This is a genomic window from Nitrososphaerota archaeon (assembly GCA_027887005.1).
GTDB lineage: Archaea > Thermoproteota > Nitrososphaeria > Nitrososphaerales > Gagatemarchaeaceae > UBA183.
On sequence record JAPCJI010000001.1, the window covers coordinates 346,029 to 390,230 of the forward strand.

Here is a 44,202-nt window from a genome sequence, read left to right on the forward strand (position 1 = left end):
CTCTCGGCCGGGTCTGCCGATGTGAAGTCCAGGGTGACTGCGAGCATGACGGCGAGGGAGCCGGCCACGAACACGTATGGGTCTCTTGTTACCGTCAGGTAGACGCCGGTCGGAAGATAAGCGGAAATGCCTCCTGCGATCCAGAGATACAGAGCATAGACCCCGCTGGCGAGGAATGGAACTAGGTAGAGGAGCGCGGACAGGTCGTCTCTGGTCCCCCTGTTATTCATCAAACGGCCTCCGCGACCGCGATGGGCTTAAAACTGTTTTCAGCCTCGAGGCGACTCTGTCGGAGCCGGCGGGCGGAGCGGTCGTGTGTCCTGGAACATTCAGGGGGCAGCGCTGCCCGTTGTGGTTCGCCCGAAGGTGAGGTAGGCGGTGTGCCCTATCATGATGTTGGCTGGCCTCGTCATCCCCACCCGGGCCTCGAGGTGCCTCATGAGGATCTCCACCGTCTCGATGGAGACGAACCCCTCGTCCTTCATCTTCGACACGAGCTTCTCGGCTTGGTTCGTGGTCGGGGTGATCGCAACCATTGGGGCTGAGGGTTTCAGGCTCTCCTTCATGCTGTGGACCACTTCCCAGGGGTCGCCCACGTCGAGCACCCCTGCGTCCATGCCCCTCTCGGTGAACCCAAGCCGCGAGTCCCCGGCCTTGAAGGTGACGAAGGGAGTGAGCCCAACCTTCTCGATGTTCTTCTTCGCCACGTCCTGGAACCCGGGGTTGATGTCGTAGGTATAGACCATCCCTGCCGGCTGGACGAGGTATGCCATGAGGGCGGTGGTGGCTCCGGTTCCGGTCCCTGTCTCGATAATCCGTGACCCCGAATGTACGCCGAGCTTGACTATCATGAGGCCGAGGTCCTTCGGGTAGACGACCTGAGTGCTCCTGGCGAGCTTCATGACCAGGTCCTCGATGGTGGGCCTGAGGATTGTCAGCGAGTCGCCCAGAGTCGTCGTGACGCTGATTCCATACTCCCTGCCGACGAGCGCCGACATGTCCAGGATCCCAAGGTGGGTGTGGAGCTTCGGCGTATCCCTGGGTCTGATGAGCCACCTCCTCCTTCTGTCGCGGTAGACGAGGACGAGAGAGTCGGCACCGATGGTCTCAACGTTCGGACTAGGCGCCGGCGCTTCCTCCTCCACTTCGACCACCCTAGGCCCGCCACCAGTCATACCTGAGGAAGTCGACGGTCTTCTTCGCTCGGTCCGGGATTGCGATGATGAACTGCTTCCTTACCGTGGTGGCCAGCCTCCCCGAGCGGACCATGGAGGTTGCGGTCATGGTGGCCTCGGGGGCCATGACCTGGATGATGTAGGGGGCGTGGTCGATCCCGGGGCCGTGCTCGTAGACGGCGAAGTCGGAGCCGAACTTTATCCCCGGAGTGACGACGTACCCCGACTCCCTTAGCTTCCTGTAGACCATGAACTTCTCCGCGAAGTCAATGTAGGAGGCCTCGCAGATATCCTGGACCTGCTTCAGGGTCAGCTTCTTGCCAGAGTTGTCTTCGAGCTCCACGGACTTCTTGGCGGCCAGGTAGTATCCCTCCATGAGGTCCAGGACCAGCGGGGCTTCGAACTCGAAGTCCTTTGGCTTCGGGATCCCCAAGGGCTTGCCGTAGTAGCCTTCCTTGAAGAGGCGTCTGGAGGATTCGACCTCCCAGACGACCACCCTGTTCTCGAAGAGCCTGCCCCTCGCCATCTGCTTGGGCATGGCTACATACCTAGCGCAAGAATCGTGCTGGCGTTGGCCGCGCGGAGCATCGCGTCCGCGCAGTTCTCGATGGCTTCGAGGAGCTCCTTGTTCACTATCAGCTCCTTGACGTTGGTCGCCTCCTTCATGGTGGTGACGACCGACTCCCGGTAGGTCGCGTCGATGGAGCTCTCGAGCTTCTGGACCTGGGCCGACATCTGGATGGTCTGCTCCGAGTTGATGGATAGGGCCCTCATGCTTTCGTTGAGCTTGGATATCCCGTCGATGAGGAGCCCCAGGAGCTCGGTGATGGACTCCTTGTACTTCTTGTCTTTGGCCGAGCTTCGCGACACCTGGGACATCTTGAAGGCCACCCCGCTTATGTGCCCGAAGATGTCCTCCACAGCGAACGCGCAGCGGAGCAGGTCCTCCCTGTTGACGAGGAGGGTACCGACCTGGGATAGCTCCCTGATCAGGGCGCTGCGGAGCATCACCACGTCCTCCTCCGCCTTCTTGACCCTCTCCAGCGACGAAGCCACAAGCATCTTGTCCGCTTTGATGAGGCCGGTGAACTCGTCGTTGAGGACGCGGGTCGCGTCGAGTACGCGCCTCATCTCGTCCTGAAGAACTACAATTGTCCGCCGTCTGGCTTGGGTTTCGCTCTCTGGTCCGGACATGAAAGGATGCTCGCACCAAGGCTTGAAAGGTTTGGGATATAAGACTGGGCCTTCAATCGAAGGAATTTGAGAATCCGAGGCCGTTTCTTACCGTTTTGAGATAATCTGGCCTATTTCTTGTCCTTTTCCTGCGCATATTCCTTGAGCGGAGCCAGCAGGCTGGTGAACTCCATCGGGAAGATGTACTTCGTGGAAGGGCTCGCCCCGAGGGCCTTCAGAGTGTCAAGGTACTGTAGGACCATCGTCTTCGAATCTATCCCCTTGGCAGCCCCGTAGATCTGGTTGAGTGCCCCTGCGTATCCCTCCGCCCTTAGCACCGAGGCCTGTTTGTCTCCTTCCGCCCGGAGGATGTTGGATTTCTTTTCCCCTTCGGCGACCAGTATCGAAGCCTCTCTCTTCCCGTCCGCCTCAGTTACGGTGGCCCTCCTTGTCCTCTCGGCCGACATCTGCCTGACCATCGCCTCCTGGACGTCCTGGGGCGGGCGTATCTCCCTGATCTCGACGTTGGTGACCTTGATCCCCCACCTCTCCGTGACTTCGTCGAGCTTGGTCCTGAGCACCTGGTTGATCTGCTCCCTCTTTGCAAGGAGCTCGTCGAGAGGGATGTCGCCGACGACTGCCCTAAGCGTGGTGGTAGCGATCCCGATGGATGCCCCCTCGAAGTTCTGTACCTGGACGACGCTCTGGGTCGCCTCGGTGACCTTGTAATAGATTAGGAAGTCGATGTCAGTCGGGGCGTTGTCCTTGGTGATGCAGGTCTGGTGAGGGACCTCCAGGTATCTCTCTCTGAGGTCGATCTTGTTCACCCTGTTGACCAGCGGGAAGACGAAGATAACTCCAGGACCCCGGGCCCCCACGAGACGGCCGAGCCGGAAGACCACGAGGCGCTCGTACTCCCTTACTATCTTGATGGTGGAACCTATCAGCGCCAGGACGACTATGATTATCAGAGCGTAGATGGCGTATGAGACGATGTCACTGGTAGTCTGCAGGACGTCCGAAGCGATGGGAATCAACTTTCCAGCTTCTCTACTACCAGCTCGAGCCCTCTGACTTCTTTAACCTTTACAGCGTCCCCCTTCCTCAGGTCCTGCTGGGAGGTCACGCTCCACTGCTCTGCCCCGACCAGTGCTACCCCCTTCTTGCCAGCCGTAAGGTCGGTCTCCATGACACCTTCCTTCCCGATCCGCGCGGCCGGGTCGTTCACCTTCGGCCTGTTCATGAGACCCTCTCTGATGGAGCGGAGGTAGAGGCTCGCGACCACGATCCCGACGGCCAGGGCTGCAATCAGCGCATAGGTTATGTTCGGGATGCCGGAGAAGTTGACCCCTGGAAGCGCCGGGTTCGCCGCCGAGGCTGGAGGAAACTCGAAGACCAGGAGGAAGCCGACCACGAAGATGATGACCCCTATCACGGCGCTCACTCCATGTTGGGTCTTCACTTCCAGGAAGATAAAGGCAGCACCCACGATCATGAGGAATACTGCCAGGGGCGAGGCGCCGAAGACGCCCAGCCCGAGGAGGGCCAGCGCTATTATCACGACTCCGACGATGGAGAGGACGATGGTGGGATGATAGATGTCCGCGAGGACAGCGAAGACCCCCACCAGGAAGAGGAGACCAGAAACGTTGGGGTCGCTCAGGATTGAGATCAGGGTAGACCTGATTCCGGGGGAGTCGATGCCGATGGATGTTGGCACGCCAAGCTCCGCCAGGGCCCCTGACACGGAGGTCGAGTTCAGCACTCCGTCGATCACGTGCTCAGCCAGTGCTTCAGAGGCGGTGTAGGACTGGTGGTGGCCCGGAGTGACCATCTGGCCTGAGGCCGTCGCGTTCCTTCCGTTGGCGGAGGTCAGAGCCTGCATGTACGATTTGAACGCCGAGATGTCTTTGCTGAGGGTCGAGTTCTCCTCGCCGGTCGGGATGCCCGAGACAATCGGAGTTGCGGAGCCTATCGTCGTCCCCGGGACCATGTATATCTTCGAAGAGGCCTCTGCGATGTACGAGCCTGCGGAAAACGCGAACGCGCCCTGGGGCGCGACAAGGGTAACGAAGCTACCTCCCCACTGCTGGTAGGACGAGATAGTGTTTACCATCGACTCCATGCTTCCTCCGTCACCCCCGTTCGTCTGGAGGACGAGGATGAAGTGCCCGGCGCAAGCCGCCTTTGCGTTGCTGACCGCGGTTGCTAGGAAGTCTGCGGATCCAGGGTCGATGTTCTGGTTGAGCGAGGCTACGTACCATCCGTTCTGGGAAGTGCAGGTCTGGGCGCGGGCGGGGGCGACCTGGGCGGCGAAGGCGAGGAGAATCGCGAGGGCAAGGACGAGCCTGAGAGTCTTCAAACTTGAAGGCATGCTCCGCGGTCTGACATAAATACTGTTGCGAGCCGACCCAGGCACGGAGTGCCTCGGCCCAAGGTCACAGTTATGGACCATCCGATGGTGATGGAGCAGCTGGCGCTCGCCCGGGACAGGCAGACGAACCAGGTGGCGTTCAGGAAGGCGATATATCGATTGGGGCGCTTTATGGCCTATGAGTTCCTTAGGACCATGGAGACCCAGCAGGTCGAGTTGCAGACGCCCCTCGCCAAGTCCTCTGGAAGGAGACTAAAGGGGAAAGACAAGGTCGTGATCATCCTCGTCCTGAGGGCGGCGATTCCCTTTGTCGAAGGGATGTACAAGAATCTGCCCATGGCCAGGACCGGGGTGATAAGCGCCTGGCGCGGAAGGGCCCCGAACTTCCCCGTAGAAGTCCAGTACGCCAAGGTCCCAGAGATAAGGCGGGACGACGTCGTGATAATAGCCGACCCGATGCTTGCGACCGGTCACACCCTGGTGGAGGTTGCGAAGAAGGTAGCGGAAATGGGGAAGCCGAAGCGGCTGGCGTTCTTCTCGGTCATCTCCGCGATGCAGGGCATCGAATACGTGGCGAAGCACTTCCCCAAGGCTGAGTTCTACACCTGTGCCGTCGACCCGGAGCTCGACGACCATGGATACATCGTTCCCGGTCTGGGAGACGCGGGGGACAGGGCCTTCGGCGCCCCGACTAGGTAGCGGCGACCTTCTTCAGCTGGCCGTTGTACATCGAGACTATCTCCTCGACTGTGGTCCCGTCCTCCGGCCTCTTGTCGTCCCTCACCCTTCCCGTGAACTTCGGAAACCTCAGTGATATGCCCGCGCCCGGCCTCACCCTTCCGAGGGCCGCAGTGTGGATGGGAGAGAGGGTCAGCTCCGACGCGATCGTTTCGATGACCAGCTGCGGCCTGAACCAGACGTCTGGGACCATGTTCGACTCGACGTTCGGAGGTTTGACATGGCTCTCGAAGGGCTTCAGGAGCTTAGGGATAGCCGCGAGGTCCTGGTCGGAGAAGCCCGTCCCGACTTTGGCGACGCTGGAGTAGACCCCCCTCTTCGCGTCGTAGGCGCCGAGAAGGTAGGTTCCGTAGTTCCCTGCGCGCCTTCCTTTTCCGTGGAATGCCCCTATTATCGGAAGGTCGATGGTGTCGGTGAGCTCGCTCCTGTACTCCCTCTTCAGCTTGATCCATGCGAACTCCCTTGCCCCTGCCCGATAGGTCGACTTCGGGTCCTTGACGACCAGCCCTTCGCAGCCGTTCTCGATGGCCTCTTCCATGAATCTCTCCAGGTCTGCCGGGTCTGAGGCGGTCAGGGCGGGGACGAGCCGAGTCCTTTCGGTTTCCTCGACCACCTCGAGCATCTTGCTCCTTCTCACCGTGTAGGCCTTGCCCGTGTAATCCGTCGAACCGGCGAGAAGGATGTCGAAGAAGTTCAGGGCCACGGGGTAGTCTTCGACCGCCTGCTGGACCCCGTGCTTCCGACGCCTGTGCATGAGTTCCTGGAAGGGAAGGTATTCTCCGGTGTCCTCGTTGATGGCGACCACCTCGGCCTCGAGTATTGCTGACTTCGCGGAGACGTGAGTCTTCACCAGCTCGACTGCGTCTGGGTAGTTCCCGGTAATCACCTCCAGCCTCCTTGAGAACAGGGAAACGCTGTTGCCTGACTTATGTATCTGCAGTCGTTCTCCGTCCAGCTTGTACTCGGCCACCACGGACTTCGACCCTATCTTCTTCACTATCGCCTCGGCAGACGGAAGCCTCTCCGCCAGCATCGGCCGGATGGGGACCCCGACCTCCACCCGGATCGACTCCACCCCCTTCAGGCCCTTCGACGCTACGCTCTCCACTATGAAGCCAAGGTCTGGGTGGACGTTGTAGGCGCGTTCGAGTTTTGGCCTCTCCGTCTTGCCGCCAAGGAAGGCGACCGCAGCCGCGTCCAGGACTGTGTAGTCTGCGACCCCGAGCCTCAGCTCTCCAGTCACCGTCCGCATGATGAACTTCGCCTCGAGCGGGGACGCGTCGTTTAGCAGGCTGACCAGCTTGCGCTGTTTGGCCTCGACGGACCCGGCACCTCCCTGGCCAGCCATCCTCAGGAGGGTGGAGTAGACCCTCTTCAGTGTCAGCCCTTCTGCAAAGAGGGTCCCCTGGCGCCTGTTTCCTAGCAGTTTCTCGGCCGCTCCCCCAATGTCTCCGAGCTTCACATAGGTCTGGTAGACTGAGTTCGGAGAGAGGCCTCCAGCCTTCCCTATGGCCCTGAGGGCCATCTTCTCCGCCAGGCCCAGCTCCACCCCTTCGTAGTCTGGCTTCAGCTTCCCCTGGGTGAGGTAGACGAGCGTGGCGAGCTCATCCCTGGGGACCGCCTTCAGCAGAGAGGCCAGCACTTGCGTCATTTCGTTCCTCCCAGAGATGCCCTCGAGCCTTGAGTAGGACTCGGCCACGACGGAGTAATCCAAGGCGCCCGTCGAGCGGATCGGAGGCTTAAACCCCTTTTCCCGTTCCGCACCGGAAAGCCTTATTTCCAGTGTCGGCGGGTGCGTTCTGAAATCACTTGGGAGGAGTCAAGAAGAAATCCATGGCCTCCATGGAGAAGTCCCAGGATTCAGACGAGACAGCGCAGCAGTCAGGGGCTGCGACCAAGGGGAAGAAGGGAAAGGAGCAGAAGGCTGCGCCTCAGCAGCAGCAGAAGCGACTTCCGTTCCTTCCACCTAAGATGAGCGAGCAGGAGATGCTCAAGAGCCTCACCCCACTGAAGGCGATAACAGTCTATACGGCATCGAGGGCCCTTGGGGTCAACGCTTCCATCGCGACGGGCATCCTCCGCGAGATGGAGACGAAGAACCTCGTAAGGAAGGCAGGCGGGTTCAGCGGCCACACGGTCTGGGCTATGGCTTCGGCCTAGCTGCCTAGTCGCGGCTGATCTCGAACTCGCGGCGGTCGTTTTCATTCGCGAGGCACTGTAACTGGGTCCTGGGATCAAGCATTTTCAGAAAGAAGGTCTGTGAATCCAGGATTCCGGAAGAATGACTGGCCGTCTTATTGGGACGGTTGAAGGCTGGCTGCGACCGCTTCCAGCCTTACCGTGTCCCCACGCTTCACTCCTTCGAGGGCTGAGAGCCCGTCCTCGACCTTCCCGATCGGATTGAGGGGCATTTCACTGCGCGAGTCTTTGAGGAAGAAGCAGACGAGCCCCCCCGAAGGCAGGAAGGCGACGTCGCCTCGGGAGTAGGACGTCCTCCCCTTTTCGACGCCCACCCGCATGGGAGTGAACAGAGCGACGAGGCTCGGCTGGACATTGACCCGACTGTCGATGGGGAACACCCGGAGAAGCGCGTTCACCGTGAGGGGTGCGAGATGCTTGAACAGAGACACTTTGGCGACCCCTCTTCCGGGGACTGTGGCAAGGCACTCGACCTTGGAGACTGATGCCGCTGGAGCCTCGGGGGACGACACTTCAGCAAGCCCCGCCGGTCGCCCTTATTCGCTTTTCGTGGGTCGCGCGGAAAAAGACTTATCAGATGACGGCGAAGGGGCAAATTCGCTCCGGGGCTCCTCGATGTCACCTACTAAGATACAGAAGAAGGCTAGGCAACCCTCAATCGCTTCTTTTGAGGTCAAGATAGGTCCTCCGAAGCTCACGAGGTTTGAAAGGGCCAGGATTGTTGGCGCAAGGTCACTGCAGATCGCCATGGGGGCGCCGTCCTTTATTCCGATGGAGGGACGTTACAGAGGGCCCATAGAGATAGCAACGTTAGAGCTGGAGGAAGACGCCCTTCCGATATCGATCAGAAGGTCTCTCCCGAACGGAGTCACCCAGGACATCCCGATAAAAGCCCTGTCCAAGTAACCCCCGGTCGAGACATGCAGAGGATTGCGATATTCGTAACCGAACGCCTGGCGGACGAGGCCAGGAAGATCCTTTCAGACTACGATGTCTTCGAGCTTGAGGCTGACGACGGTGCCCTGGCCCGATGCGAGGTCCTGATGACCAGGCCTTCGCGTGCGAGGAAAGAGACTTTGTCAAAGTTGACCAAGCTCAGGATGGTCCAGACCATGTCAGCCGGGGTCGATAGCTTGGACTTCACGCTGCTCGCAGATGGTGTCATCGTGTGCTCCAACGCAGGAGCGTACACCGGCCCGGTGGCCGAGCACGCCTGGGGGGTCCTACTCGGGCTTGCGAAGGGACTCCACGCAAGGAAACAGCAGGTCGTCCCGAGAACGCTCAGGGGGAGGACTCTCCTAGTCCTAGGGTGTGGAGCCATCGGCTCGGAAGTCGCCAGGCTCTCGAAGTCCCTCGGAATGAAAACTATCGGGGTCTCGAGGTCGTTCCCAAACCCGGAGCTCTTCGACGAGAAGCATGGCCTGGCGGAGCTCGGGTCTGTCATCGGCCTGGCAGATGCCGTGGTGATATCACTTCCCCTGACCGGGGCGACCAGGGGCGTGATCAGCTACGACATATTATCGAGGGCGAAAGAGCACGTCTGCATGGTCAACGTCGGAAGGGGAGAGCTCGCAGGGGAGGCGGACCTGATCAGGTGGCTCAGAGAACGGCCCGAGAGCAGGTATGCGACCGACGTGTTCTGGAAGAAAAGAGGAAAGGAGAGTTTCGAGAGTACGGCCTGGGAGCTACCCAACTTTGCTGGGACACTCCACATCTCGGGGCTCCCCCTCGGTGAGAAGCTGATCGGCCCTATAGTGGCGGCCGCGAAGAACGTCTCAATGTACCTCCAGACAGGGGAGGCCCACAACCGGGTCGACCGGTCAGAATATTCCTAGGATTTCGACCGTCAGCCCCCATAGCATTAAATATCCGATGTCGGGGCCGTGGAAAACAAGGTCAGACACATGCCAACAAGAAAGAAATCCGACTCAGGCGAGTCTGAGGAACACTCTGGGGAACAAATGGCAGCACCAATGCCAGCCCCAAGCGCACCAATGCAAACCCAAGGCGCGCCCTCGCAAAGGGCGCCTTCCAACCACATATTCGTCGGCAAGAAGCCTGTCATGAGCTACGCGATGAGCGCGCTCATACAGCTCACTCAAGCCGGTGAGATAGTGGTCAAGGCAAGGGGAATGGCCATCGGCAGAGCAGTCGACGTGGCGGAGATCGTCACGAAGCGGCTCGCTAACGGCCAGTTCAGAGTCAAGGACATCGGCATAAACACCGAAGTCGTTGGCGAAGGCGCTGAGCAGAGAAACGTCTCCTCAATAGAAATAGTCGTCGGCAAGTAAGAACAGCGACACCATTGAAACGTCAGGTGGATCGTATTCGCTAGCGGACGCTGTTTCTGGACTTTCGCGAGTACCGACCGCAGAGAAGGAGCTTCGTGCTCCTGCTCGTCCTTTTTATCATGAGTTCCCGTCTAAGGGCTTCTCCCCTGTTCCGTGATTCTTCAAGGTAGGACAGCACAACGGGGCCTCGGCCGCGGGTGTACCTGGCCCCGTTCCCTGAGTTGTGCTCTTCAAGCCGCCTTTCCATGTCGGTTGTGTACCCGGTGTAGAGCGTCCCGTCCGAGCAGGTCAGGATGTAGACGTAGTGTCGTCGCTTTGGCATGCCGCCCGCGGATCGAGGCCGCCCATCCTGCGAAAAGGATTTTCGGGCAAGGGGCCTACGTATTCGCCCGGAAGGTACAGGACGTTGAGCGCCCCTTCCCCGACGAGGACGGGGATTGCCTCCCCGGCTAGAAGGATTCGAACGAGACGCCTACTCGAACCATGCGGGTTTCGCAGGGGAGCCCACTTCAGTAGGGCCACTCAAGGATCAGGGTAACCGATAAATCCACGGTGGCGGGGCGCGGGACAAGTTGACCCTCGAAGTCATCATCGGGCCAATGTTCTCGGGCAAGACCTCGGAGCTCATCAGGCTGGTGGAGAGGGAGGTCTACGCCAAAAGGAAGGGTGCCATCTTCAAGATAGCCTTCGACAAGAGATACAGCGCGCGCCAGGTGGTCACTCACAACGGGCTGAGGTACGACGCCTACACCGTGGCCTCCTCCGCGCACGGGCTGAAGAAGATAGAGGAGCTCGCCGGCCCTGACGGCCTCGACGCCATAGGTGTGGACGAGGTGAACTTCTTCCCCGAGGAGATCGTGGGACTTCTGGACAGGCTGGCCGACAAGAAGAAGGTCATCGCCTGCGGCCTCAACCTGAACTTCAGGGCCGAGCCCTTCCCGTCAACCATGGAGCTGGCGGCTAGGGCCGACAGGGTCAGGTATCTCAGCGCAGTGTGTGTCGTCTGCGGCCAAGAGGCGACGAGGACCCAGAGGCTCATAGGCGGGAAGCCGGCCCCGAAGGATTCTCCGGTCATTGTGGTTGGGGGCAAGGAGCTCTACGAACCGCGGTGCAGGAACTGCTATGTCTCCCCTCGGTGACTTCCGCAGGGCGAACGATTGATAATGTCCGAGTTCTGGTGTTCGTCGAGGGTGCCGAACTAAGTGACTCAAGAACCCCTGGATGAAAAGGGGAGGCCGTATCACATCAGACTCGAGAAGAGGCAGGTCGGCAGCATCGCGTTCCTTCCGGGAGACCCGGCGAGAGTCGCAAGGATAGCCCAGAGGCTCACGCGCCCTGAGCAGCTCTCTTCGAACAGAGAGTTCACGGCCTACGGGGGTTACGTGGGGAAGGAGCGAATCGTCGTGATAAGCACTGGGATTGGAGGTCCGGCCACGGCGATTGTCGTGGAGGAGTTGGCAAGGCTTGGCGTCAGGACTATGATCCGAGTTGGTACCTGCGGAGCGATCACGAGCAGGGCGAAGGTCGGTTCTGTCATCATCGCGGACGCTGCTGTCAGGATGGACGGGACCAGCGCCCTCTACGTCCAGCGAGGATATCCGGCTGCAGCGACCCCTGGCATCGTAATGGCCCTTTCACATGCGGCAAGGAAGCTCAAGGTCCAGGGCACCGTCGGGATCGCGGCATCGACCGATTCCTTCTACGTGGGCCAGGGACGGAAGGGCTTCGGCGGCTACTTCCCACCCGAGAGCGCCGGGATTACGAAGCGGCTGCAGCAGGCCCGCGTGCTCTGTTTCGAGATGGAGGCCGCCACGCTCTTCACTCTGGGAAGGCTCTTCGGCCTGCAGACTGGCGCCGTCTTCGCGGTCGTAGCCAATAGGGCGACCAACGAGTTCAAGCTGGGCTCAGGCATCGACGCGGCCATCGACGTCGCAGTCGGTTCAGTCCGCCACTTCAAGAAGTACGGCGTCTGAACGGACCTTCCGCGACCCTGGCCAGCACATCCCTGCCTTGGAGTAGCCCGAGGGAGCCCCTCCTCGCGCCCCTTTCAGTGAAGCGCTTGGCATCCCTCTTCTGGCCTCCCGTAATCAGGAGTGGGACGGGGTCGCTCGAATGCATCATCATGGTGCAGGGCGTCGCATGGTCGCAGGAGACTCCGAGCCTGATGTCTGATCCGTCGTCTTTCACCGTCGAAAAGAAACCCCTGTCGATTTCCTCGATGCTCTTCTTCTTGCCCACCGCGTCTCCGTCATGCCCGAACTCGTCGGGCCCTTTGATGTGCACGTAGACCACCGTCCCCTCGTGCAGTTCCCTGGTGAAGAGTGATGCCTTTTCCCTGATGTCCTTCCTGTCGGCGACCTCGACCATCTTCATCCTCAGGATCCTGGCTATCCCCACCTCAGCTGGCATCTCGACGACTGCCGTTCCCTTCATGCCGTACTTCGTCTCGAAGGGTTCGACCTGGGGGACGTGGTCCCCCGCGTCGCGGAGAAGGATGGCATTGGCGGGGACCTTCCCTTCCCGCTTTCGCTCCCGGTTGACATCGCTCGAGGCGAGGACGACGAGGCTCTTGGCGGTGAACTCGTTGACTAGCCTCGCAGCCAGTCTGGCGGCTGGGTCATCCGACTCCGGGCGGCATTCGAGGACGCGCTCGTTGGTCTTCGTCGGCCTCGCGGCTCCGAAGCCTCCCACCTTCGCGTAGGCGGGGTCGGTGTTGGTAATCCCGGCTGAAAGGCCACCCCTCGACCGGATGACGAGGACCCCCCTATACGAGATGGTTGGTCTGAATTCGAACTCCGCGTCTCGCAGCTTGATGGTCTTCAGGTCCTCTGAGAGACGGAGCGCCTCTGCTTCGGTCAGGTTTCTCCCCGCCCTCCGGTCGACGATGCGCCTCCCCACCACCGACGCAAAGTTCGCCCTCAGGGCCAGGTCCCCTCGCTCGAGGTCAACGCCCGCCCCGACGGCCTCCACGACCCCTCGACCAGGGTATCCCTGGTCGAACGAATAGCCAAGCATGTTGAAGACCGCGATGTCGGACTCAGGCGCGACCCCTCTCCGGACCGTCACCACCCTTCCGAGTCTTGAGCGGCTTGCGATCTCGTCGAGGTTCGGGGTGAAAGCCGCCTCGAGCGGGGTCGTGAAGTTGAGTTTCGGATTGGGCCTGTCGGCGCAGCCGTCAAGCAGGACATAACCGATCTTCATCTTTCCGCGCGAGACAACGAGTCGCCATGGATTATCATACTTTCGGGCTGGACTCGCTAAACCCTAATATCCTGTCCCGGTCGTTAGCCCGCGCTAATGGTCGAGATACGGAAGGACTACTTCACGGAGAAACTCTCCATCATCCTTCCAGACCGCGGCCTCAAGCCGGGCCAGGTCATCACGCAGAGGGCAGAGAAGTGCAACTTCTGCCCGGGAAACGAGGAGTTGACCCCGCCGGCCGACCTCGTCCTGGTCAAGCGAGGGGACACCCTGCTCAAGCAGACTGATTCTGAAGGGGATGTCATCAAGAACTGGGCGGTGAGGATATTCCCCGCGAAGAACCCGATCGTCACTCCGAGCGCCCCTCCGTCCTACGGCGAGGCACCCCACTACAGCGAGCCTGCGGTAGGTTACCACTACATCCTCGTGGCCACACCCAAGCACGACCAGCCCTTCGCCAAGATAGACATAGAGCAGTGGACCAGCATCTTGGCGTCCCTCCAGGACAAGGTCAGGTGGCTCTATTCACAGAAGGGGGTCAGCTACGTGCTCGTCTACGTCAACTCCGAGAAGGAAGGGAACCCCACCGCTGTGCACCCTCACATAGAAATCGTCACCACCCCCCGGGTCCCGCCCACGGTCGAAGAGGAGGCGGACACCGTCCAGACTTCCCTCAACGACCTGGGTGTCTGCCCCATGTGCCAGGTGGTCGGCACCGAGACCGGGGGTCCCCGGCAGATACTTGCGACGGACTTCTTCATATCCTTCGCGCCCTGGGTCTCGACCCATCCGTTCGAGTTCTGGATCTATCCGAAGAGGCACATGACCAGCATCCTCAAGCTTTCCCAGAAGGAGATGATGGACCTGGCGCTGATGCTCAGGTCGACGCTCGGCGGGATGTCCAAAGCGCTCGACACGCAGACGTTCACCATGGTCTTCCACAGTTCGTCTGAGAAGAAGACGACGAAGCAGATCCACTGGCACATGGAGGTGTACCCTCGCAAGCCCCAGCTGTCCGGGCTGGAGCTGGGAGGGGGGATATACCTGAGCGAGGTTTCCCCTGAAAGCGCCGCCCAGGTGCTCGGAGCCAGCTCCAGGAAGGAGCTCGCTCAGCTCGTTGGAGTCCGCTAGTCAGGATGCCCGCTTCAGCCTGTCGATGAGCTTCGTGGGGAATGGGTCTCTCCCTAGGCAGAGTGCCAGGTAGTACGAAGCCATGTCCAGCCGGTAGACCAAAGTGATAAGCTCTGAGAGCGTCCCCCTCCGCCTTCCACTGACTTCGATTGGAGACCTGTCGGCGCTGGACAGAATCCGGACCATCAGGTCGGTCCTCACCCTGTCGCGCTTTTCCTCGGAGGAGTGGCGGAGGAAGATGGGCTCGAAGTCACCCCGGGGGTCTTCCCAGGCCTCGATGTCGTTGTGAAAGGCGTCGGGGATGCCGTAGTAGAGCGCGTGGACCTTTGCGTTCTCGTTGAGGACGTTCTTGAAGCGTATCCCCGCTCCGCGGGTGGACTTCGATCCATAGATGACTGGGGTTCTGTCTACGAGCGAAAGAGCCAGGACCTTCGAAGGGTTCTCTTTCAGGGGGGACCCAACCCTGACCGTGCGTCCTTCGGCCTCCATGCCCCTGAACGCCTCTTCGGCATCCGCCTCGCATTTGAGGTCGAGCGCAGAGTTCATCACCGAAAGACAGGCGAACACTATGTACGGCAGGACGTAGCGGGGGGCAACCAGCCCCGGCATCCTGATGTGGGGCACCCCGAGCTTCTTGGCCACTTCCATCAGAGACCCGCCCGAAGAAATGGAAACAACGGTTGCATGTTTCTTGACCGCAGTTTTCATCATCTCGATTGTCTCTTCGGTCTCACCCGACGCACTAACCGCAATCGCGAGTGAATCGTCCATGTCTTCAGTCGGGAGTTGGCCCTTGAACACGCCGACCCCTATCGCCGGCCTATCCGCCAGCCAGCTCGCGATTATGTCCCCTCCAGCGGCCGAACCCCCCATTCCTAGGACGAACCCCTTCCTCAGCCCGCCACTGGGCAAGGACGGGGCAACCCTGAACCCTTCTCTGGCCAGGGAAGTCCATCGCTCGTAGGTCCTGTGGACCAGGTGAGAGTCGACGCGTTTGATATGCTCAGGGGAGAATGGGTCGTCCAATTGGCTTCACGAGGGCTGCGATTGTGGCAGACCCCGGCCCCTTTCCGCTTTAAGCTCGACGCTGTGGTGGCGGGCAGCCGGTGACCGAATCTTCACGCAAGGCGCCCCTTCCGCACCCCTGCCTTCTTCCTTTCGGCTGAGGTGAGACGAAAGGTCGTCCTGAGCAACGCCTCTCCCGCCCTCGTGAGCGTCTTTCCGCGCCTCTCCACCATGCGCCGCTGGGTCTCCACGACCGAATCGACCAGCAGTTCTGTCATCTTCCCTGTCGGGGCCAGGTAGGTAAAGCTGGGAACGTTCGTCCTGGCGAGCCCGGCCAGCTGGCAGCCGGTGCCGAGTGTCTTGCCTGCGTAGACCAGGGTCCCGATAGAAAGTTTGCCTAGGTCTCCGACGGCCGGGCCGACCTTCATCATCCCTGAATCCACCTTCTCACCCCCGACCTCTAGTCTGACGTTCCCGTAGGTGTTCTTCAGGTTGCTGAAGTTGCTCCCTGCGCCGATGTTGACCCATTCGCCGACGTAAGAGTCGCCCACGTAGCCCTGGTGGGCCTTGTTCGTGTGAGCCATCAATATCGAGTTGTCCACCTGTCCCCCGACCCTGCACCCTTCGAAAATCGAGGTCCCGCCGCCTATCTGGGCGGAGTAGAGCCTGGTCCGCGGACCGATATAGCAGGGCCCGGTCACTCGAGAGAAGCTCTCTACCAGTGCCCCTTCTTCGATCATGATCGGCCCCTTCCTGGCGTCGAAGTGGACAAACTCTTCCACCTCAGCATCCCCATGGAGTCTTAGGTTCGAAGGAGGGCCCCTGAGGGCCGCGTTGGTGGGTAGGGCAGGGGGGTGTTCAAAGTGCTTCGCCTGTTCCGCTATGGCAAGCCCGTTGCTCTTGACGAGCTCCCAGTAGCCCCTCAGGAGGCTTTCGGAGGGGACGTCGAGCCTCTCGGCTCCCTTCATCGCCTTGGCCACCCCGCCTCTGGCTAAGACTCCGGGTGGGAGGGAAGAAGCATCATTCCTCGCGGCGACAAGGCGATCCCCCGAGAAGGCAGCAAAGGGCCCCTTCCTCTCAAAGAGGGACCGGAGCGACCTGCCCGGCCTCGCGAGGGCGTTGACGAATTGAACCTGACCGTGGACCGGTTCGTTGTAGCTGGTCCGGAGCTCCTCGCGGGCGACATCGGCCAGGCCCTCCCTCCCCCAGAGATGGTGGCCTGCGGGGTCGGATACCTGCAGGAGGATGGACTCGAGGAGGGTCCTGGTGCCCCAGGCGAGTTGGCTCGCGTGCCTCATGGCGACCAGCGGGCCGAAGCCTGCCAGCTCGTCGTCTTCGAAAACTACTACGGTCAAGGCCTAGAGGACCTTACCGAGCTTCTTGAGGAACGGGTCATTTGCATCATTGCATGACGCCCTGTCCCCGATGTCAATGAACTCCCCCTTTACCTTGACCAGCGAGGACGACTGCTTGGATGCTACTGTTCTTCAGCTGGGTGTCGCCTTGGGCTCAGGCTTGCCAGCTCGTCCTTATACGCTTCGTCAGTCCCTGAAAGAATGCATGGGTCGACGACCAGGCCCTTCACTCCGAGGGAGACGACCTTCCCGATGTCAGTAGGGGTGAGCTTCTTCTGAGTCCTAAGAAGAACGGGTTTTGTGGAGAGGTTGGTAATGACCCCTACGGTCGCAAAGTCTAGGACTGTGAACGGGGTGCCTCTCGCCTGAGGCTGGACCGTGGCAATGTCAATGGCTTCCACGCCCTCCATCCGCGAGAGCTGGCTCACCTGTTCGAGGATGTAGCCGGTCGAAATCGCGCAGATCTTCTTTACCCGCTCGTCGGAGAGCACAAAGAGCGGCATCAGGTGGGCGTACATCTCGACGAACCCGAAGGACGTGCCCATGATCCTCTCCCAGTATTCCTCGGTGAGCTGTTTTCCTCCTCCGATGAAGAGGCCGCAGGGGACCGAGACTGTTGAGATCACGTCCTTGATGTAGGCGTCGTGCAGGTCGTAGCTACCGTAATGGCTCGGGGATGAGGACTCGTCTCCGTCTACGTTCATCATGATCGCATCGGCGCCCGCCTCCTCTGCCCTTGCAGCCAGCGAGGAGCTGTTCTTCGGCAGACTCGCAAGGAAAGAGTACTCGCGGTCGCGGGCTATGACTTCCAGTGGCCTTCGCAGCTGCGGAACGGACTCCATTCTGCTTCTGAACCAAGGTAGCGTCTCCTGCTTACAAGAGAAGTGCTCAAATGTGGTTTATTGTGTGATTAACTAACTTACATCACGAGGCCGGCTTCAGGGCCGCCTAGGTCCAGACTGCGACGCCGAGCGCGATGAAGATGAGCGTAAGGTAGGGGCTTGTTATCTTGAATAGAGTCCAGGCCGTCTCGCGCTTCCTGTCGACTGCCAGTTTCGCGCTGTAGGCCAGCACTATCGCGCCCAGGAAGACCGCCGAGGCCGCGTAAATGACGCTCGGCCGAAGGAAGACGAGGGCGAGTGAAAAGACCCCGAGCAACGCGGACGTGCCCGCCACACAGACGGACGCGACCCTGTCGCCGAACACGACGGGGAGCATGGGTACCTTCGCGGCTTCGTAGTCGGCTCTGCTGAAGATGGCAAGGCTCCAGATGTGGGTCGGTATCCAGACCATAACCAGTGCGGACATGTAAAGGGCGATGGGAGAGAGGGGGTTTGAACCGGGGACAGCAGCATAACCGACGAGCACGGGCATTCCTCCTGAGAAGCCTCCGAGGATTATGTTGAGCCAGCTCCTGCGTTTCAGGAGCAAGGAGTAGACCACGACGTTGTCCAGGAGGCCGATCAGCATGAACGTTGCCGAAGCCTCGTTGATCAGAAGGAGGGGGATCAGAACGGAGAGGCTGGCCATGGTCAGGCCGTAGACCAGGGCGTTCCTCGGGAGGATCTCTCCGCTCGGTATCGGCCTGTTCATAGTCCGTTTCATCATCTTGTCGATGTCCCTATCGTGGTAATTGGTCAGCACGTCTGCTGAAGCGCTCCCAAGGGTCAGGGCGACGAAGCAGACCAGGATGAGTGAGGGCGAGATGACCGCCCCGACGGTCTCCTTGTAGGACACGAGCATTGCGATAATACCGGTGAAGACCAGGAGACCCCATATCCGCGGCTTTGTCAACCGCCAGTAGTTCTCGATGGTCCGCGTGAGAGGCAAGGTTCGAACGCGTTCCAGCGAGGGTTAAAACGTTAGCGTACGTCTTCCAAAACCGTAAATAGGCCGACCGAGCGGTTGGAACCAGCCTTGGCCTTTGGAGACCCGCTTCAAATAATCGTTATCGGAATAATCGTGGTAGTCATCTTCCTTTGGGGGCCGCAGAAGATCCCCGACCTTGCAAGGGCGATGGGACGGGCAAAGAAGGAGTTCGACGATGCCTCCAAGGAAGGCTCCACCCCGACGCACACTGGCCAGGACATGACAGCGGACCAGGCATTGCTGGAAGCAGCCAGCAGACTGGGAATCTTCACCGAGGGCAAGACACGGGCTCAGATTTCGCAGGAAATCGTCGAGCGAGCCAGGTCTCGAGCCTGACCCAATCGGGGACTAGCTCAGAAGCCTCATCAGCGCGTCGGACTGGGCCCATAGTGTTGCTCCAGAGGAGGCTTTTCTTCGTCAGGAAGGTGGTCGGTGACGCAGTTTCTCATCATTGCCCTGGTCCCTCAGTCTTCGCAGGGTGATTTCCTGTTCGGTGACGTAGAGAACAATCTCGTCCTTCTCCTTCCATCCAAAACCTTCGACGACTGGTTGGGGGACCGTAATCCTAAGGCTGTTCCCGGTCTTGCCCAGCTTGACCCGGAAGATAACGGGCACAGGCATGGCCGATTCTAACGCAAATATAAACCTCGGTTATGTCAATAGAACAGACAGCCTGGGTCAAGGAGCGCAACCCATAGCCGATATCAATGCATGTTAGTATCTGCGTAATAACATGGGCTCTCTTCTCAAAACGCAACCGATCCTGGCGCGACGCTTTAGGTGGGAGGACATTGGGGTGGAGATTTACAACCTGGAGAGCGGAATGGGGGACGAGGGTTCTGGAGAATCCTGACTCCTTTCAGAGAGTACTGGATGCGCTAATCGAAAACGCCGTAGGCATGATGAATCATCCTGTACACCCAAACGTCGACCCCAAGTCGGGATTGGCGCGCAGAGATGACGGCGAGCTCATGGAGAGCGCTTCGCGCGTGACTTTCATCCTCAATGCGCCCGGCTATTGGCAGGAGGACCTGCATGTCTCCGTCTCCGCCGACGAGGTCGAGGTAAGGGGGCCTGACTTCGTTGTCAGGAAGCGATTCCTCCCGGATGTGGACCCCGCGAGCGTCGAGAAGAGCTACACGAATGGAATCCTTGAAATCCGGCTGAAAAAGCTGGACTAGACTCGTCCTCGACAGCAAGAGCGGGATTTAACTACCAGGAAGGATTCATGTCCTTGATGAGCAATCTTGCCAATCGGAGGCGACTTGCTGCGACCGAAGGGTTCGACGCCATCTTCGAGATGGTGAAGTCGGCCACCGAGTTGAGCCTCGGGATGCACAGAGCGGGCCTGACGCTGGTTCTCGGAGACATCCCAAACTCGGTGGGGGCGTACCACGAGATGGGGTCGAATGCCATAGTCATGAACAGAAACCTGCTGAGGATAGTGCAGAAGCTGTCTAGGTCGGGGGTGAAGAGGAACTCCTACGTCTTCATGATACTGCTCCATGAATACCTGCACAGCCTTGGCTACACCGACGACAGGCAGGTCAGGAACCTTAGCAGGCAGATCGCAAGCGAGTACTTCGGCGGGAAGCATCCTGCAGGGGAGATGGCTGTCATGCCGCTGAACAAGTTCTTCCCTGACCTCGGGAAATACGCAGTGTTCAGGGACAAGGGCGAGTACGAGACTATCAGAAAATTCGACAGCTCGAGCACCCCCTACATCGGGTAGTAGAATCCGTAAATACGCCAGCGCGTCGCGCCGCCCTTCGAAGCCTCAGTGTCTCTTGAATTTGGCCTCATCGCCCTAGACGTAGTTGCATCCTGGCTGAGGATGATGGTCGCCCTCGGCCTGAGCATCGTTTTCGCACTTGCCGTTGGCATCGCTGCGGGAAGGAACAGAAGGGCTGAATCGATTATTCTGCCACTCTTGGACATTTTCCAGTCGATCCCCATACTAGGATTCTTCCCTTTCATAGTGTTTGGAATCTACGGGGTTCTTCCAAACGCAGTGGGCGCAAACCTCGCCGTCGTTCTCCTGATCTTCACAAGCATGTCCTGGAACATTGCGTTCGGTGTCTACGAGGCTGTCAAGGCAGTACCCCAGGACTTCGCCGATCTCCTCAGCCTGACCAATTCGAGCCTCTGGCAGAGGATGAGGTCGATGTACATCCCGGCTTCCATGAGCCGGATAGCATACAACACGCAGACCTCCTGGGCCGTAGGGCTGTTCTTTCTTGTAGCCAGTGAAATAATATCCTACGGCACCTCGACGGTCCCTGTCTCGTACGGCATAGGGGTCGCAGTGCAACAGTTCTCCAGCACCATTCCCTTCGACACTGCGAATTATTCGCTGTTGATCGCCGAGATCATCGCGGCCGTAATCATCTGGAGGTACTTGTTCATCAGGGAATTCGCCCTTTGGTCGGAGAAATACAAGATGATGGAGGAACCACGGGAGATGCACAGAGACCCGATCATGAAAGTCTACTCCTGGGTCAACCAAAGAAGCATCTCGAAGCTCTTTCTTCTAACTCAGGGGCGGGGGGTCACCAGGTTCACGTCTACAATCTCGAGGTTCAGGAAGGGATTGAAGTATGCGATACTCATTTTCCTCGGATTCTTCCTTGCCCTGATCGTAAGCGTGATCATGAGCTCAGGAGGGCTGAACATCGGAAACCTGCCGAGTCTGGCGACCATATTTTCAGATGAGGGCTCTGTCCTTTACGCCCTGGGCGCTTCGTTCCTCAGAGTCTGGTATGTCTACGCGCTCTGCGTCGCCATCGGATTGCCCTTGGGAATCGTCATATCACTGAACTTCAAATTGTATGACTCGGTCTCCCCTATTCTGGAAATCATCTCCTCCATACCCGCCCCCCTTCTCTTGCCGGCCATCGTACTGATACCCGTGATCGGAGGGATCCCCGAAGCTGTCAGCACCATCATCATAATGCTCGCAATAATCTGGTATGTCATCTTCAATGTAATGGCGGGGGTGAGGACACTGCCAGCGGATCTCAAGGACCTGCCGCACGTCTTCAAGACCGGCCGAGTCTCTGCCTGGCGGAACGTATATCTGCCCGGAGCGATCACAGGTTTCGTTACAGGCTCAATCACCGCGATAGGCGGAGCCTGGAACGCACTAATAATCTCGGAATACTTCACGGTGACCGACCCAGCAACCGGGATCACTCGAGTCCTGACCCAGGTCCCTACTGGAATAGGCAAGACCATCGACCTCGCAACATCGGCAAAGCCAGCAGACAACCTCACCCTGGCTCTCGCCGTCATGTCGATGACCGTCTTGATAGTCGCGTTCAACCTGACGGTGTGGAGGAGGATTTACCACCATGCTACGAAGCGTTACACGTATAACCGCTAGGAAGAGCGGGGGAACCTAATGTCAAAAGGACCACTTCAACTCACAACTGGCCAGACCGTTGTCACCGTGAACCATGTCAGCCTGGATTACCACAAGGAGAAGGAGCCACTGCCAGTACTGGTGGACATCAGCTTCACGGCGGGGAAGGACGAGTTCGTCATGATCACTGGGCCGTCAGGATGCGGCAAATCTACCCTCCTTAGGATCATCGGAGGGCTAAGCAAACCGACCTCGGGGGCGGTGAAAGTGATGGATTCTGAAGTGACCGGTCCGCGCAGCGAACTTACACTCGTCTTCCAGAACTTCGTCCTGCTACCCTGGAGGACGGCTCTGGAAAACGTGCTCTTTGGCCTCAGCTCACGCCGCGACCTCACGGACGAGCAGAAGAAGGCGAAGGCCGAAAAGGCTCTCGAGAACGCCGGGCTGATGGGCTTTGAGAACGTCTATCCGGGTGAACTCTCAGGTGGCATGAAGCAGCGGGTGGGCGTGGCCAGGGCCCTCGCGACAGACCCGCAGGTCCTGCTCATGGACGAGCCGTTCAGCTCCCTGGACGACCTCACTGCTGAAAGGCTAAGGAAAGAGATCTACTCCCTCTTGATCAATCCGACAACTTCGGTTCAGACTGTGATAATGGTGAGCCACAACGTGGAGGAGATCATCGAGCTTGCGGACAAGGTGATCGTCCTGTCTTCGCGTCCTGGCCATGTGGTGGGAGAACTGAAGATCGACCTTCCGAGGCCTAGGAACAAGAAATCAGAGGAGTTCTTCGCACTTGTGGACAAGGTGTACTCCCTCCTATCATGACTCGAGATTGTCTTCTTAAGTCGTGGTCTGGCGCCCCGGGAGCGGACAACTAATTGGCCGAACCTCGAAGGCCTTTGCCGGTCGCGCTCGTGATGCCGGGGAACGTGAGGGCTGGCCAGGTCATCAGCCTGGTGGAAGTGGCTGGGAGCCTCGGCGCAAAGGTCGACGCGCCTCGCCTCGCTGACGAACTCGGTGCGGACATAGGGGTCCTGCTCCCCATACTAGACACAGCGGAGATGCTCGGCCTGACGAGGACGGAGAAAGGCGTGGTGTATCTGACCGAGCTCGGGCACAGGTTCCAGAAGACTTCGACGAACAAAGTACGGATGCTGAAGGACCGGCTGGCGGCGATTGAGCCCTTCCGCACTGCGCTGGACCTTGCGTCGAGAGAGAGATATGTGACAGCGGGGTTGGTAACGGACTCGCTCCTGGAAATAGGCATCAAGTGGCACTACCAGCCCGAGCTGAACGAAGCGCTGATCAAAGCCCTCCTGATCCACTGGGCCATATACGGCGGCCTGCTCAGGTACGACGGGAAGACCGGGAAGTTCCAGAAGGCCTAGTTTTCCGAGCCAAGGTACGAGTAGACCAATATGCCGCCGACGACCGTGGCGGCCACTCCGACCTTCCGGACCATGGCCGGGTGCATCCCTTCGATGTCTGAATCGAGGAGCGTCAGGTTCGCTCCCATGCCCTCGGCGAGGCCCGGGCAGGGGTCGTCGAACCCGTTGGACACCCCGTTGGCCGTGTATATCCGGACGGCCTCCTCCAAGGACAAGCTCTCCTCGGGGGCGAGCCCCCCTCTAGCCATGGCGGCCCAGGCGCCGACCATGGGGCTCATCGACTCCACCGGCGCGTCTGAGCTCCCTGAAGCCACGATTCCCTCTCCGAGCATCGACTTCAAGGGATAGAGGTACCTAACCCTCTCCTCGCCGAGGCGTTTCAGTGCCCAGGTGTCGGAGGTGATGAAGAGGGGCTGTACCGTCGCCCTGATCCCAGCCCTGGCCATCCTGACCCGAAGGTCCTTCGGGAGCAGGCTGGCGTGTTCGATCCTGTGCCTTCGGGGGTTTCCCTTCCCGGCGACCCTGGTCAGGGACCCTATGGCCTGCTCGACCGCCCTGTCGCCGATCGCGTGGATTATCACCTGGTAGCCCCCGTTGTCTGCACTCTCTACCAATCCGTCGAGTTCCTCGGCCGTGTGCCTCAGGATGCCCGTGTTCCCCGGGTCATCGGAATATGGCTCCCGGAGGGCCGCGGTCCTTGCTCCGAGCGAGCCGTCCGCGTAGATCTTCACCCCGTTTATTCTGACCTGGTCGTCGTCGAGCTTCTCCCGGATTCTCTTCTCCGCGACGTATCCAAGGGCCTCAGCGGGGATGTACAAACGATGCCTGAGTGAGAGGGCGCCCGCAGAGAGCAACGAAACAATCGCCTCGAGCTCTGAGGCGTAGCTGTCCGCGGACACAATCGTGTGCAGGGTGGTCAGCCCAAACTTCGCAGCTTCGCCCTCTGCGGAAAGGAGGTCCGCGACGCAGTCCTGCGAGCTCCTTGGAATCCTTGCGAAGACCTTCTCCTGGGCGCCTTCCTTGAGGATACCCGTGAGCCGGCCTGAAGAGTCTCGTTCGTACTCGCTACCCTGGATTCCGTCTAGGGATAGCGTCTCTATGGCCACCGTATTCAGGAGGACGATGTGCCCGCAGACCCGTGAAAGGGCCACGGGGTTCCGGGGACTCAGGTCGTCTATGTCGACGCGGCTTGGCATCCGAGCCTCGGGGAAGGCCTCCTGGTCCCAACCCTTGCCTCTGATCCACTCACCAGGCTGCGCTCGCTGTATCTTCGCGAAGAGCCTTAGTCTGATGCCGGTGACGTTGCTGGTGCCCCGGAGGTCCACGCTCCGCTTAAGCCACCCGAATTCGAAGGGGTGACAGTGTGAATCGACAAGTCCCGGCAGCAGGGTGGACCCTCCCGCGTCAAGCTTGATGGTGCCTGCAGGCACGTCTGGCGTAGTCTCCTGGGATATCCTCGAGATAAGCGCGCCTTCAACAAGAACGGAAGCATGTTTCCTCTCGCCGATGCTGCAATTCTCTATCAGGAGGCCCATGCGCTCAACTTCTTTCGCGCAAATTCGACGGAGCGTGTATTTATCCGCGTCCCGGCGAGTTCTCGCAGGTCCCCCGGCGAGTCGACGTCGAAGAGGACGCCTCGGCTGCAGTGGACGGCCAGGGTGGAGCTGTTTCGAGCTACGGCCCTGACATGGTTCCAGAAGCTGTCCGAATCGTAGCTCAATTCCAGGCGAGGACTTCTCGAGAAGATGAGGAGGTTGGTGCCGTCGAAGGACTTGGAAGGAGAGACCACGCTGTCGAAGCGGGAACCCAGGTTCGCGACCGAGGCCAGTTCCCGGGCCGTCAGGAGGGGGAGGTCGGAGGGGAGCACGAGGAAGCGATCCCAACCCTTGAGGAACCTCATCCCCCTTTCGACCGCGGCGTCGACCCCCTTGTCGGAGGTCTCCCTTGCCGGAGTTGCCCCCGACCTTGAAGCCAGGGACAGAGCTCTCCGGTCTGAGGAGACAACCACGCATCGGTCGACCAGGCCAGCGCCCCTGACCGCGCGGAGGACGTCAAGGAGCATGAGTTCGGACAGAGCTCGCCTGTCTGCGGGGCTCAAGTCCGAGGATAGACGCGACTTGCCGTCCACAGCCTTGAAAGGGACGATGACGGAGAGGGGATTCAAGCCCTCAGAACCGCCCTGGCAAGCCTTGTCTCGTCTTCTGGGCCGGCCATCCTGATGTCTGAAAGATGGCATTGCACGCCCTGGTTCGAAATCTCCTCAGCGAGGCCCGCGTCTTTACTGTCGATCAGGATTGCGTCCAGGAAGCCCGAATACCTCACTGCCACCCCGAGAGAGTTTGGTCGAAGTCCTGCAGCCTTCATCAGCTTCGCCGCCGGACCGCTGAATGGTGATGACCCAAGCATTGGGGAGAGGGCGGTGATCCTCGCGCGGGCTCCCTGAAGGAGCTTGGGGAATCCCGGGATGGCAAGGATGGGTCCGATGCTGGTGACGGGGTTCGCCGGGCAAAGGACTATGCGGTCCGCTCCTTTGATCGAATCAGCAACCTGAGGGCTCGGTCTCGATCTGGCGGCGCCCCGGTACTCCACCCCGGTGACACCCGGGCGTCCGCCCTCGCGAACCCAGAACTCCTGCAGGTGCAGGAGGCCCTTCTTCGTCCTGACGTGGGTTTCTAGAGGGTCGTCGGTGGCCGGGAGGACTCTGGAGGTCGCATGGAGATCCCTCCGCAGCTTCTCGGTCACTTCAGTCAGAGACGCGCCTGAGCGAAGGAGTGCGGTGCGGACGATGTGGGTGGCCAGGTCCCTGTCGCCCAGTGCGAACCAGGATTCCGTGTTCAGGGCCCTGAGCCCTGCGAGCGAATTGAAAGTGTCCCCCTCGACCCCCCATCCGCGCGATTTGTCAGCGATGCCGGCGAGCGTGTACAGCGCGATGTCCAAGTCCGGGCATACATAGAGGCCGTGCATCCAGATATTGTCGCCCACGTTCGCGACCACGGTCAAGTCTGGCCCGAGATAGGAGAGGCCCCGGATGAGCTTGGCTGACCCTGTCCCTCCGGCGATAGCTACTACCTTCAACCGTTCACCTGAAAAGGTCTCTTTCCCGCTTCATGACCAGGGATCCTATCCCGCTTTCCCCCCGGGCGTAGATGGCGCCTCGGACCACGGCCACGGGGATCCTCTCGAGTTTGCCCACCGCGAGCTCGGCCGCCCCTGCCAACTCGTCCACGACGGCAGGTTCGGTCACCCTGAGCTCGTAGCCGAAAGCATCCTTCCTTCCCCTGTAGGAGACCAGGGGCTCGATGCCAGAACAGCCGATGGCGACGTCGGTCTGCCCCCTTCTCCATGGCCTTCCGAAGGTGTCGGAGACGATGACCGCGAGTTTCTTGCCGGTCGAGGCTTCCAGGCCTCGCCTTATCCTTCTGGCGCTCAGGTCAGGGTCCACCGGAAGGAGGGCTGCGAAGCCCCTCCCGACGTTGGACTGGTCCACCCCTGAATTCGCGCAGACCAGCCCGTGCCTTGTCTCGGTGATGATCACCCCGTGCCCGGCCCGAACGACGCGCACCGATTCCCGTAGGACCAGCTCGACGAGCCTTGGGTCCTTGCCCTGGGCCCGGGCGAGCGCAGACGCTCGTCTCCCGGGTTTGACCCTGCGAAGCTCGACGACCCTCCCCTCGGCCTTGGAGACTGCTTTCTGCTTGACTACCACCACGTCGTGCTCTTGGAGGGCCAGCCTCTCCCGTGCGGTCGCTTCCATGATCATATTGGCGATGTCCGAGCCCTTCTTGACTTCCGGGATCCCGCCGACTGGGAAGATCTCTACCCTGCTCAATTGCTCCTAGAGGCGCTCGCGAAGGGCGCGATAAATGCTCTGTATAGGGGTTAGATTTTATACGCCGCAAATCCCCTCGGGAGCAGACTTGCCCACCAAAGAGGACGTGCTGAAGGCATTGGCTGAGGTCAGGGACCCCGAGCTCGGGAGGGACGTGGTGTCGCTTCACATGATCGATGACGTCAAGGTCGATGGAGGGAGTGTCGAGTTCACACTGAACCTGACCACCCCTGCCTGCCCGCTGAGGAATCGGCTCGAAGAGGCTGCCAGGGACGCCGTGAAAGCCCTGCCCGGCGTGAGTGCGGTCCGGATGAAGACGGGTTCCACAGTCTTCGCAACCCGGGACTACGCGCAGTCAGAGATGCTGAAGGGGGTCAAGAACATCATCGCGGTGGCAAGCGGGAAGGGAGGCGTCGGGAAGTCGACGATTGCGACCAACCTTGCGGTGGCCCTGGCGGGGTCGGGGGCCAAGGTGGGCCTGCTCGACGCTGACGTGTACGGCCCCAACATCCCGCACATGATGGGGGTGGAGGACGGCGCGGACGTCAGGGACGATTTGATCATCCCCCCGGTAGCCCACGGGGTAAAGGTCGCCTCGCTGGGGTTCTTCTACAAGGACGAGACTCCGGTGATATGGAGGGGGCCCATGGTGGCCGGAGCGGTGAGGCAGCTCCTCACCCAGGTCGAGTGGGGAGACCTGGACTACCTTGTGGTCGATCTCCCTCCGGGGACGGGGGATAGCTCCCTTACCCTTGCGCAGACGGTCCCTCTGGGAGGGATAGTAATCGTCACCACCCCCCAGGACGCCGCACTCAGCATCGCGGCGAAGGCCCTGGCGATGTTCCGGAGGTTGAACGTGCCAATCCTCGGAGTAGTGGAGAACATGAGCTACTTCGTCTGTCCTCACTGCGGGGAGAAGACGCCCGTCTTCTCGAGTGGAGGAGGGAAGAAGATGGCTACCCAGCAGAATGTGGATTTCCTCGGGGAGATACCGCTTGTCCTTGCGGTCAGGGAGCAGTCCGACTTGGGGGTCCCCGTCGTTGCAGCGAGGCCTGGTTCGCCTGAGGCGGACATCTTCAGGGAGTTCGCGTTCCGCGTAGCCGGGATGGTTAGCATCGTGGCCTACTCAAAGATGAGCAAATGAAGTCCGAGGAGGACAAGCTCCTGAAGCGGGCCGAGGGGAGAAAGAAGGCCAGAAAGCGAAAACGGGGGCCTTACAGGAAGTCCTGGTCGCCGAACCAGAAGTCCTAGCGCACCGCGATGGCGTCGATTTCGACTCTGGCGCCCCTGGGGAGCGCCGCCGCCTGGACAGTGGTCCGCGCGGGGTAGGGAGGGGAGAAGTGCTTGGCGTACTCCTCGTTCATCTGCGCGTACTCCGACATGTCTGCAACAAAGACCGAAGTCTTCACGACGTCCTTGATTGTCAGCCCTGCTGCCATCAGCACTTCGTCGATGTTCTGAAGCGCACGCCTTGTCTGGGCGGCGATCCCAACTTCGAGCAGTCCGGTCGAAGGGTTGGTGCCAATCTGACCTGCGCAGTAGACGGAGCCCGCGTCGACAGCCTGGGAATAGGGGCCGACTGGAGCGGGGGCCCGCTGTGATCGTACCTCTTTCTTCATGACATGGCGGCTTGCCTGTGAGTCGGTTAAATCGATTGTGGGCGGGAAGACTGGACTCGCCCTTTGAGCCTTCACGCACTCCCCCCCAATCAACCAAGGACGGGACGAATCTGGAAGATTGAGGAAGCTCCCTGCCTAGCGCAGGACGCGGACCAGCCTGTCGTATAGGTCCTCGTCGGAAGTGTACTCGACGGTCTCCTTGCGGTCCATGTGCTCGAGCATCCTCGAGGTGACGGCACCTCTCCTCGCAACTAGGATAATGCGCTTTCTTGCCTTGTAGGCAGCCATGATCTCCATGCCCACGCCTATGCTCGGTTCGGTCACGTCTGCCACGATGGCGTCGCTGGTCTCGGCCCCCTCCCTGTCTCTGTGGAAAACGTTGAGTACGGCAGGATTGGGCTTTTCCAGGGCCCCGAGGACCCAAGGAGAACTCACTTCATGGCCGGAATCCACAATCGCCTTGGCCATCAGCTGGGCACGGCCGAGTGCCCGGTTTGCTATCATGGGCACCGACAGGTAGACCTTCAATCGACATACTGGGGAAGAAACAGGTTTTACGCCTTGCTAGGAAGGACGGCTTTGAGCGAGGGGCCACGCATCTTGTGGTGGTCGCACTTCTGGGGACTGTGAGCATAGCAATAGGTCGCACCGCAGACATGGCAGGCGTAGTAGAACCCCACACCGAGGCTTCTGCCACATAGACCACAGGACGGCGTCGGTTTCTGGGCCTGGCTTGTGTACACTCGCGCACTCACCAGACCTTTGAGGTGAGCTCAGGGTAATAAACGAATCCACAATAAATCCATTGAACAGACGGAGAGGTATGTGAAAATGATATTCACTTCTCACCCTCGGCAGGGTGAAAGCAAGGAATCTCCAGTCCGGAGGTGGCCTCCTCCGGCAATGGATCCTATCGCTTGTACCCTATCTTTCGCAGGAGGGCATGCCTTTCCCGCCTGTCGGTCTTCGATTCGTGCCCCCTGGGTGCAACCCCGTCGACCACTCCCAGGACTCCCCTCCCCTGCCTGGTTTCGGCGACCAGTACCGTGACTGCGTTGGAGGTAGCGCAGTAGACCCCAACCACCTCGTCCACGGCCTTGACCCTGTTGAGGACGTTGATAGGGAACGCACCGTTGAGGACGATGGCGAAGGAATGGCCCGCGCCGATCTTGAGCGCCCATTCTCTGGCCAGCCTGATCGACCTACCGTCAGACCCGTCGGACCTGACCAGGGCCTTGCCTGAGGCCTCGCAGAAGGCGACCCCGAACTTGATGCCCGGCATGGAGGTTGCAAGCGCCTCGTACAGGTCTTCTACGGTCTTGATGAAGTGGGCCTGTCCGAGTATCAGCTGAAATCCTTCCGGCACCTCCAGTATCACCTCGAAGGTCTTCACGGCACAGTCTGAAGCGGCTGCCGTCAAATCCTTTTGCCCTCAAGGGGCCTCCGTTGGCCACATCTTCACCCCGAAAGCGCGAAAACGGAGGAATAGGAGGGACGAGACGGTTAAATCAGTAATGGGCGCAAAAAGGTTGGACATGGTTGGGAATCAGAAACTGTTGGCTATTGCGGTCGTCGTAATCGCCCTCTTGTTGTTCTTCCTCGCACCAGCCATGACCTACACTGGAGATGCCTCTTCCCTCAGAGAAGCAAGTCCAATCATGGTTCTGAGTGGCACGACTTTCACGGCCCAAGTTTCACTCTCCTATGCCTTGTTCGGATGCCGGGAAGTCTACAATCCAACAGTCCACACCATCTCCTATTCGGGTTTCACTCCCGTATACCAGACTTACCAACTATACGGGGGCGGCGCTTGGGAATGTAAGTGAATCTGACAAATACGCGTTTACGCAGACAGTCGACTTGGCGCGTTGCCCGACTTTCTCCTCGCCTTCAGAACCTCCTTAGCAACGTCTGACGCAGACATCAATCCGAGTTTCTTGTCTACGTTTGTCCTATGCCTTCGCAGGTATGGACTTGTTGGGCAACCGCCGACTGGCGGGACCCCTCTGAGAACCCGTTTGACAACGCCAATTCTTGGCATGGTTGAGAATCTCACGTTTTGATAATTGAGTCTTCTCTGGTCGGAGGCGAGGCCCCTCACTCCTCACGGTCGGGGCTTTCACATAGCCAATTCAAAGCATAGGGGGAAGAGGGCGAGAATTAACAGGCGATTAAGAACAAGAGAGGGGGCGGTGGACGCTGTGAAGAAGGCTAAGAAGGGTCGGGGGGCCCTATCATCCAAACAACTGCGGGAGCGTGACCATCAGGGCCGGCTCATTCCTCGTCGCCATGCCAGTTGCCTAGGGACTCAGGTCAGGGCGGTCCGTTAGGCAGTCTGGCTGAACGCGTTCAGCTCGACGGTTTCCTCGAAAAACCGGCGGGTTGTCCCGCTCGCTGGCGAATCGAACGGGTCGATGCTCACCACTATGGGAAGGTTCCTCACTGCGTAGCCCAGAAGGAGGCACATCCTAGGCGGCAGTGTCCTCACGATGGCCCTGACCGTGTCCGCGTCCACCATGGAGGCCTGGGACACGAGGTTGAGGTCCGAGTCGTTGCTGAAGTTGTAGAGGAATATGTTGTCCACCTGTCTGTATATCTTCTGGTCTATGGCGTCGGGTTGGTTGGTCACGAAGACTGTGAAGACCCCGAAGTGCCGCATCCTCGTTATCAGGTCTTCCCAGTAGGTCTCGCGGAGGTAGAGATGGGCTTCTTCGGCGAAGAGGAAGATTGGAGGTATTCTCCTTCTCTCGAGCAACTCCACAAGCTTCGAGAGCATGAGCTCAACCACCATCCTGCGGTTCAGGGGCGAGACGCCGCTCAGAGTCACCACCAGCGACCCCCCACCTCGGTTGGGCGTGAAGAACTCCTGGAGGTCGAACTGCTGCTGGGGGGAGTCGGTGAAGAGGCCGCACGAGGCGATGGTGTGATACCTCGCGAAGAGGGCGTCCCGCACGAACTCGTTGCACCGCCACTGGTGGATGGCTGCCTCCAGGGAGGCGAGTGTCAGTTCGCCGCGTTCTTCTAGCTGCTCCCAGATCTTCACGAACTCTCTGAGCGATGTGCCCGGCATGTCGAGGGAATGGGAAAGGAGGTTGGTGATGGAGCGGAGGCCTATGGTAGCCAGAGAGAACTTCAGGTCGCGCCCAGGCCTCATCACCTTCACCTTCCCTGCGATCGGGATCTTGCTCCCGTCCTCGCGATGGCCGATGGTCCCGTACTCGTCGTTGAGGTCGAAAACCACCGAGTAGGCGCCGTGCTCCAGGAGCCCCCTCAGAAGCATCTTCGCGAGATGGGACTTCCCAGACTCCTTTCGGCCCGTTATCACCGTAATCCTCCCGTCGAGGGACTCGGCTGATATGGAGAAACCCGAGTCTGAGTCGACGCTTCCGATCTTGATCCTCCTCTGTCCAAGGGGGGTCAGGGCCTCCGAGAGCTCGTCGACCATCAGCCTTGCGACCTTGGAGCTGGTCCGGGAGGGCATCCAGTCTATGCGGGGGGTCAGCTTGCCGTTCGAAATCGTGCCCCGGGCCTTGCAGAGCAGGATGCGCATGTCCCTGATGAGGGTCGATATTGTGGTCAGGTCGGTCGGGTCCGAGGTGGTACCGGGGGCGGAGGCAGATAGGATCTCCTCCCTGGCGATCTCCTCTTCGATCCCCTCGACATCCAGGTACCTTTCATCGTAGACCTGCAACACCAGGCTCTTGTGCTCCTCCGCGGCGACAAGGTAGTCACCCACGCGGACGTGCTCCCTGGGGGATGCGATGACGAGGATGTCGTTCGACTCCTTCCGGAGCACCTTCAGCCTAGCCGCCCCCCTTGAAGCTCCCGAGAGCTATGGTTCGAAGGGAGAAGGTCGGCAGCTGGCGCAGCCTGAAGCGCTTCGTGACGTAGGCCTTCAATGCCTGGTCCTCTGCGTGAGAGAAGATGGAAAGGTGGTGCGCGACCTTGAGGGAATCTGGGTAGCCGGAAGCGAACGCGTCGTTCCAAAGGATCCTTCCAAGTGTGGTCTCGACCGGGTCGACTCCTTCTGCCACGTCCAGCCGAAAGACGAGGCCATCCTGGGTGAACTTGGCGAGCACAGTCTTCACAGGCCCGTCGTCGAGTTTGTAGTAGGCGGCGCTCTTCGACCGGGAAAGGGAGCTCACGGCGCCCTCGGAGAAGATCAAGTTGCTGGACTTCGAGAAGCCCACGAGGCAGCTGGCCTCGTTGGCGGGCTTCGGGATGGAGGATGTGAACTGCCCCAGGGGGTGCTTCAGAGAGCCGTCGGCCATCACGATGGCCTCCTCGTCGCTGGCCATGAGCGAGTCCAGGACCCGCCTCTCGACTGTGTTGCGGATTATCCGCTCGGCGACCGAGTGGTCTGAAAGCAGCATCGCGAATTCAGGGGCAGAGAGATGCGATTTCAGTCCCGCGAGGCCCGACTCGGAAGCGTAGACCAGGATGGGGCCGAGCCTGAAGAACCGCCTGAGGGAGCCCTCGAACGAGATCCCGATGGCCGTCCGGGCTGCGTAGAGGGCCCCTTCCTGCGTTTCTCCCAACAGTACGCACGTGGAATCGACGGACGCCACCGGTCGCCCTTCTTTGATGGGAATTATGCACCCAGGGACCAGGGTAGCGTCTGTCTCTTCGAAGTACGGATACAGTTCCCTCCCGTATCTGCTGAATACGAAGTGTTTGCCTGTGAGCTCCCGTTCGGCGTTCCCCGCAAGCTCTTCAAAGCCCTGCTTGAACTCCTGCGCGAGGGAGTCCAGTGGGTCTGGTTGGTCACTGTCGGGAAGGCTTAATATACTGTTGGGCATGTTGGCCACCAATGCCATGGCACGGTAGGTTAATAAGACTTGCGCATCTTGGCCAACAACAATAGACGGCGAGGCGCCTCCCGGTGAGCGAGCATCAGGGTCAACCCAGCGTGACCGTCAGGCTGAAGCGGGGAGCCTGGGAGATTGAGATTACTTCCCCAGAGGACAGGGTCCAGCAGGCGGTCGAGAGCGTGCTTGCAGGGATGGCATCCAAGGAGCCAGCGCTCGTGGATTCTCAGGAGGCGGAGCCTGACAAGAGGAGGTTCGAGACCTGCCGGGGGCTGCTGGTCACTATGTGGAGGGAGGGCTGGTTTGAGTCCCCCAAGGCCCTCTCCGAGGTCCACGACGAGATGAGCAGGCGGGGCTACCACTACGACAGGACTGCGGTGGCCCACACGCTGGTGGACCTCGTAAGGGAAGCGACACTCTTCAGAGACGGCAGCATGAGGAACTACAGGTACATACAGAAGTATCCGTTCGGAAAGCAGACCAAATCGAGCGAAGGGAGCCGTGGAAACTCCGGCCCAGAGTAGTAGCCCAGTCCATCGTACCGGAATCCTGAGAGGCCGTTCTAGGATGATTTGAATTTCTTCGACAGCTGCTGCGCCAGCCGATTCACCCCGACCGTCGCGATTCTGTACTTCCCACCCGAATCCGAATCCACCCTCTCGACCAGCGCCGACTTCGTGAGTTCGCTGAGCCTGGAGCTGATGGTCTTTGGGTAGAGGCCCGTCGCCGTCTCGATCTCGGCAACCCCCATCGCGTCGGAGGAGGCCTTGCCGCTAAGGCTCGCGATCCTGGCCGCGACAAGCTGTAGCTGTATTACGTCTCTGTCGCTTAGTTTCTTGTCCTGGGTCCAGACCCTCGGACCTTCGGGCGTCACCCTTACGTAGTCCTTGAACATCTGGATGAGGTCGTTCAGCGAGTAGTTGACGCTGATGGTGCGCGCCAGGTCCATGTTGGGGATCACCTTCGAAACGAATTCGTGGAGAGATCTCATCACGACCTCGGGGGAACCCGCGAACTCGACCTTAGAATCGCCGTAGCTGACGATGATGGACAGCTCTCTATCTGAGGACAAGTTGCAGAATCACTCCGCCGCGCACAGGGTCTGGGACTCGTTAATTTAGTTTGGCTGCGGAGACGCAAGGTCGCCGAGCGTCTCCTCCTGCCTGGCTTGGGAGACGGGCGCCATCAGCATAGCAGAGGAGGTGTAGACGAACTCGCCGTCTTCCGCCTTGAACCGCCTGATGCGGGTGGTCTTGGCAAGCCTCAGGAGCGCGACGGCGACTGATTGCTTTGGGTAGTTCAGCCCGTACCCTCGGAGAGCCTCCCTTACGTCGGAGAGCTTCCTCCTTTCCCTCCCCCAGGGGTCCGCGAAGAACTTCCCTATGACGTCGGCCAGCGAATCGCCCTTTTCGAGCGCCACGACGGGCATCTCAGCGGGGGTGCTGACATCCCGAACTGCAGTCGTCTGGTCCACCAGCCGCGCCCTGAGGCCCTCGGATTCATGACTAGCGGCCACTGGGAGCTTGGCGGCGAGCTCTGGGACGAGGTCAATTGCCTCTCGCAGGTGTTCCTGGTCAGCTTCGACTTCGGCCTCTGCTTGGCCAAGCTTGACTCTGATCTTTGTCAACTGGGGTTTCGGCCGTCGAGAGGGCGCCGCGCATTTAAACGTGAAGAGGCAGCTGGAAGCCTTCCTTCGTGGTGGTCAGACCTGCGTGGGTGGTCGCGATTTCGACCAGGGCATCGGCGTTCATACGTCCAGCCAAGGCCTCATGACTCTTATATCCGCTATTAACAATCCCACTGCGCTTGACGTTCAAGATAACCGAAGATGGGAAGTTCGTTAAGAGGACTTTCCGTGCGGGCGAGGTCCTCGACCAGGTCCAGGGCCAGTCAGTGAAGTTCGTAGACCTTCAGTTCACCGACGTCCCCGGCCGTCTGAGACACGTGACCCTCCCATCCGAGATGATGAGTGAACAGATGTTCTCAGATGGCGTGGCGAAGCTGGACGGATCTTCAGTACGGGGATTCGTCGACATCCATGAGTCTGACATGCTCCTAGTCCCCGACCCTTCCACATTCGGGGTGGTCCCGTGGATAGAGGACAGCGTGAAAACCGCACGGTTGATCTGCGATGTGCGTTCGGGCTACGGGGCCGGCAGATTCAGCAGAGACCCAAGACACGTGGCTCAGAATGCCGAGGCCAAGATCAGGGAGGCAGGCTTCACCGATTCGCTCTGGGGCCCGGAAGTGGAGTTCTTCGTCTTCGACAGCGCGACCTGGGAAGCGAACAACCCGTTCGCGTCTGGATTCAAGATTACTTCGCGGGAGTCCGCCAACGAGGCAAGGGGGACTAACTTCCCCATCAGGTTCAAGGACGGGTACTACCCGGCGCAGCCAGTCGACACGCTGAGCGACTATAGGAGCGTCTGCGTCAACTACATGAGGGACGGTTTCGGGATCCTAAGCAACGCTCACCACCACGAGGTGGCGACGGCGGGACAGTGCGAGATAGACGTCTACCGGGACGAGCTCGTGACCATGGCGGACAGCGCCATGACCTACAAGTTCGTCACCAAGAACGTTGCGTCCAAGATGGGACTTATCGCCACGACCATGCCCAAGCCCATCTTCGGGGACAACGCGGTAGGGATGCACATCCACTCGAGCCTATGGAGAAGCGGTAAGAACGCGTTCTTCGACCCAGACGAAGCCTACGCCGAGCTCAGCCAGGCTGCACGCTACTACATCGGCGGGATAATGGAGCACAGCAGGGCGCTCTGCGCCATCGTGGACCCTACCACCAACTCCTACCACAGGCTGGTCCCCGGGTACGAGGCCCCGGTGTACATCGCATGGAGCAAGATGAACAGGTCGGCGAACGTTAGGATTCCGGCCTATGAGAAGGGCTCAGAGGGGGCGAAGAGGGTGGAGTTCCGGACCCCCGACCCGTCCTGCAACCCGTACCTGGCCTTCGCTGCCATAACTGCGGCGGGCCTCGACGGGATGAGGAGGAAGACTGAGCCAGGTGACCCGGTGGACGAGGACATCTACAAACTCTCCCCTGAAAAGAGGAGAGAGATGAACGTGGGGGAGCTGCCGGGGAGTTTGAAGGAGGCCGTGGAGAGCCTCAAGAGCGACTCGGCGTTCCTGGAGGGCATATTCCCGAAGGACCTGGTCGAAGTGATGATGGAACTGGAGATGGAGGCCTACAGTGCGGTATCGGCTCGTCCCCATCCCTACGAGTTCTATCTGTATTTCGATTTGTAGCTCCGAAGGGACCACGGTTCTTCAACGCACCCTGCCTGTTGTAAGACGACCTGGCTCTGACTCCCGTGAGAGATAGGATAGCTCATTACGTGTAGAGGGTCACTGTCAGTGTGGCTCCTCGCACGGAAACAGAGATCGCGCCCGTCGACGCCCTTCCGCCAAAAGTGATCATGGTGTATCATCTCTCCCCGCGTCGGAAGGTCCTACAGGGTAGCTTCTGGCTGAGGGACGTCCCCGGTACTCTGGCTGCGGCAGCGGGTCAGCTGACGCGTAGTGGTGAGAATCTTGTCGCGACATCTTCCACGAGCCTTCCGGGCACCGACCTCGCTGAGTGGTCCTTCTTCGCTGAAGAAGGAGACGATTGGCGGGGATTGAAGAAGATGCAGGAGTCCCTCGAAGAGTCCCCCGGTGTCGTGAAGACCGCCATCAGGGAGGGAAGGGAAGGGATGGTTGTGGGCACCCTCCATTATCCTCTCCGTTTGAGCACGGGCGAACAGGCCATGGTCTTGGGCAGAAAAGACCTCAGGGGAATGTTCGACTACATGTTGTCCGTCTTCGGCTCAGGAGGGAGAGTCATGGTCTACGAACAGGGCGTCGCCAGTGGAATCGAGGCAGGGAAACACTTCTGGGGAGTAATCGGAAGGGAGAACTTCGGACGAAGATTTCCAGACATGGTATCGCTCTACGGGGCCCATGGCTGGGGTCGTGTCGAACTAGTCAACTATTCGGCACAGCCGCTCCGCGTGACTGCAAGGATGTATGACTGCTTCGAATGCGTAGGCGGTACGTCGTCCGAAACACCAAAAGCCGATTTCGTCAGAGGGCACGTAGTAGGATCTCTACAGACGATGACTGGCAGGCCCATCGAGTGCGAGGAGACGAAGTGCGTCTCGATCGGCGACGCCTACTGCCAGTTTGAAATCCGTGAGAAATCACCGGGCTAGGCCTGCCGGGGGAAGAGAGCGCTATGCCCACTTTTCGTTGTGCCACTACCTCCTACACTTCGTCCCGTGAGGGCACGAACAGAGATGGACGGGATCTCAATTGCGCCCCTTTAATTACCTCGCCGCCAGCGCTTCCCTATCGGAAGAACTATCGGTAGGATGTGTGAAAGAAAATGAGTTTCGGACAACGAGGAGGGTATGGCAATCGAGGAGGTTTCGGAGGACGATCCGGTTCCTTCAACAAGCCAGTCGAGGTCGGTAAGGAGTACGATGTTACTATCTCCGACACGAGCAGGCGCGGAGAGGGCATTGCCAAGATCGACGGATTTGTGGTCTTTGTCGCTGGCACAAAGCAGGGCCAGAGCGTGAGGATAAAGGTGACGCAAGTCTCTGAGCGGTTTGCATCTGGACAGGTCGTACAGGGTTCAGGAGCGGCTGCAGCATCTACCCCTGGATCTACGGCGTAGACGGCGAACCTAGCGTTCGTAAGGTCTTCAGCCTAAACGTTGGTTGACTCGCAAGGTCAACCATTCCCTTGTATTGCAAACAACCCAGCGGCAGCCATGTTGAAGCCTGTCGGCAATCGTCTCGGAAAAGGCTCAAGCTGGAAGTTCGTTCAAACGGTGCAGGAAAAAAACAGGAGTGCGCGATTCCCTAATCCTCTGAAGTTTCTTCGGAGGCCTCGTGGGTCCCGAGGACCACTAGGTATTCGCTCGACCCTGCCTTGACGTCGAGTCTGATCGCGCCCATTGGTGCGGTTGAAGATGTGTTTCCATGTATTCCAGACAGGTGGATGGTGAACGTGACCCCGCCCGTCGCTGTCCCGGAGCCGGAGGCTGAATCGCCCCCGTCGTTGAGCGTGACGTTCCCGCCCGTCACCACGTAGGTGGTGCCGTTGATGGTGAATGTTCCCTTGGTAATTGTGAGGTTGAAGCCGTCCTCCGACGAGCTTGTCACCTTGAAGGTGAAGCTGCCGGTGGAGTTGCTTGCCCCGCTGTTGTCGTGGTCGTCGCTCTCAAGGCTCTCGTTTGTCAGGTTGTTGGAATGCCCCGTGAGGTTTGCGAAGACGAGCGTCTGTCCGACGGTGAGGTTGAACCCCCCTTCGTCGCCCCCGCCTCTTGTTTCGTTCTGCTGATGCTGAGATGAGCTCTGGTCGCCCTTGGTGTCGTTCTCATTGTGCTGAGATGAAACCTGGTCGCCGCGGGTGTCGTTGCCGTGTTGAGATCCCTGAATGCCGCTTGTCGAGCTACCCGACTGAAGGAAGCCTGGATGAGCGAATGCAATCGCCGCGACCCCCGTGAGGAGGAGCGCGACTATCGCGGACGCTGCGATGGTTGTTGTTTTCACACCTCAGCTTGGGGGAGGAGCGGATGTCAAACCGCTCTTTTGAACAGGGCAAGCTCGCTGTTCAGGACTCTTGAACAGACGGGGAGCAACGAAGAGTGCGGTATTGTCGAGGCAAAACGGGGAAGACCGAAGCCTAGCGGCAGGAACCGTGCCAACACTTCCGCGCCAAAGCGCAGAAGTCCCTAGAAGAACGAGCGGGGACGAGGGGGCAGCCACCCTCGAACGAACCCAACCTAACCCCCCGCCGTCTCGCTGACCCTTCCCACTCGTTCTGACCCCCCGAACGGCCGTTCTAGACAGTAGGTCTAACTCGGCCGCCTTCCATACCCCCGCTCAAGAATGAAAACACAAACGACGAAACTCAAGAACTTCAACGGATTCGGATCAACGGCCGCCAAAGCGACCCTCACAGCTGTCGCAGCACTCATCGCGGGAGCTGGGTTCCTCTCAGGCGTCGCCGCCGGAGCCACATTCAACAACGTCCAGATTTCAGTTTCCACCAGCGCCTCCCTTCCATACTCATACGTCTTCACAGCGTACAACCTGACCGGGGACCTCGTAGGAACTTATCAGGGGCCATACCCAGCCGCGGCATTCGAGCTTCCGACGGGCGACTACCTCTTTACCGTGAGCGCAATTCACCAGTACGGAAGCCCCTGCAACATCTGCATGCTAGGCGCAGCCAGCGGCGCCCCTTCTTCCTCGATCGCAGCGATGCCTGTCAAGTATTTCCAGCCGACGGCTGAATACGGATACGCCGTCCAGCACGTCGACTCGTCCCAGACCATCGACATCAAGACGCAGAACGTGACTCAGTATCCGACAACGCAGATAACCGTCACGGCCGTGTACCAAAACGGCACTGCGGCAGTCGGAGCCTGGATCTCCTCATCGGTCGTGGGGCAGTGGTACTACTGGTGGGGACAGGACACCAAGATCCTGATGTCGGCACAGACTGGAAGCGACGGCGTCGCCACCCTGGTCATCCCTAGCGCCCCGGCCGTAGTGACCGCATGGAGCTGGGTACCGGTCAACCTCCCGACCAACCAGACGACCGTGGTCACGAATGTCGGCGGGCAGAAAGTCAATGTGACCGTCTACTGGCAGCCGACATACGTAGGCCTCTCGGCCTCGGTCCTCCTCCTTCCGCCTTCCACCAGCGCCAAGCTGACCCTCCACTACCAGCCTCAGAACTACTGGGTGATGCCTGCGGGCGTCAAATCTGCTGGAGGCACGAGCGGCACCGGGACGACATCAAGCCAGCCTACCGGAGTCCCCGCACAGACGAGCGCAGCAGCCTCGCAGCGCGCCGGCACGAGCCAGTACTATACTCCGTCAAACATCCCCACCCTCTCAGTCCAGGCCCCAACATCCGGTGGCAGCCAGGGCACGCAATCCTACTTCGGCGTGAGCTCGACCGAACTCCTGTTGTCAGTGGCGGTCTTCGCCGCAGCTGTCGCGGGAGTCTTGGGACTCGTCTTCCTCAGAAGAACCCGAAAGTTGTCTGCCCTCTAGGGGCGGACAACTACCCCTGTTTTCCCTTCCCGGCGTTTCGCAGAGCGTGAGCTAACTTCTCCTTCACCATCCTGCTCACGAGTCCTCCGTCCGCCCTTCCGCGGACCTGAGCCATCACCCTGCCCATCAGAGGTGCGAAGGCCTCTTCCCGCTTCTCCATGACAAGGCCCCCCTCCGCACTCAAGGCTTCGTCGATGATGGAGCCTAGCTCTTCAATCCCTACCGTCCCGAGACCTAGCAGTCCTATGGCATCGGTGACATTCCTCACGCTGCCCTGTCCGACCGCCCTGAGGACGTCGGGGGCCGCCTCCTTTGCGATCCTCCCCGCGCCTATCGCCCTGAGGACATCGACGAAAAGCTCGCTTCGCAGGCTCTCCTCTGGGATTCCCTCTCTGGAAAGCCTCACCGGAAGGTCCACGAGCGTGGACGCGATCAACGACGGCTCGAGCTTGAGCTCCTTGGCTAGGCTCCCGAAGCTCCCCCAGTACTCCGAATCAAAGAGCTTCAGCGTCATGTCTCGGCTGAGCGAGTACCGGCGGCCATACTTTTCCACCAGGACCTCCCAGGGCTCTGTTGAACGGGACCCAATCTTCTTCAGCCTCCCCTCAGCGATGACGACGTCGGGGATGTCTGTCTCTGGATACATCCTCTGCGCTCCCGGCCTCGGCCTCATGTACCTCGTTTCACCCTCCTCGGTCGCTGCCCGGGTCTCGTCAGGAACACCCTCGGCGGCCTTCGCGAGCCTCGCCTGGACCTGTGGAAGCGCTCTCTCGACGATGTCCCTCGGACCTGCAAGGAGGACGAGCGCGTCGTCCCTGTCAGCCCCGCACTCCTTCCGAAGTGCCTCCTCTTCCTTTTCCGAGATGCCTTGATGGGCGAATTCGTCTGAGTGGATGACTCCTCCGAGGGAGTTGGCTCTCGCCACCTCGGCCACCTCTTTGCCCAGCCTCACCCCCGGCCACGGCTCCCAACCAATCAGCCCAGCGAGGCCCATGGCTCTGATGCAGGTCACCACCCCCGAGTCCGCAAGCTCCCTCCGAATGACCTTCGATCCACTCTCCTTGAGGGTCATGGTCACCTCGCAGGCGTCCGTGGTCACCGAAGACGCCCCTCTTTCCTTGACCTTCTTCGCGACCTCCAGGAGGGCGAGCTGTCTCTTCGTCTCGTAGGCCACGACCTTGGGGAGGAGGTTCAGCTTCTGGACCCCCTTCACCTCGACGACTTTTCCTCCATTCACCGAGACGTTGAGGTCCTGTCTTATGGTCCCGAGCCCCCTGGCGACCCTCCCCGTCGACCTGAGGGTCCTCCCAAGGTGAAGCGCAAGCTGACCCACTTCCTCCGGACTCCCGATGAAGGGCTCCAGGGCGACCTCGACGAGGGGGACTCCCAGCCTGTCCAAGGCATAGCGCCGCGACCTGCCGTCCTCGCCCATCAGCCTCGCAGCGTCCTCCTCGACAGTCAGTGATTGAACTCCGACCTTCTTGCCCCCGAACTCTAGGTAGCCGCCCAGCCCCACCACAGCCGTCCTCTGGAACCCGGTGGTGTTGGAGCCGTCTATCACGATCTTTCGCATGACATGGATCTCGTCTACTACCTTCGAATGCAGGAGGTTGGACACTTCGATGGCGATGTCCACCGCCTCCTCGCTGAGCCCGTGGGGGGGTTCCTCGTCGGCCTCGACGAGGCAGGAGGATTCAGGGTTGCACAGGTACACCGTCGGCCCCGCCCGGACGAACTCAAACACCGCGGCCGGGTCCAGCCTTCCCGTCTCGCTCTGGGCGGGCCTGAGGAGCCTTTCGAACGAGTAGGGAAACTCCTCCGATTTCACGATGGGGCACTCGCAGAAGAGCTTCCGAGAGCTCGCGAGCTGCTGGTGGATTTCGAGGCCCACCTTTACTTCGGGCTTGGGAGAGTCGCTGGCCGTGGCCGTCACCCAGGAAACCGCCGGGACGTCATCTCCCCCGCCAGGTCCTCGACCATGATCTCCTTCGCCTCCTTCGCGGTTGCAGAGTTGCCGAGAGCCCACATCGCCTTGGCAAGGGCTGTCTCCGAAAGCATGTCCTCGAGGGGGACCACCCCCGCCTTCAGGAGGTCTCTTCCCGTGTCGTAGACGTTGAGGTCCACCCTCCCCTCGATGCACTGCGAAGTGATGAACGCTAGCCCCCCCTTCCTCACGAACTCCTTCACTGCAGCCGTGTCCTCCGAGCTGACGTGTCCCAGGCCTGTGCCCTCCAGGACCAGGGCCTTCGCCCCCAGCAATTTCACCGCCCGTATCATCCTCCCGGGCATCGACGGATAGAACTTCAGCAGCGCGACCCTGCCATCGAACTTTGACCTTGGTTTGAAAGGCCCTTTGCCTCTTGGGGGCAAGCCCGGGTCCGCATCTTCGAGCCCCGACGGTCCCCACACCGCTGCTATCGGCACCCCGACGGATACGAAGGCGTCTCTCCTGCTTGTGTGATTCTTCCTTACCCTCGTCCCACGATGCAGCGCAACCCTTTCGTCGCTCTCGTCGAGGTGCATCCCTACGTAGACCCCAGAGTACGGGGACTCCGCTGCGAACGAAACCGACCCTATGAGATTGAACACAGCGTCCGAGGAAGGCCTATCCGAAGACCGCTGGGCCCCAACCAGGACGACGGGACAGGGGACTCTGACTAGGGCGAAGGAAAGCGCGGCCGCCGTATACCCCATGGTGTCCGTCCCGTGCATTATCACGATGCCGTCGAACCCCTGCTTGACCGCCCTCCCGACTCGGACTGCGAGCTTCGACCAGTGGGAAGGAGCTATGTTCTCGGAGAGGACGTTGAACATGATCTCCGTTTCCACGTCCGCGACCGCCGAAAGCTCAGGGATGAGTGAGTGGAGTTCGCCGGCCGAGATGGCTGGACGTACGGCCCCTGTGCGGTAGTCCACCCTGCTCGCGATTGTGCCGCCTGTCCCCAAAATGAGAACCCTGGGGAGCCCAGGCTTCTTCTTCGGCCTCTGCGGCACGTTGAACGCGGGCTTCTCTCCCCTCGCCTTTACTGAAGCGCTCACAAGCTTGCCTACGGCCAGGCCGACGTTGTAACCGGTCTTCAGCTTGAGCACGATGTGCTCGTCGTCCCCATAGGAGTATCTCGGGACGAGGGTGCCTGACACGGGGCCCCAGCTGGTCTCGACCTGCAAAACATCCCCGATCCCGGCCTTCGCCTCCTCAAGAAATCGCAGGGCCCTGCCGCTGTAGCCGGCCAGCTCGCGCATGTGGTGGGCGGTGAGGTCCAACGGTCTTAAAGGATTGCCCGCCTCCGTCGGGAAAAAGATTAATCCGCGGTTCAGGGGCGCAGAGGGCGAGTCAACCCAGCGTGAACCTTAGATGAAATCAGACCGCATGAGCACAGTGGAGGTCTACAATCTACGACGCGAGTTCAAGACGAAGTCTGCGCCCGTAGTGGCCCTCGACGGCGTAAGCCTGCAGGTGAACCAGGGGGAGATCTTCGGGGTTCTCGGGCCCAACGGCGCGGGGAAGACGACCATGATCAGGATCCTCTCGACCCTCCTCCTTCCCAGCGGGGGTTCGGCGAAGGTCATGGGTTTCGACGTGGAGCACGAGCCCGAAAAGGTCAGGCATGTG

At 60.1% G+C, this 44,202-nt stretch carries 51 protein-coding genes (1 of these 51 cut by a window edge); 22 read left to right on the forward strand and 29 right to left on the reverse strand.

From position 1 onward, the window contains the following. The 6 genes from OK438_01705 to OK438_01730 form a co-directional block, all read right to left on the reverse strand. Window positions 1–230, reverse strand: partial view of a hypothetical protein gene (locus OK438_01705; protein ID MDA4124156.1) — the beginning only. It extends 388 nt beyond the left edge of the window; 230 of the gene's 618 nt are visible here — the first part of the coding sequence; it begins with the start codon at window positions 228–230; its stop codon lies beyond the left edge, outside the window. A 99-nt stretch (window positions 231–329) separates the two neighbouring features. Then, window positions 330–1,145 (reverse strand): methyltransferase domain-containing protein, encoded by an 816-nt coding sequence (locus OK438_01710; GenBank protein ID MDA4124157.1) that lies wholly within the window; start codon window positions 1,143–1,145, stop codon window positions 330–332. A gap of 10 nt (window positions 1,146–1,155) precedes the next feature. Next, window positions 1,156–1,713, reverse strand: a complete 558-nt coding sequence (gene endA, locus OK438_01715) for a tRNA-intron lyase (protein MDA4124158.1) — start codon at window positions 1,711–1,713, stop codon at window positions 1,156–1,158. A 2-nt stretch (window positions 1,714–1,715) separates the two neighbouring features. Then, the gene (locus tag OK438_01720) at window positions 1,716–2,369 is read right to left on the reverse strand and encodes a DUF47 family protein (protein MDA4124159.1); all 654 of its coding nucleotides are present in this window, start codon (window positions 2,367–2,369) and stop codon (window positions 1,716–1,718) included. Window positions 2,370–2,479: 110 nt separating this feature from the next. Continuing rightward, window positions 2,480–3,376: an SPFH domain-containing protein gene (locus tag OK438_01725; GenBank protein MDA4124160.1), complete on the reverse strand. Its 897-nt coding sequence runs from the start codon at window positions 3,374–3,376 to the stop codon at window positions 2,480–2,482. A gap of 5 nt (window positions 3,377–3,381) precedes the next feature. Beyond that, window positions 3,382–4,710 (reverse strand): hypothetical protein, encoded by a 1,329-nt coding sequence (locus OK438_01730; GenBank protein ID MDA4124161.1) that lies wholly within the window; start codon window positions 4,708–4,710, stop codon window positions 3,382–3,384. A gap of 60 nt (window positions 4,711–4,770) precedes the next feature. Between OK438_01730 and upp the strand changes: the two genes are divergently transcribed. Continuing rightward, window positions 4,771–5,421: a uracil phosphoribosyltransferase gene (upp, locus tag OK438_01735; protein ID MDA4124162.1), complete on the forward strand. Its 651-nt coding sequence runs from the start codon at window positions 4,771–4,773 to the stop codon at window positions 5,419–5,421. On the opposite strand, the gene OK438_01740 is transcribed toward upp, so the two are convergent. Then, on the reverse strand, window positions 5,414–7,174 hold the full coding sequence (locus OK438_01740; protein ID MDA4124163.1) for an ATP-dependent DNA ligase: 1,761 nt from the start codon (window positions 7,172–7,174) through the stop codon (window positions 5,414–5,416). The two genes, upp and OK438_01740, sit on opposite strands and share 8 nt — an antisense overlap. A gap of 95 nt (window positions 7,175–7,269) precedes the next feature. Between OK438_01740 and OK438_01745 the strand changes: the two genes are divergently transcribed. Next, window positions 7,270–7,620: a 40S ribosomal protein S25 gene (locus tag OK438_01745; GenBank protein ID MDA4124164.1), complete on the forward strand. Its 351-nt coding sequence runs from the start codon at window positions 7,270–7,272 to the stop codon at window positions 7,618–7,620. Window positions 7,621–7,754: 134 nt separating this feature from the next. On the opposite strand, the gene OK438_01750 is transcribed toward OK438_01745, so the two are convergent. Then, window positions 7,755–8,171 (reverse strand): hypothetical protein, encoded by a 417-nt coding sequence (locus tag OK438_01750; GenBank protein ID MDA4124165.1) that lies wholly within the window; start codon window positions 8,169–8,171, stop codon window positions 7,755–7,757. A gap of 37 nt (window positions 8,172–8,208) precedes the next feature. On the opposite strand from OK438_01750, the gene OK438_01755 reads away from it, so the two are divergent. From OK438_01755 to OK438_01765, 3 genes are all read left to right on the forward strand, one after another. Continuing rightward, window positions 8,209–8,565 (forward strand): DNA-directed RNA polymerase subunit K, encoded by a 357-nt coding sequence (locus tag OK438_01755; protein ID MDA4124166.1) that lies wholly within the window; start codon window positions 8,209–8,211, stop codon window positions 8,563–8,565. Between the two features lie 14 nt (window positions 8,566–8,579). Then, complete coding sequence (locus OK438_01760; GenBank protein MDA4124167.1) at window positions 8,580–9,494, forward strand: 3-phosphoglycerate dehydrogenase; 915 nt, start codon at window positions 8,580–8,582, stop codon at window positions 9,492–9,494. Window positions 9,495–9,653: 159 nt separating this feature from the next. After that, window positions 9,654–9,950, forward strand: coding sequence for a DNA-binding protein (locus tag OK438_01765; GenBank protein MDA4124168.1), 297 nt, complete (start codon window positions 9,654–9,656; stop codon window positions 9,948–9,950). 40 nt (window positions 9,951–9,990) lie between these two features. On the opposite strand, the gene OK438_01770 is transcribed toward OK438_01765, so the two are convergent. After that, window positions 9,991–10,272: a GIY-YIG nuclease family protein gene (locus OK438_01770; GenBank protein ID MDA4124169.1), complete on the reverse strand. Its 282-nt coding sequence runs from the start codon at window positions 10,270–10,272 to the stop codon at window positions 9,991–9,993. A 250-nt stretch (window positions 10,273–10,522) separates the two neighbouring features. On the opposite strand from OK438_01770, the gene OK438_01775 reads away from it, so the two are divergent. Both OK438_01775 and OK438_01780 read left to right on the forward strand, forming a co-directional pair. Next, window positions 10,523–11,089: a thymidine kinase gene (locus OK438_01775; protein ID MDA4124170.1), complete on the forward strand. Its 567-nt coding sequence runs from the start codon at window positions 10,523–10,525 to the stop codon at window positions 11,087–11,089. Window positions 11,090–11,152: 63 nt separating this feature from the next. Continuing rightward, window positions 11,153–11,923: a nucleoside phosphorylase gene (locus OK438_01780; GenBank protein ID MDA4124171.1), complete on the forward strand. Its 771-nt coding sequence runs from the start codon at window positions 11,153–11,155 to the stop codon at window positions 11,921–11,923. Here the strand turns inward: OK438_01780 and OK438_01785 are convergent. After that, complete coding sequence (locus OK438_01785) at window positions 11,904–13,151, reverse strand: alkaline phosphatase family protein (GenBank protein MDA4124172.1); 1,248 nt, start codon at window positions 13,149–13,151, stop codon at window positions 11,904–11,906. The genes OK438_01780 and OK438_01785 overlap by 20 nt on opposite strands. 96 nt (window positions 13,152–13,247) lie before the next feature. On the opposite strand from OK438_01785, the gene OK438_01790 reads away from it, so the two are divergent. Beyond that, window positions 13,248–14,282 (forward strand): galactose-1-phosphate uridylyltransferase, encoded by a 1,035-nt coding sequence (locus OK438_01790; protein MDA4124173.1) that lies wholly within the window; start codon window positions 13,248–13,250, stop codon window positions 14,280–14,282. Here OK438_01790 and OK438_01795 read toward each other — a convergent pair whose 3' ends face one another. The 4 genes from OK438_01795 to OK438_01810 form a co-directional block, all read right to left on the reverse strand. Beyond that, complete coding sequence (locus tag OK438_01795) at window positions 14,283–15,308, reverse strand: hypothetical protein (GenBank protein MDA4124174.1); 1,026 nt, start codon at window positions 15,306–15,308, stop codon at window positions 14,283–14,285. Between the two features lie 92 nt (window positions 15,309–15,400). After that, entirely contained in the window at window positions 15,401–16,642 is a 1,242-nt protein-coding gene (locus OK438_01800; GenBank protein MDA4124175.1) for a putative sugar nucleotidyl transferase, read from the reverse strand. A 122-nt stretch (window positions 16,643–16,764) separates the two neighbouring features. Next, window positions 16,765–17,484 carry a hypothetical protein gene (locus OK438_01805; GenBank protein ID MDA4124176.1) on the reverse strand — a complete coding sequence of 240 codons (720 nt, stop codon included), beginning with the start codon at window positions 17,482–17,484 and terminating at the stop codon, window positions 16,765–16,767. A 106-nt stretch (window positions 17,485–17,590) separates the two neighbouring features. After that, window positions 17,591–18,472 carry a heme o synthase gene (locus OK438_01810; protein MDA4124177.1) on the reverse strand — a complete coding sequence of 294 codons (882 nt, stop codon included), beginning with the start codon at window positions 18,470–18,472 and terminating at the stop codon, window positions 17,591–17,593. A gap of 87 nt (window positions 18,473–18,559) precedes the next feature. Here OK438_01810 and OK438_01815 point away from each other — a divergent pair, with 87 nt between their 5' ends. Further along, on the forward strand, window positions 18,560–18,847 hold the full coding sequence (locus tag OK438_01815) for a twin-arginine translocase TatA/TatE family subunit (GenBank protein MDA4124178.1): 288 nt from the start codon (window positions 18,560–18,562) through the stop codon (window positions 18,845–18,847). Window positions 18,848–18,928: 81 nt separating this feature from the next. On the opposite strand, the gene OK438_01820 is transcribed toward OK438_01815, so the two are convergent. After that, entirely contained in the window at window positions 18,929–19,132 is a 204-nt protein-coding gene (locus OK438_01820; protein MDA4124179.1) for an AbrB/MazE/SpoVT family DNA-binding domain-containing protein, read from the reverse strand. Window positions 19,133–19,302: 170 nt separating this feature from the next. Here OK438_01820 and OK438_01825 point away from each other — a divergent pair, with 170 nt between their 5' ends. Genes OK438_01825 through OK438_01845 form a run of 5 tightly spaced genes read left to right on the forward strand, consistent with a single transcriptional unit; the run spans window position 19,303 to window position 23,260 of the window. Next, window positions 19,303–19,692: an Hsp20/alpha crystallin family protein gene (locus OK438_01825; protein MDA4124180.1), complete on the forward strand. Its 390-nt coding sequence runs from the start codon at window positions 19,303–19,305 to the stop codon at window positions 19,690–19,692. 56 nt (window positions 19,693–19,748) lie between these two features. Continuing rightward, entirely contained in the window at window positions 19,749–20,243 is a 495-nt protein-coding gene (locus tag OK438_01830) for a hypothetical protein (protein ID MDA4124181.1), read from the forward strand. A gap of 48 nt (window positions 20,244–20,291) precedes the next feature. Next, entirely contained in the window at window positions 20,292–21,893 is a 1,602-nt protein-coding gene (locus tag OK438_01835; protein MDA4124182.1) for an ABC transporter permease subunit, read from the forward strand. Between the two features lie 18 nt (window positions 21,894–21,911). Continuing rightward, window positions 21,912–22,697, forward strand: coding sequence for an ABC transporter ATP-binding protein (locus OK438_01840; protein MDA4124183.1), 786 nt, complete (start codon window positions 21,912–21,914; stop codon window positions 22,695–22,697). A gap of 53 nt (window positions 22,698–22,750) precedes the next feature. Beyond that, on the forward strand, window positions 22,751–23,260 hold the full coding sequence (locus OK438_01845) for an AAA-associated domain-containing protein (GenBank protein MDA4124184.1): 510 nt from the start codon (window positions 22,751–22,753) through the stop codon (window positions 23,258–23,260). Here the strand turns inward: OK438_01845 and OK438_01850 are convergent. Genes OK438_01850 through cofE form a run of 4 tightly spaced genes read right to left on the reverse strand, consistent with a single transcriptional unit; the run spans window position 23,257 to window position 27,089 of the window. Beyond that, window positions 23,257–24,795: an amidohydrolase family protein gene (locus tag OK438_01850; protein ID MDA4124185.1), complete on the reverse strand. Its 1,539-nt coding sequence runs from the start codon at window positions 24,793–24,795 to the stop codon at window positions 23,257–23,259. The two genes, OK438_01845 and OK438_01850, sit on opposite strands and share 4 nt — an antisense overlap. Next, the gene (gene cofC / locus OK438_01855; protein MDA4124186.1) at window positions 24,783–25,424 is read right to left on the reverse strand and encodes a 2-phospho-L-lactate guanylyltransferase; all 642 of its coding nucleotides are present in this window, start codon (window positions 25,422–25,424) and stop codon (window positions 24,783–24,785) included. Before cofC ends, OK438_01850 begins: the two co-directional genes overlap by 13 nt. Continuing rightward, a complete protein-coding gene (gene cofD, locus OK438_01860; GenBank protein MDA4124187.1) occupies window positions 25,421–26,335 on the reverse strand; it encodes a 2-phospho-L-lactate transferase in 915 nt (304 codons plus the stop codon). The genes cofC and cofD overlap by 4 nt, the downstream gene beginning before the upstream one ends. A gap of 4 nt (window positions 26,336–26,339) precedes the next feature. Continuing rightward, window positions 26,340–27,089 carry a coenzyme F420-0:L-glutamate ligase gene (gene cofE, locus OK438_01865; GenBank protein MDA4124188.1) on the reverse strand — a complete coding sequence of 250 codons (750 nt, stop codon included), beginning with the start codon at window positions 27,087–27,089 and terminating at the stop codon, window positions 26,340–26,342. A gap of 88 nt (window positions 27,090–27,177) precedes the next feature. Between cofE and OK438_01870 the strand changes: the two genes are divergently transcribed. Next, complete coding sequence (locus tag OK438_01870; GenBank protein MDA4124189.1) at window positions 27,178–28,233, forward strand: Mrp/NBP35 family ATP-binding protein; 1,056 nt, start codon at window positions 27,178–27,180, stop codon at window positions 28,231–28,233. Between the two features lie 103 nt (window positions 28,234–28,336). Here the strand turns inward: OK438_01870 and OK438_01875 are convergent, their stop codons facing one another. From OK438_01875 to OK438_01885, 3 genes are all read right to left on the reverse strand, one after another. Next, window positions 28,337–28,708, reverse strand: a complete 372-nt coding sequence (locus tag OK438_01875; GenBank protein ID MDA4124190.1) for a Rid family detoxifying hydrolase — start codon at window positions 28,706–28,708, stop codon at window positions 28,337–28,339. A gap of 135 nt (window positions 28,709–28,843) precedes the next feature. Continuing rightward, complete coding sequence (locus tag OK438_01880) at window positions 28,844–29,236, reverse strand: nucleoside 2-deoxyribosyltransferase (protein ID MDA4124191.1); 393 nt, start codon at window positions 29,234–29,236, stop codon at window positions 28,844–28,846. 382 nt (window positions 29,237–29,618) lie between these two features. Then, entirely contained in the window at window positions 29,619–30,101 is a 483-nt protein-coding gene (locus tag OK438_01885; protein MDA4124192.1) for an adenosine-specific kinase, read from the reverse strand. 142 nt (window positions 30,102–30,243) lie between these two features. Between OK438_01885 and OK438_01890 the strand changes: the two genes are divergently transcribed. Next, complete coding sequence (locus OK438_01890) at window positions 30,244–30,534, forward strand: hypothetical protein (protein ID MDA4124193.1); 291 nt, start codon at window positions 30,244–30,246, stop codon at window positions 30,532–30,534. 500 nt (window positions 30,535–31,034) lie between these two features. Here OK438_01890 and OK438_01895 read toward each other — a convergent pair whose 3' ends face one another. Further along, on the reverse strand, window positions 31,035–32,504 hold the full coding sequence (locus OK438_01895) for a DUF87 domain-containing protein (GenBank protein ID MDA4124194.1): 1,470 nt from the start codon (window positions 32,502–32,504) through the stop codon (window positions 31,035–31,037). A gap of 7 nt (window positions 32,505–32,511) precedes the next feature. Further along, on the reverse strand, window positions 32,512–33,507 hold the full coding sequence (locus OK438_01900) for a hypothetical protein (protein ID MDA4124195.1): 996 nt from the start codon (window positions 33,505–33,507) through the stop codon (window positions 32,512–32,514). 83 nt (window positions 33,508–33,590) lie between these two features. Here OK438_01900 and OK438_01905 point away from each other — a divergent pair, with 83 nt between their 5' ends. Beyond that, window positions 33,591–34,040 (forward strand): hypothetical protein, encoded by a 450-nt coding sequence (locus OK438_01905; protein ID MDA4124196.1) that lies wholly within the window; start codon window positions 33,591–33,593, stop codon window positions 34,038–34,040. Between the two features lie 38 nt (window positions 34,041–34,078). Here OK438_01905 and OK438_01910 read toward each other — a convergent pair whose 3' ends face one another. Together OK438_01910 and OK438_01915 are read right to left on the reverse strand one after the other, a co-directional pair. Next, on the reverse strand, window positions 34,079–34,588 hold the full coding sequence (locus tag OK438_01910; GenBank protein MDA4124197.1) for a hypothetical protein: 510 nt from the start codon (window positions 34,586–34,588) through the stop codon (window positions 34,079–34,081). A gap of 45 nt (window positions 34,589–34,633) precedes the next feature. Continuing rightward, window positions 34,634–35,143 (reverse strand): hypothetical protein, encoded by a 510-nt coding sequence (locus OK438_01915; GenBank protein MDA4124198.1) that lies wholly within the window; start codon window positions 35,141–35,143, stop codon window positions 34,634–34,636. Window positions 35,144–35,322: 179 nt separating this feature from the next. Here OK438_01915 and glnA point away from each other — a divergent pair, with 179 nt between their 5' ends. The 3 genes from glnA (at window position 35,323) to OK438_01930 (ending at window position 38,194) form a co-directional block, all read left to right on the forward strand. Continuing rightward, window positions 35,323–36,783 carry a type I glutamate--ammonia ligase gene (gene glnA / locus OK438_01920; GenBank protein ID MDA4124199.1) on the forward strand — a complete coding sequence of 487 codons (1,461 nt, stop codon included), beginning with the start codon at window positions 35,323–35,325 and terminating at the stop codon, window positions 36,781–36,783. A gap of 110 nt (window positions 36,784–36,893) precedes the next feature. Beyond that, entirely contained in the window at window positions 36,894–37,727 is an 834-nt protein-coding gene (locus OK438_01925; GenBank protein ID MDA4124200.1) for a hypothetical protein, read from the forward strand. 173 nt (window positions 37,728–37,900) lie between these two features. Further along, complete coding sequence (locus OK438_01930; GenBank protein ID MDA4124201.1) at window positions 37,901–38,194, forward strand: TRAM domain-containing protein; 294 nt, start codon at window positions 37,901–37,903, stop codon at window positions 38,192–38,194. 187 nt (window positions 38,195–38,381) lie between these two features. Here the strand turns inward: OK438_01930 and OK438_01935 are convergent, their stop codons facing one another. After that, window positions 38,382–39,074, reverse strand: a complete 693-nt coding sequence (locus OK438_01935; GenBank protein MDA4124202.1) for a hypothetical protein — start codon at window positions 39,072–39,074, stop codon at window positions 38,382–38,384. Between the two features lie 339 nt (window positions 39,075–39,413). Between OK438_01935 and OK438_01940 the strand changes: the two genes are divergently transcribed. After that, a complete protein-coding gene (locus OK438_01940; protein ID MDA4124203.1) occupies window positions 39,414–40,589 on the forward strand; it encodes a hypothetical protein in 1,176 nt (391 codons plus the stop codon). 10 nt (window positions 40,590–40,599) lie between these two features. Here the strand turns inward: OK438_01940 and gatE are convergent, their stop codons facing one another. Together gatE and gatD are read right to left on the reverse strand one after the other, a co-directional pair. After that, window positions 40,600–42,522, reverse strand: a complete 1,923-nt coding sequence (gatE, locus tag OK438_01945; protein MDA4124204.1) for a Glu-tRNA(Gln) amidotransferase subunit GatE — start codon at window positions 42,520–42,522, stop codon at window positions 40,600–40,602. Next, window positions 42,519–43,853: a Glu-tRNA(Gln) amidotransferase subunit GatD gene (gene gatD, locus OK438_01950; protein MDA4124205.1), complete on the reverse strand. Its 1,335-nt coding sequence runs from the start codon at window positions 43,851–43,853 to the stop codon at window positions 42,519–42,521. Before gatD ends, gatE begins: the two co-directional genes overlap by 4 nt. Before the next feature lie 91 nt (window positions 43,854–43,944). Between gatD and OK438_01955 the strand changes: the two genes are divergently transcribed. After that, on the forward strand, window positions 43,945–44,202 hold a 258-nt coding region (locus tag OK438_01955; GenBank protein MDA4124206.1), incomplete at its 3' end, for an ATP-binding cassette domain-containing protein.

Excerpts from the sequence above, each read along its gene's own strand:
- endA (MDA4124158.1), bottom strand. The coding sequence starts at position 1,713 with ATGCCCAAGCAGATGGCGAGGGGCAGGCTCTTCGAGAACAGGGTGGTC.
- OK438_01720 (MDA4124159.1), bottom strand. The coding sequence starts at position 2,369 with ATGTCCGGACCAGAGAGCGAAACCCAAGCCAGACGGCGGACAATTGTA.
- OK438_01760 (MDA4124167.1), top strand. The coding sequence starts at position 8,580 with ATGCAGAGGATTGCGATATTCGTAACCGAACGCCTGGCGGACGAGGCC.
- OK438_01765 (MDA4124168.1), top strand. The coding sequence starts at position 9,654 with ATGCAAACCCAAGGCGCGCCCTCGCAAAGGGCGCCTTCCAACCACATA.
- OK438_01770 (MDA4124169.1), bottom strand. The coding sequence starts at position 10,272 with ATGCCAAAGCGACGACACTACGTCTACATCCTGACCTGCTCGGACGGG.
- OK438_01785 (MDA4124172.1), bottom strand. The coding sequence starts at position 13,151 with ATGAAGATCGGTTATGTCCTGCTTGACGGCTGCGCCGACAGGCCCAAT.
- OK438_01790 (MDA4124173.1), top strand. The coding sequence starts at position 13,248 with ATGGTCGAGATACGGAAGGACTACTTCACGGAGAAACTCTCCATCATC.
- OK438_01805 (MDA4124176.1), bottom strand. The coding sequence starts at position 17,484 with ATGGAGTCCGTTCCGCAGCTGCGAAGGCCACTGGAAGTCATAGCCCGC.
- OK438_01820 (MDA4124179.1), bottom strand. The coding sequence starts at position 19,132 with ATGCCTGTGCCCGTTATCTTCCGGGTCAAGCTGGGCAAGACCGGGAAC.
- OK438_01830 (MDA4124181.1), top strand. The coding sequence starts at position 19,749 with ATGAGCAATCTTGCCAATCGGAGGCGACTTGCTGCGACCGAAGGGTTC.
- OK438_01840 (MDA4124183.1), top strand. The coding sequence starts at position 21,912 with ATGTCAAAAGGACCACTTCAACTCACAACTGGCCAGACCGTTGTCACC.
- OK438_01850 (MDA4124185.1), bottom strand. The coding sequence starts at position 24,795 with ATGGGCCTCCTGATAGAGAATTGCAGCATCGGCGAGAGGAAACATGCT.
- OK438_01875 (MDA4124190.1), bottom strand. The coding sequence starts at position 28,708 with ATGAAGAAAGAGGTACGATCACAGCGGGCCCCCGCTCCAGTCGGCCCC.
- OK438_01890 (MDA4124193.1), top strand. The coding sequence starts at position 30,244 with ATGGTTGGGAATCAGAAACTGTTGGCTATTGCGGTCGTCGTAATCGCC.
- OK438_01900 (MDA4124195.1), bottom strand. The coding sequence starts at position 33,507 with ATGCCCAACAGTATATTAAGCCTTCCCGACAGTGACCAACCAGACCCA.
- OK438_01930 (MDA4124201.1), top strand. The coding sequence starts at position 37,901 with ATGAGTTTCGGACAACGAGGAGGGTATGGCAATCGAGGAGGTTTCGGA.
- OK438_01940 (MDA4124203.1), top strand. The coding sequence starts at position 39,414 with ATGAAAACACAAACGACGAAACTCAAGAACTTCAACGGATTCGGATCA.